The following is a 57,671-nucleotide window of genomic DNA, read 5'->3' on the forward strand; positions in this document are numbered from 1 at the left end:
TTTCGACTTGAAATCTTCCTTGGTTGAGATGCTCGGAGCTCATGCTCGTCCCCCACATTCATTCGCTTTTTCTATATTATAACACATTACCGCGTTAATTAATTGAAATGTCTTTTTCAACAGCCTGGTTTTTAGCATACATCCAGCACTCCCTCCTCTCCTCGGGCCGAAAATTCCTCCATATACGCGGTTTTTCACATAGAATCGCCCAAGCTTCCCGTTACTGACGTGCGCCAATGTGATTTTTCGCATAAAATTCCGACAGCTGCCGGCATCCACGGCTTCCATCCCTCGCGACAAAAAACGAGGCCGCCCCACGCAGGGGACAGCCTCGCCGATCATGCTTACTTGGAATCTATATAGTGCTCTCCTCTTACGCCTTCCTCCAGCTTGGTATAGTAATGGTTCCTGGAGGCTTCTTCAATATCGCCGTACGCCCAGTAATTCCGATCGACATCCTTCCAGGAGGAATCCGGAGTGTCGTTCAACGGACCGCGATTCAGAACTCGGTTAATGATCGTTACGGCTTCCGCTCTCGTCAGATTGCGGCCCGGCTTGAACTCGCCGTCCCCGTCGCCGATCATATAGCCCGCCTTGGATACGGCTGCGATCGCTTGGCTTGCCCAATGGTTCGCACGCACATCCTTGAACCCGGATTGTGCTTCTGCCGGCAGTTCAAGCTTCAGCCACCGAGCGATGATCAACGCCATCTCCGCCCTCGTAATGCCTGCTTCCGGACGGAAGTTCCCATTCGTGTCGCCGACCATCCAGCCCAGCTCCTTGAGCCGTTCGATGTTCAATGCCGCCCAGTGATTAGCGTTTACGTCCGGATACAACTGCTTGAAGGAGTCCAGCTCCTCCAGCTCGTTAACTCGGAACAGAATGGCAGCCATCTCCGAGCGGCTGATGGAAGCGTTCGGCCTGAAGGTGCCGTCCACATAGCCTCTCATGTACGCGGAATGATAGGCCGTATCCGGCGTTTGCTCCGTTTCGTCTTCCGTGTCGGCCCCGTCTTCCGTGTCGGCCGGAGTGGATGGGCCAACGACAATCGGGGAGTTCGTCAACCGAATGACCGTGAATCTGCTGAACTTATCGATGACGATCTCCAGCCCGATAGGCTCGTCGTTCTGATACACGACAGTACCTTGCTGAACGGCCTTCTCCCCGTCGCTGTGTTCAATGTAAACCCGCAGCGAGTCCAGGAAGCTTGTCGCATTGTCGGTCGGTATGACAATGCCGTTCTTGGCAAACGGAATGAACAGCGTCGTGCTGTAATTGCTGTAGTTCGTCTCGACTTCCAGCGAAGAACCGAGCACCGTGACCTGACGGCCGCTTGCCGCCTGCCGGACGGCGGATTCGTTCGGGATCTGGCTGTTCAATGCCGCCTGTACGTCTTCGTCCTTAACCGGTACGATGCGGAAGAAGAGATCCAGGAAGCTCTCGTTCATTCGCGCCAGCACTTCGCTGCTGATTCTCAGTTGCGCATAGTCGGTGCGAACGTCAAGCGAGTTCCCGTTGTTGGCCAGCAAGGACACAGACTGCTGAGGAATCTCGATTGCGTATTCATCAGCCGGGTCCGTATCTTCATTGACGTAAATAATCGCCGGGCTGTCAGCGGTCAATGGATTGCCGGTGAACGTATCCGCGCTGCTTGCGTCGAAGATCGCCTTGTCGATCTTCGAGCCGTCGGACATCGTAATCCGATTAACGTCGACTTGCTGTTGATGCTCCTGACCTTCTCCGCCGCTAATATCGACCTGGCGTTGAACAACCTCGCTTGTCTTGTTCAAGCTTGCGGACTTGACGATCAGCAGGAACGTTCTGCTCTTCGCAATTCCGTTCTTGGAGATCTCGGCGGTCAGAATGACGCTCTCATCGTTAGCCTGTCGGGCCACCGTCGCCTCAATCCGGTTATCCGACGGCGTGTTGATCGTCACGACGCCAGGCTTGCTGGATTGCCATTGCACCTGCGTATCATGCGCGCCTACCGTCAGAACGTACACGTTGTTCGTCACGCTCTCCCAAGTGTCTTGAACTTGGTATTGTACGGATAAGCGGCGCAGGGCATTGTTGATTTGCTCCTCGGTCGTCAACAGCAGGTCCACGATCAGCTTGTCGCTCTCCAGCTTGCCCGACTCGATTAGCGTAAATTGCATCTCGTTCGTCGTAATCGGTCCCTTGATCGTGACCTCTCCCGTCGAACCGGAATCGTTCGTCGCTCTGCCAACCTCATTGCCATTCGCATCGTAGGCAACAACCGTCGCGCCATTCGGAATATCCTGGAGCACGATCGTATCCTGCTCAATGCTGATGCTCTCAATCTGAGTGCTCGACGGCATGGAGGATTGGTCGCGCGCAATAACGTTGAGCTTAACGCTCTCCTGCTTATTCGGCTCCGAGACGCTGAGCGAATAATGGTCGCCGGCATCAAAGCCCGGATTCATCGTAATGACCAAAGTCGTGCTGCCCGATGTCGTGTTCTTCCTGGAGATGATCAGCTTGCCCGTCGAGTCGTATACTCTTACGGTTGCTCCGGGAGCGACATCCTTAACGGTGATAATATCCGTCGTGGCATTGACGGCCACCTGAGCCTCGTCAAGCGAAGCCGTCTGCTCCAACACGGCAATGACCGCTATGGTGCTGCTCTCCAGCTTACCGGGCTCCTTCACGGACACCTTCACCGTGTCTCCGCCCGCTAAGCCCGGTGCTGCCGCCGCAATCGTCAAGTCGGCCGGCTCGAGGCCATCGTTCGTCAGCGTGCCGATCAATTGATTGGCGGCATTATAGACGTAGATTGTTGCGCCTGCAGGCACCGCAGCAATCGCAACCGTGTCCTGCGTCGCATTGGCCGAGACCGATCCCGTCAACGGGTCGGACTTAACCTGGCTCGTCGCCGGAGCAGGCGCTCCCTCCGCCTTGTTCGCTTCGGTGATCGTTACGTAAACCGTCTCCGCCTCGTCGAGCCCTCCGCCAATCGTTACGGTTACCGTTCCCGCTGTGCTGCCGCTGCTCGTTGCCGTGCCGATGACATTGTTCTCGTCATCGTACACGGTCACCGTCGCGCCCGCCGGAACATTCGTTACCGTTACCGTGTTGTCCGTCGCATTCGCCGTGATGGAAGAGGTCGTCGGCTGCTCGCTCGGATCGTTGACCGCCGTTGCGCTTGTCTTGGCGCTCTCCGCCTTGTTCTTCTCCGTGATCGTAACGTCCACGACTTGCCCGGCGCTCAGACCGGACGGAATCGTGACGACGACCGGACCATCGGTATTGCTGTTGTTCGTCGCAGTGCCGATCAGGTTGCCGTGCTCGTCGTACACCTTGATCGTCGCGCCCGCCGGAACGTTCGCCACCGTCACCGTATCGTTCGTCGCGTTGGCGGTTATCGCTTCGGCAAGGTCGCCGCTTGTCGTGTAGTCCACAACCGCCTGCTGCGGAGCGCTCTCCAGATGGCCTTCAGTGATGATGCTCACCTGAATCTCTTCGCCCATGCCTTGCAGATCTTCCAGCGTCAGCGTGCCGGATTCTTCGCCTTGCGTAAGACGGCCGAGCTCGTTGCCGTCTTGATCGTACACAATGATCGTCGCACCTGCCGGAACATTGTCCACCGTTACCTTGCCTGCCGTTCCGTCCGCATGGATGCTGTACTCGTCCGACCATGCAGACTCCGTCTGCACGGTCACCGGAGCCTTCCCGCTCTCGGACTTGTTCGGCTCCTTGATCGTTACGGATACGATATCCGCTTCGTCAAGGCCGCCATCGATCGTGACGGTTACCGTTCCTGCTGTGCCGCCGCTGTTCGTCGCCGTGCCGATGACATTGTTCTCTTCATCGTACACCGTCACCGTCGCGCCCGCCGGAACATTCGTTACCGTTACCGTGTTGTCCGTCGCATTCGCCGTGATGGACGATGCTGTCGGCGTCTCGCTCGGATCGTTAACCGCCGTTGCGCTCGTCTTATCGCTCTCCGTCTTGTTCTTCTCCGTGATCGTGACGTCAACGACTTGCCCGTCCTTCAGACCGGACGGAATCGTCACGACGACCGGGCCATCGACACCGCTGTTGTTCACTGCCATGCCGATCAGGTTGCCGTACTCGTCGTACACCTTGATCGTCGCTCCTGCCGGAACGTTCGCTACCGTCACCGTATCGTTCGTGGCGTTGGCAGTTATTGCTTCGGCAAGGTCGCCGCTTGTCGTGTAGTCCACAACTGCCTGCTGCGGAGCGCTCTCCAGGTAACCTTCAATAATGATGCTCACCTGAATCTCTTCGCCCATGCCTTGCAGATGTTCCAGCGTCAGCGTGCCGGATTCTTCGCCTTGCGTAAGGCGGCCCAGCTCGTTGCCGTCTTGATCGTACACGATGATCGTCGCGCCTGCCGGAACGTTGTCCACCGTTACCGTGCCTTCGGTGCCTTTCGCAACGATGCTGATCTCTTCGGGCCATTCCGACTCGGTCTTCGCGGTTGCTTCGGCCTTCCCGCTCTCGGACTTGTTCGGCTCCTTGATCGTTACGGATACGATATCCGCTTCGTCAAGGCCGCCATCGATCGTGACGGTTACCGTTGCTGCTGTGCCGCCGTTGTTCGTTGCCGTGCCGATGACTTCGCCTTCCTTATCGTACACCGTCACCGTCGCACCTGGAGGAACGTTCGTTACCGTTACCGTGTCGTCCGTCGCATTCGCTGTGATGGACTCTGCCGGTAGCTCCGTACTTTGATCATTAACCGCCGTTACGGGAGACTTACCGCTCTCCGCCTTGTTCTTCTCCGTAATCGTGACGTCCACGACTTGCCCGTCGCTCAGGCCGGACGGAATCGTGACGACGACCGGGCCGTCGGTACCGCTATTGTTCGTCGCGGTGCCGATCAGATTGCCTTGATCATCGTACACCTTGATCGTCGCGCCTGCCGGAACGTTCGCCACCGTCACCGTGTCGTCCGTTGCGTTGGCGGTTATTGCTTCAAGTTCCCCGCTGGCTGTGTAGTCCACAACCGCCTGCTGCGGAGCGCTCTCCAGATGACCTTCGACGATGATGCTTACTTGAATCTCTTCACCCATGCCTTGCAGATGTTCCAGCGTCAGCGATCCGGGCTCTTCGCCTTGCGTGAGGCGGCCCAGCTCGTTGCCGTCCTTGTCGTACACAATGATCGTCGCACCTGCCGGAACGTTGTCCACCGTTACCGTGCCTTCGGTTCCGTCCGCATGGATGCTGTAATCGTCCGACCATTCCGACTCGGTCTGCGCGGTCGCCGGGGTCTTCCCGCTCTCGGACTTGTTCGGCTCCTTGATCGTTACGGATACGATATCCGCTTCGTCAAAGCCGTCATCGATCGTGACGGTTACCGTTCCTGTTGTGCTGCCGTTGTTCGTCGCCGTGCCGATGACATTGCCCTCTTCGTCGTACACCTTCACCGTCGCGCCGGCCGGAACATTCGCGACCGTTACCGTGTCGTCCGTCGCGTTCGCCGTGATGGACTCTGCCGGGAGCGCCGCGCTTTGATCCGACGTTGCGACAACCCTGACAGCCGTGCCTTCGACTTCACCCGTATTTTCCGCCGTGACAAATACCGGTTGTTCGTCAGCCAAGCCTGCCGCGATCTCAACGGTTACTTCGCGGTTCGTGCTGCCCTCGTTGGTCGCTTGACCAATCAACGTGCCGTTCGCATCGTAGACGCGAATGACTGCGCCCGGAGCGACATCGGCTACCGTCACCCGATCTGTCGTTGCGTCCGCGCTTACGTTGTCGGCCGGCAATGTCGAAGCGGATGCTTCGCCGATCGCCGCGACCTTGTCGCTCTCGTACTTCTTCTCTTCCACAATCGCAATTGCGAACCGATCACCCAATGCGAAGCCTTGCGGCAGCATGTCGATGACCATATCGCGCACTTCGCCCGAGCGGTTGGTGATCGATGCGATCTCGTCGCCGTCCAGATCATAGACGATGACCTTCGCATTGTCAGGCACCTGCTTCACCGTAATCCGATCGGTTGTCGCATTCGCGTCAACCTTCACCGGATTAGCGCTCTTCTCCAGGCGCGTTGTGACCGCTACAGGCTGGCTCTCGGCCTTCTGCTTCTCCTTGATGGTAACAGCAACAACCTGAAGATCGGCAAGTCCTCCTGCGATCGATACGGCAAGCGGATCAGCGCCGCCCGTTGCAACCGCTTGTCCGATCAAATCGCCGGTCGCTTGGTCATAGACACGTACGATCGCGCCCTCAGCCGCATTCGTTACGTATACAACATTCTTCGTGCCGTTAGAGACGACCTGATCGGCAGCCAACGTTGCGGATTGCGTGATGACAACGTCCAGCGGCACGCTCTCCAGCTTGCCTGCTTCAATAATCGTTAATCGGATCGGGCTTCCGGCCAGCGGGCCTTCTCCGTTAATGATGACTTCTGCGTCGCCGGTTGACGTATTGGTCGCGCGCCCGATCTCGTTGCCGGCTTCATCGTAAGCCACAACGGTTGCGCCCGGCGGCACTTGCTGGACTTGAACCGTGCCCTCTCTGGTGTCGATATCGACAATCTGTGTCGGCAACAGCTTAGCCGATTGCCCGAGAGCGGTGACGGTTAGCTTCGCGCTCTCTTCCTTGTTCAGTTCCGTCAGACTGAGCTGGAATTGCGCACCGGCATCGAAGCCCGGGCTCATCGCGATCGACAGGGTCGTCTCGCCCGATGTCGTATTCTTCCTCGAGATGAGCAGCTTGCCCGTCGAGTCATAGATTCTGACGGTCGAGCCCGCAGGCACCTCGCGAATCGTGATCTGATCCGTCGCAGCGTTGACGGTGACCTGCTGCTCGACGAGCGCCTTCGACTGGTTCGCCTTGGCTGTTGCCGTCGTCTTGGCGCTCTCGCGCTTGCCCGCCTCCTGGATCGATACGTTAACGGTATCGCCAACTGCGAGGCCGGGAGCAGCCAACTTAACCGTCAGATCGGCTGCATCGACTCCGGTATTGGCGATCGATCCAAGCAAGCTGCCTCCTGCAGAATAGATATAGATGGTTGCGCCCGCAGGCACGTCCGACACCGTTACCTGATCGTTCGTCGCATCGGCATAGATCCGATCGGCATCGAGCGAAGGGCTTTGATCGTACCCCAGATTGATCGGCACCGGCTCGCTCTCCGCTTTGCCCGCCTCGGTCAAGGTCACGCTAACCGTCTCATCGTCCGCGATATCAACCGTAATGGTTACAACGACTGTCGCAGCGTCGTCCCCGGTATTCGTCACCGTTCCAATCAGATTGCCGTCCGCGTCATATACGTTTACGGTCGCGCCGGCAGGCACTCCGTCAACCGTAACTTGACCCTTCGTGCCGTCCGCCGAGATATCGTCGGCATCAAGCTGGGAGCTCTCGACTCTAGCCGTGAAGCTGCCCGGCTCGCTCTCCGATTTGTCCACTTCTGTTATCGTAATCGATACCGTATCGCCATCTTCCAGTTCGACTCCGTCGTTCAGAAGAATAACGATTGCGGCGGTCGAGGAAGCGCTGTTGACGCCCGTACCGATCACTTCGTCATCTGCGTTATATACGGTAACCGCAGCTCCCGCAGGTACGCCCGCTACCGATACTTTATTGCTGGTTGCGTTCACTTCGGCATCCGTCGGCGCAGCGCTTGGCTCATACTCCGCCTTCACATCGATCGGATCGCTGATGTTCTTGTTCGGCTCTTGGATCGCAACGCCGATGGTCTCATTGTTCGCAAGCCCCGGCTCCGCGATCGCAACGATCACATCTCCGGCGTTAGCTCCCTCATTGACGGCTCTGCCGATCTCATCGCCGCCCGCATTGTATACGATAATGGTTGCGCCGACAGGCACATCCGTTACCGTTACCGTATCGCGCGTGGCGTTGGCGGCAACCTGGCCATCCTGCAGCGATTCGCTTGTCGTATACACGACCGTATACGGCACAGCTTCGCTTGCCAGCTTGCCTTCTTCCGCAATGCTGACGTAAATCTGTTCGCCCAGGTCTCCCAGACCGCTCAGCGTCAGATCGCCCGCGTCATCGCCTTGCGTCAGACGTCCCAATTCGCGTCCGTCCTTATCGTACACGATAACCGTCGCATTCGCCGGCACGTCATGAACGGTAACCGTTCCTGCCGTTCCATTCGCCTCGACGTCATCCGCCGAGAGAGAATCGCTTGCTGCCAGCGCTGTGCTCGCCGTCAGTCCGCTCTCGGATTTGTTCGTTTCCTTAACGGATACCTGAACCACATCGCCCGGCTCCAGACCGGGCGCATCGATGTTCACAACGACCGGTCCCGCTGTGCTGCCGTTGTTCACCGCCGTACCCAGCACGGTAGTGCCATCCTCGTCATAAACCGTAACGGTCGCGCCCGCAGGAACAAGATCAACCGCCACCGTATCGGCCGTCGCATTCGCAATTACCGTAAGCGGCACGTTGCTCGGGTCATATTCCGCGGTTGCTTCGAGCGGCTCGCTCTCTCGCTTGCTGTGCTCTTTAAGCGTAATTTGCACCGTGTCGCCGTCCTCGACTCCCGGAGCAAGCGAGACGATGACGGTGGATGGTCCGGTGCCCTCGTTCGTTGCCGTGCCCAGCACGATGGTGCCGTCCTCGGCATAAACCGTAACGGTCGCGCCCGCAGGAACGTTGGCAACCGTCGCCTCGTCGCTGGTCGCGTTCACGCTGACTTGCTCCGAGTCAAGCTTCGAGCTCTGGCCATAGTCAACCGCTTGTGCGACTTTGCTGCTCTCAAGCTGGTTCGGCAGCGTTATGCTGACATAGACAGTGTCGCCCAGCCCGCTCAAGCCCGACAGCGTCAAGTCGCCTGCGGTACCGCCTTGCGTCAGGCGGCCCAGCTCGTTGCCGTTGGCATCGTACACAATGATGGTCGCCCCGGCAGGGACGTCCTCAACCGTTACCGTGCCGTTAATGCCGTCAGCGGCAATCGCGCCGATAATCGCCGAATCGCCGTCCGGCTTGGCCGTACTAACGGCCGGTTCGCTCTCCTTCTTGTTCGCTTCGGTGAGCGTGACGTATACCGGTTCCTGATCATTCAGACCGTCGACAATCTCAACAACAACGGTCTTTGGTTCATTGCCGGTATTCTCAGCGTGTCCAATGACGTTCTGCATCTCTTCATCGTCGTACACCGTTACCGTCGCGCCTGCCGGCACGTTCTTCACGGTCACCGTATCCGTCGACGAATTAGCAACAACGGCAGTCGGCGTGGCGCTCTGCTCATTCGCAGCGAAGATCTCAATCGGCTCGCTGACCGATTTGTTGCTGTCCTTCTTCGCCACGAATACACTTGCTCCATCCGCCAGGTCGATAGAGAGCTCGACAACAACCGTGCCGGAGGCATTGCCCGTATTGGTCGCCGTTCCAATCGCGTGGCCCTGGTCGTCGTAGACGGTAATCGTAGCGCCTGCAGCCACGCCCGTTACCGTAACGGTATTGTTCGTCGCGTTCGCAAGCACCTGATCGGCCGTTAGCTCACTGACCAGATCGTAAGTTACCGCTTGCGGCACCTTGCCGCTCTCCAGATGATCCGCCGTTACGATACTGACATAGATCGTATCGCCCATATTCGTCAAGCCGGGAACCGTCAGGCTGCCCGCGGCGATGCTCTGCGTCAACCGGCCCAGCTCATGGCCGTTCGAATCGTAAACAATGACGGTGGCGCCCTTCGGCACATTCGCGACCTTGACAGTCCCCTTGGTCCCATTGGCGGTAATGGTGCCAACCGTAACGCCCGAAGCTTCGTCCTTCGCAACGGCAGACACCGATGCGCTCTCCGACTTGTTCAGCTCGGTGATCGTTGCCGTAATGCTGTCGCCTGCGTTCAAGCCTGCAGCAATCGCAACCTCGACTGCGGCCGACGCAGCGCCGGAGTTGGTCGCCGTACCGATAAGCGTTCCTGCGGCATTGTACACCTTCACCGTCGCACCTGCCGGCACGCTCGATACCGTAACGGTGTCCTTCGTCGCATTCGCGGTTGCACTGGTCGGCGCAACGCTTGTCTCGCTGAGCGCAGTGGCAACTTGCTTCGCGCTCTCTAGTTCGTCTTCTCGCTGTTGCGTGACGGACACTTGCTGCTCGGCTGCGAGACCGGCGGCAATCGCTACGGCAACGGCGCCTGTCTTGTCGCTTGTGTTAGCGGCTTCGCCTAGCAGAACACCGTTCGCATCGTAGACGCGAACCGTCGCGCCGGGAGCGATATTCGCCACGGTCACGGCATCCGTCGTCGCGTTGGCGGCAATCTGATCCGCCGTCAGCGATGGACTCGGCGTTTGGCCCGTGACAGCGACTTTATCGCTCTCGTATTTCTTCACTTCGATAATGGAGACCCGATAGGCGTCTCCGTTCTCGATGCCCGGCGGAGACATGTCGATGGCCGTATCGCGCGTTTGTCCCGTCCGATTGTAGATCGAGGCAATCTCATCGCCATTGCTGTCGTATACGATCACCTTGGCGCCATTCGGCACATTCTGCACCGTAATCATGTCTGTCGCGGCATTCGCGGTGACATTCACCGGATTGTCGCTCTTCTCCAGACGGGTTGTCGCTGAAGTTGGGAAGCTCTCGATTTCGTTGCTTTCCTGAATGGTCACCTTTACTTCCTGCAAATCCAGCAATCCGCCGGCAATAGAGACAGCCAGCGGATTCGCGCTGCTGTCCGCAGTTGCTTGGCCGATCAACTGACCGGATACGGAATCGTAGACGCGAACCGTCGCACCCGCAGGCACATCCGTTACATAGACGGTATCCTTCGTTCCGTTGGATACAATCTGATCATCCGTAAGCGCCTCGCTGCGCAGCATCGGCGTTATCGTTGTTTTGTTGCTCTCAAGCTTGGTTCCGGTCTTATACGTGATATAGATATCATCTTCGATGCTTAGATCGAATCCCAGTTGTTCAGCAGTGAGTGTAACCGCTCCGCCGGCAGTTGCAGGGAACTGAACCGGAGTGCTGTCGCTCTCGCTTCGATAGACCGAGATTATCGTATCGGCAGGCACATTGCTAAGCGTGATGTCCTGATCCGTCGCATTCGCGACAATATTGTTCGCCAGAGGCGCAGATGTCTTGCCCGCCAGCGCTACGGTTGCAGTAGAATATATGCCGCTTGGGCCTTCTGCCTTAACCGTGGAATCGCCCGTCGTCTCGCCGGACGAGACGTATACGACGGCCTTGCCGTTGGCATCCGTCGTAACCGACGACGGCTCGACAATTCCGCCATTCGTAGCCGTCACGGTAATTGGAATATTGTTCTGCCGCGATCCGCCCACTGCGGTAATATCCAGCTTCCAACTGCCGTCTTCCTGCTGCGTCTTCGCGATCGTGTAGCTTGTCGGAGCTTGCGCATAAGTGTTATTGTTCACATCGATCGGTGCATATTCGTTGGTAAAATACCACTTGGTAATATCGTGAATCTGATAAGCGCCGCCTGTTGCAGCCGTAAAGCCTACATAAACATCGTTGGAATTCAATATCGATGTCAAATTCACATTTGTTTCCGTAAGCGTCGCCGTCGCCGGCCTCGTGCTGGAATTTTTGTTGACCCGAACCTCAATCGTCTTGGTGGCGCCATTATAGTCAACCCAAGCGTGAATCGTGCCGGACTTCATATTTAATGTGTCAGTTGGCAAACTCACTACTTTGTTCGAGCCCAGAACGCCGTTGATGTCGACTCCGATGTGGTTGGCGTCCGGCTCCGTCAAGGACGGACCATTATTCCAGGTGTCGAACTCAATGCCGACGCTTTGCGGAATGCCTTGGTAGCCCATCCCCCCGCCGGCCGCTCCCGCAGAGTTCGAATAGGTTTGCACCGTGAACACGATGCCGTCGGCCCAGCCCACGGTATATCCTCCACCGCTTGACAATTCAAACGTAAAGTAAGAGCTAAAGGAACGATCGTCCTTCAACGATACGCGCTCCACATTAAAAGCGGTCCCCCATTGCTGTTCTGCTGCAGGCGTCAACCTTAAACGGTTGCTAGAATATACCGTGCTTCCGTTTATTTTCATCCTGCCGTCATTGCTGAACGAGTCGTACTTAAACGTAATAAAACCGTCAGTGGCTGCATGAACGGTATTTCCCGATCCGGGAATGGCAACCTGGAAAATCAAAAGAAACGCCAGAAACGGTACGATGAATCTTCTCAAGCTTATCATGTCTGTTCTCCTTCCTCCCTCTGATATAGCTTCCTTGCGATTCAAGCGGTGCTCTAATTCGGCTTCCTTCCCCAAAAGTTGACAGTTTTCAACATAACATAGCTATGATAGCTTTTAGCGCTTAACAAACGCTGAAAAAGACCTAGTTTCCGCAATGGAAATAGGTCCGCGAACTCACTTCATTTAGTGACCGGAGAATCCTCCCACCCACAGAGATCAGCGTGCCATCCGGCACGATATCCCCTCCTCCAGCTCCACATCCCCTCTCCCCTCTGCGGGCATTATGCCTCTTCTCCCGCTCGTTCAGGAGGAATGCGCCGGGAATACCCGGCGGCGGTCGCAGGATTTATCTCCATGCATACTAATTCTCATATAATCTCCCAACCTCCCCATCATCAAGCTGCGCCAATGCGATTTTTCGCATAAAATCGGCAGCCATCCGGGTTCGCCGACTCTAACGGAGGACGCATGATCCGGAAGAGGAGGAGGTTCCTGAGCCGGAGGGAGAAGAGGCCTAAGCGTCCAGAAGGGAAACCCGATCTGTGGGGCTAAAACCATCGCAGGTCCCGTCGCCTTGTCACCATGGGCAAACTTTTTCTATTTTTCATGAAGTTATCGTCTGACCTGACAACATGGCCTCCCTCTTTCTCGCCCTCCTCTCCCTTCCTCTCGCCTTCCTCTCCCCTTCCTCTGCACTCCGCACCTGCCGCTGGGCATTCGCATATTGTGCATTAACCCAGGCGTAACGCCTGCACAGCGAAGAAGGGGAAGATGGAATGCCGAAGTCTCGCGTATTAACGGAACAATCGCTGCTGAGACGCCTTCGCGGCTCTTCGGGCTCGAAGCTGTCGACGCAAGGACGGAAGAGCGGCTCCGTCAAGAAGCAGGCCCGCGCGCCCAAGGTCAAGCTCCACCGGAGCGGCTATCCGGAGCTTCTGGAGCCGCCGGTGCGCCAGATCCCGTGGTGGGTGCTGCCGGAGGATCAACAACGTATCCTCACTCCCGGCGGGGGAGGGCTCGGCGGCCTTATCGGCGGGTTGCTTAAACCGGGCGGCGGCGGTGGCGGGCCGGGGCACGATCCGGGACACGATCCCGGGCATGGACCTGAACACGATCCCGGGCATGGACCTGAACACGGACCTGGGCACGGACCTGGGCCGGGACCTGGACCGCACCCGCATCCGCCGGGACCGGGGCCTGTACCTCCGCCGCCCCCGCCGCCTCATCCGCCGCACCCGCCCGGACCTCCGGGGCCGTTCCCGCCTCCGCCGCCAAGACCGCCCGTGCCGATTCCGATTCCCATCCCGATTCCGATCCCGGGACCGGTGCCCGTGCCGATCCCGACGCCGGGCCAGGCGTATGTCATCGTTCAGATTGACGGAGGCGCTTCATTCCCTGGCGTCACGCAGAGCGCATACGCGTATTACTATCCGGGAATTACGATCCGGCAGGCGCTGCAATCGACCGGTCTTGTCACTTTCGGGCCGAACGGGTATATCGCCGCCGTATCCGGCATTCGCATCGGGGGCAATATCGGCGTGAGCCTGCGCTACAACGGGCGGGCCGTTCCGCAGACCCTGCTCGACATAGCCGCCGACCCGTACAGCACAATCGGCCTCGCCCTATACACCTTATAACCCCCGAACAGAACAAGAGATGGCGCGGAATTCCGCCCATCTCTTCGTTTTATTTTCCGCTCGTGTACCAATCTGCCGCCGCCTGGACCTCCGAGCTTGTCAGCCGATGCCCGAAGCTCTCCCAATGCACCTTGACGTCCGCCCCGGCTCCCGCGAGCAGCGACTCCAGCTCCACCGTCTCCTGCGGCGCGCAGATCGGATCGTTCGTCCCGGCCCCGATGAACACGTCCGTTCCGTTCAAGTCGGGCAGCGCCAGCCCGCGCAGCGGGACCATCGGATGATGCAGAATCGCCTTGCGGAAGACACCCCCATAGTGGAAAAGCAAGCTGCCAGCGATATTCGCCCCATTCGAGTAACCAACCGCCGTGAAGCGCGTACGATCCAGCTTGTATGCCTCCGCCGCCGCGTTCAGGAAGTCGTACGTCTCCTTCGTGCGGAACCTGAGGTCCTCCTCGTCGAACACTCCCTCCTCCAGCCTCCGGAAGAACCTCGGCATGCCATTTTCCAGAACGTTGCCCCTCACCGACACAATCGCCGCTTCCGGATCGATCCGCTGCGCCAGAGGGAGGAGATCCCGCTCCGTCCCCCCCGTTCCGTGGAAAAGCACCAGCGTCGAAGCCCCGGCCTTCTTGGCCGGCTCGTAAATATGCATCATGCTCGTTAATGCGCTCATGTTATCGATCCTCCTTCAGCACGCGGACTTCGATCGGAATCAGGCCCGACTCGATCAGCTCGCGGTGCTTCTCGTACCAGGAAGGCAGTTGCAGCTTCTCGCCCAGATGCTCGAACGGCTCATCGTTGTCGAATCCGGGAGTGTCCGTCGCGATCTCGAACAGGATGCCGCCTTGCTCGCGGAAGTACAGAGCGTTGAAGTATTGGCGATCCACGATCGGCGTCGGCCGGAAGCCGCCCGCTTCGACGTGCACCCTCCAATTCTTGTGGTCGTCGTCGTTGTTCGCTCTCCACGCGATATGGTGCACCGTCCCGGCGCCGCCCGCTCCCCAGCCCATCGGCTGGGCATTGATATCGATCACGTTGCCGATGTCGCCGATCGAGCGGAAGCGAACAAGCCCGTTCTCCTCGCCGACCTTCGTCAGGCCAAGCACATGGACCAGCGTGTGCATCGTCTGCGCCGGATTGATGCTGTAGAGCTGGGCGCCCGCGAAGCCTTTGATCGCCTTCTCGGCCGGCACGCCGCCGAACGACCACCGGCTCGCCTTGCCTTCCTCGCGCTCCACGATCTCAAGCTGCAAGCCGTCCGGGTCCTTGAACTGCAGGAACGTCTCGCCGAAGCGCTCGCTCTTCCGGGCCTCGACGCCGAGCTTCGCAAGACGCGCCTCCCAGAAGGAGAACGTCCCTGCCGGAATCGCGAACGACGTGTAGCCGACCTGACCGCCGCCGACATGGCCGATGCGCGAGCCCGGCGACGGGAAGAACGTCATCGCGGTGCCGGGGCTGCCCATCTCGTTGCCGAAGTACAGATGGTACACCTCCGGAGCGTCGAAGTTGATCGTCTTCTTCACCATCCGCAGCCCGAGAACTCCGGCATAGAAGTCGACATTCGCTTGCGGATCGCGGACAAAGGAAGTGATGTGGTGGATTCCTGCGGTTTGCTTGGTCATTTGAGATTCCTCCAATGGATGATGGATTTGTGGATGTTGGCTTTGCGGGCGACGGATTTGCGGGTGATTTGATTTCGTTTGGATTACATTATCTTAAATTTAAGATTTAGGACCGAAGAAGCGGCGCCGCTACCCCGACTGCGCCTTCAGGCCAAGCTTCTTGATCAGGTCGATCGCCTGCTTCTTCTCTTCCAGCGAGAGACCGTTCATCAGCCGATCGATCGCCTCCGCGTGGCTCGGGAACACCTGCTCGAACATCCTCGTTCCCTCATCCGTAATCTCGGCGAAGGTGACGCGGCGATCGTCGGGGCTCGGCACCCGCCTCAGCAGCCCGCGATTCTCCAACTTGTCGATATTGTACGTGATGCTCCCGCTCGTGACGAGAATCTTGTCGCCGATCTGCTGCAGCGGAATTCGCCCCTTATGGAAAAGCAGCTCCATCACCGTGAACTCCGTCGCCGACAGCCCGTGCTTCTTCATATCCCTAACCGCGCTGTCCATGATCGACTTGTATGCCTTGGAGAGAACGACGAACAACTTCAGGGATACGTCCCGTTCGTGTGTGTTCTGCGCCTGCCTATTGCGATCATCCGCATTCGCTGTCGCGGTCGCGTCCGGCCCTTGCTGCATATCCGTTAAAGGCTCCCCGCTCGCTTTCCCTAATCCCGTTCCGTGTGCCGGCTCTCTGGACATCTCCTTCACGTTGCTTCGCCTCCTCTCGTTGTTGTCTCAAATTTAATTATCTTTAACTTGAGATAAATATACACCCAAAAACGCATTTGCGCAAGAGGCAAGAGGCACTTTGGCCTTGCTGGCCCCCTCCCCCCGCCACTTTTATGTGGTTTTTCACATTCACGACGGCTTTAAATTGCGTTTCCCCCCAATTTTATATCATTTTTCACATCTATTACGACAGGTTTGGGTGCCGAGGCCTTGATAAATGTGATTTTTCGCATAAAATCACCAATTCCGCCTTCGCGGCAGACTTTAAATGTGAAAAATCACATTCGTGCGGAGCAACAGCGGAGGGACAACGGAGGGACAACGGAGGAACAGCGCGGACAAGAGTTACTCGGACGATATTACGCGCAATCACGCTTAGCCTCCGACATGAATCACACCGCCAGCCTTGTATGAATCATACTTAGCTTCCCCCGCACGAACCGATGCCAAACCCCGGCCGAAGAGCTCCGGAAAATGTGTGGGCGGGGGGCCATACATCGGCGCGCAGTCGGGGCGATGGGCGAGTATGGCTCCGTTCACTGCGTCCCCTGTCCATCCACCTGCTTCTCCACCTTCGACCGGAACAACAGCGGCACCGCCAGCGCAACAAGCAGCACGGCTGCAGCGAGCGCGATTTGTTTCCAGCCGCCGTGCGTCAAGCTGGCTCCGAGGAACGTGTACGCGAACGTCCCGGGCAGTGCGCCGAGGAACGTCGCGATCGCATACGCCCGAAGCGGCACCTTCGCCAGCCCCGCGGCGTAGCTGACCAGATCGAACGGGACGAAGGGCGCGAGCCGCAGTGTCAGCACGATCGGGAAGCCGCGGCGAGCCATCGCCCGCTCCAGCTTCTGCAGGCGCGGGTCGCTCTCGAGGCCGCGGAATAATCCGCCGCCGAGCTTCCGCGCGAGAAGATAAGACAGAATCGCGCCGGGAAGCTCGCCGAGGGTCGTATAGACGATTCCCCAACCGGTCCCGAAGGCCAGTCCCCCGGCCAAGGACAGAACCGACGCGGGGAACAGCGTAAACGGACGAGCAACGAACAGCCCGATATAGATGACGGGCGCGAGCCAACCGAAGGAGAGCATCCAGGTGCGGAGCGTTTCCGGGGTTAGGTGCACCACGTGGAGGTCGAGCCACAGCAGCACCCCGACGGCAACCGCCGCTCCGAACAGCTTATAGATCAACGGGCGCTTCAGGCTTGTTCCGCTTTGCGCTCTGCCCTTCGTTCCCATTCGCTCAAGCCGCCTTGGAACGGTTCAACGCCGCCACGACCGCGGGCAGGAACAGCGGCAGGAACAGGAACGCGAGCAGCATCAGCGCGAGAATGACGACCGTCGCCATCTGGACAAGCGTCAGCACCGCCGACGGATACATCGCCGCGAACGTGCCGGACAGGATGATCGCCGCCGACAGGATGATGCCCCCGGTATGCTTCATCGCCTCATGAATCGCCCGGCGCGGGGCGAGCTCCCCATACTCCTGGTATCGCATGATCAGGAAGATGCTGTAGTCGACGCCGAGGGCGACAATCATGATGAAGGAGAAGAACGGAATTGTCCAGGCCAGCTCCCCATGAGTCGTGAACGCGCCGAAAATCCACTCCGTCCCGGTAAGAGCCGTGTAATAGGCGAGCACAAGCGAGCCGATAACCGCAACCGGCAGCCAGAGCGCCCGGGAGATGACGATAAGCACGAGCAGAATGCCGATCAGCATGATCGCCGCGGTGCGCGTGAAGTCGCCGCTCGACACTTCCTCCAGGTCCAGGTTCTGCGACGAGACGCCGCCGATCCCGTACTCCGCGTTCGCGAAGCCGCTCTCCTCGGCCAGCCGCTCGTAAACCTTGTGCACCCGAGCGATCGTGTCCATCGCAGCCGTCGAATACGGATCGTCGCTCAGCACGATCGACCACTTCGCCGTATGGCGATCCTCCGACTCGTACAGATCGAGCGATTGAGCGAATTCCGCTCCCGTCCGAACCTCCTCCGGGATGAAGAACGTATCCGCAGCGTTCGTAGCACCTTGACCGCTCACATCGCTCGCATCACCGGAACCATTCGCACCGCCGGCACTATCCGCACCGTCCGCACTATTCGCACCATCGGCACCATCCGCACCGCTGGTTCCGGCTATCTCATCCAGATAGTCCGTCGTGCTCGCAAGGCCGTCCGACACCTTCTGCAGGCCGTTCACGCTGTCCGTCAGCCCCGTCTGCAGCTCGGGCAGGCTCGCGGACAAGGACTCCAGCCCTTCGTTCAGCTTGATCTGCCCCGCCTCGATGCTCTCAAGCCCGTCCGCCAGCGCCGGCAGCTCGCCGACAACGGCCTTCTGCCCTGCTCCGGCCTCGCTTAAGCCGTCCTGCAGCGAGCTCGCGCCCGTCTCGAGCTGCTCCGCCCCCTGCTCAAGCTGCGCCTGGCCCGCCTGCACCTGCTTCAGCCCCTGAGCCGCCTGCGCCAACGTCGCGTTCGCCGAGGCGAGCTGGCCGTTCAGCGTCTCAAGCCCGGCGCTCAGCTTCGCAAGCTGCTCCGCAAGCGCGGCGGACGCGCTCTTGATCGCCGCGAAGTCGGCGTTGTCCGCCAGCCCCGCTCCGGCCTCCGACTGCTCCAGCTTGGCGACGGACGCGTTCATCGCTTGCGCGGCCGCCGCCAGCGACTCGGCCGACTGCTGAACCGTCTTGAACTGCGCCAGCAGCGCGTCGTACCCGCCCGAGATCGTGCCGAGCCCGGTGGCCAGCGTCCCCGTCTTCTCCGAGAGCGTCGCGAGGCCGCCGCGAAGGTCCGCGATTCCCTTCTTCAGCTCGCCGGCTCCCGCCGTCCCTTGCCCGATTCCCGTCGCGATCCGGTTCAGCGCCGCGATCGCCTGATCGACGCCTGCCTGAACCTTCTTCGTCCCTTCGACCAGCTCGGCCGCCTTGTCGAAATCGCCTGACGGAACGGCCGCCACTTGATCCGCCGCCTTCGCGAGCCCGTCCTTGATCGTGCCGATTCCTTCATTCGCCTGCGCGATGCCTTCGCTAAGCTTGCCGGATTGATTGCTCGTGTACAGCTCGGCAATCTTCTCTCCCTTCGGACGCGTGGCGCTGTACACCTTGTCGACGCCGTCCACCCGGGTCAACTGCTCCGTCACCTTGTCGATGAACGCGAGATTGCCCGCATCGTCCATCTTCTCGTCCGTCGTCATAACGAGCGTCGCCGGCATCGCCTGCCCGGCCGAATAGTGCTCGTAGATGGCGTGAATGCCCTGGACGGAGGTATACGAATCGTCAACCTCGTCGAGGGAGTTGTAGTTGAGCTGGCTGGAGTAGAACGCCGCGATCGGCACCGCAATTGCCAGCGTAATGACAATGCTCCAGTACGGCCGCTTCACCGCGAAGCCCGTAATGCCCGACAGCAGCCGATTCTCCCGATGCTCGCCGGACGCCTTGGCAGGCCAGAAGCTGAACCTTCCGAGAAGCCCCATCACAACCGGCAGGAACGTGAACAGGGACACCAGCAGCACGCCGACCCCGATGCCTACGGCGGACGCCGACTTGAACAGTTGGAACTCCGCAAGCCCGAGCGCACAGAAGCCGATAAGTACCGCCGCCCCGCTGTAGAGTACTGTTTTCCCAGCCGTCTTGTAAGTCCGGATAATCGCCTCCACCCTCGAGCCCGTGCGCGCCAGCTCCTCCTTAAACCGCATGAAGAGCAGAATGTTGTAGTCCGTCCCGATGCCGAACAGCACAAGCACAAGGAAGATCTGCGTAAAGCCCGAGAATGGAAAATCCACCTTGTCGACAAGCTGAGTCACAATCCCGAGGGAGACGAGGAACGACAGCGCGACGGTCAGCAGCGAGATCAGAGGCGTGATCGGCGACCGGAAGATAAGGATCAGCACAACGACGATGAAGAGAACGGCCACGAGCTCCGTCTTCTTGACCCCCTCCTGGGTCGTCTTCGTGAAGTCCTCGTTGATCAGCGCCGGGCCCGTCAGGTAGTGCGGAACGGACACGCCCTCCAGCGCCGCGGACAGACTGTCCCGAATCTCGTCCTTCGTTCGGCCCTCCGTCTCGACCGACGCAATCGCCATGACCGTCGTCCCGTCCGCAGACAGCAGTTGGTCCTTCGCCTCGGGAAAATTCACATGCGTCTGCAACGAAGCCAGCCCGAGCTTGCTCTTCTCGCTCTCCAGTCCGGCCAGCCCTTGCTCGATGCCGGCCATCTGGTCCGCCGTGAGCTTCTCCTTGGCGCCGAACACAAGAATGACGGACATCTGCCTCTCATCCTCGGACTCGTCCCCCATCGCCTTCAGCAGACGGCTGGCTTCCGATGAGGAATAGCCCTCCGGCACGCCGATCTGCCCCTTGTCGCGAACAAGCTGCCCTATATCCGGCATTATGATAAGCAGCGCGACCGTAACGACGATCCACGCTGCGATAATCGGCCACTTCCACTTCAGCATCGTATTCATGACTCCAGCTCCTTCTGTTTATCTCTACGTAGCAATTTTATCCACTTCCCAAGCAGATTACCATCAATCGGTAAAATGAAAGTAAAACAATTATGAAGAATGATGAAGTCGGCGTCGGGTAAAAAAAGAAAAGACCGCGGTTGGCGGCCCTTGCTACGGTTCGATGGGAAGCTGGATGCGAATGCCGAGTCCTCCGAGAGGGGAAGCGCCGGCGACGATCGTCCCGCCGTGCCGCTCCACGATGGAATGGCAGCTGGCGAGCCCAAGACCGGTGCCGCCCGCCTTGATCTGCCGGGAAGTGTCGACGGTGTAGAACTTCCGGAACAGCGCTTCCCGGTGCTCCTCCGGCACGCCGATGCCGTTGTCCTCCAGCTCCATGACCGCCTGCCCGTCCCGAACGCAGGCGGTCAGCCGAACGGTCAGGTCCTCGCGTCCCCCGTACCGGACGGCGTTGCTGACCAGATTCGCGAACACCCGCCGCAGCATCGGCTCGTGGCCGAGGAACGTCTCGCCGCCCTGCAGAGAATGGCTCCAGGTCAGCGCGAAGCCGAGCCCGGCCAGTTCCTCCTCATATTCGATCGCGGTGCTCTCGAAGAAGCGGCGGAACTTCACGGGCTGCAGCTCGAGGTCGACAAGATGGGCCTCGTCCTTCGTGAACGAGGAGAACTGCTGGATCAGCTCCGTCAGGTGATGCGACTTCTTCTCGATGAGGCGCAAGTAATCCCGGCGATCCTGCTCGGAGAGCGACTCGTTCGTAAGCAGCAGCTCGACGAAGCCGTTCACCGACGTGAGCGGCGTCTTGATATCGTGCGCGATCGCGGCAATCATGTCCGTCTGCTCCCGCCCGGAGCGGTGCAGCCTCTCTTCCATCTCGATCACGTGCCGGTACAGCTCGCCGATCTCGTCCTTGCGGCAGGTCGCAAGCGGACGGCCCAGGGACCTCGCCCGAATGCCGCCGAGCCGATTGTTCAGCCGCTGGATCGGCTTCGTGATCAGGCGGTGAAGGTGCAGCGCCATGCCGACGAAGATGACGGACAAGCATAGGAGCAGAATGATAAACACCTGCTCGAACGCCGGAGCCAGCACGACGTCGCTCGGCTTCACCGGGCTCAGGATGCCGAGCATCAGAGCCGTTCTGCCCTCGCCGTCCTTCACCTGGTACCATTGCCGGTCCAGCCTGTCCGCCCCGTCGCCGGCCCAAGGGTCATACCCGATCGGCTCGAAGCCCGAGTCGTACAAGCCGACGGTCACGCCGCCTCCCGCATTTAGCCTGGAGACGTAGCTCTCGATCGCCGCCGTGTCGGGATACAGCCGCTCCGCCTCCGTCCGGATCGACTCCTCTACCGCCTGGCGCTCCTCGCGCAGCTCCTTCACGTTCGAGAAGACGCTCCCGATGACGTACGTCCGGATGTACACGGCGATCAGCGCCGTCAGGCCGATGACGAGAATCGAGAACAGAATCGGCAGCCGCCACCTGAGCTTCATGGCCGCAGCCCTTCCGGAGCGAGCTTATAGCCGACGCCCCACACCGTCCGGATGCACTCGGAGAAGGCTCCCAGCTTCTTGCGGATGTTTTTGATATGGACCGTGACCGTGTTCATGTCCCCGTACTCGTCTCCCCACACGCTGGCATAGATCTGCTCTCTCGTCAGCACCTGGTTGGGGTGGTCGAACAGGTAGAGGAGAATTTGGAATTCCTTCGTCGACAGGTCGAGCTTGCCGCCCTGCAGACGGGCCTCGTAGGTCGCCTCGTTCAATTCGAGCGCCCCCTTGGCGCGGAGCAGGGGACCCGGACCGTGCGCCTCCTCCTGCCGGCTCTCCCATTCCCGGTGCAGGCGTTCCGTACGGCGGAAGTGGGCTTTGACCCGGGAGGTCAGCTCATGGACGCTGAACGGCTTCGTCATATAGTCGTCGGCTCCGATCTCGAGCCCGATGATTTTATCCATCTCGCGGTCGCGGGCGCTCAGGAACAGGAGCGGAGTCGAATACTGCTCGCGGATCAACCGGCACACCTCGAGCCCGTCCATCCCCGGCATCATGATGTCCAGGACAACGAAGTCGACGGCGCCGCTTCGCATCTCCTCCAGAGCCTCGGGGCCCGTGCAGGCGCAGCGCACCTCGAATTGCTCGTACTTCAGGCCGTCGGCGATCAGCCGGACGATGTCTCGATCATCGTCGACGACCAGGATCGTTCTCGTCATTGCGCGTCTCCGTCTCCTCCGTTAGTTCAAGCTTGCGGTCGCCAAGTCGGGCCGCGAGTCAAGTCTCGAACGTTATCGTTACAAGCGCGTCGTCCGCGTTGCCGAGAGGGAAGGAGCTCGTGCTCGTCTGGATGGAGGTGAGGGCGGGCACCGCGTCGAGCAGTTGCTGCAGATCGAGCTTCTTGCCGGCTCCGTGCACATAACGAACCTTGACCGTCGTCTTGCCCGCCTTGATGGCCGCCTTGATCCGCAGCGCGAATTCCTGGACAGTCGAGGCCGAGTTGTCCGCCAGAAGATACTTGTAGCCGACCGCCTCTTCCAGATTCGAATAGAACACTTGCCTGGAAGCGTCCTTCGCCTTGAGCGCCGCCACCGTCTTCTGATAGGACGTCGTCGCGGCGGGATAGGTCTGCGTCCACTTATGGTCCCGTTTGATCTGCTCATCGGTCAACAGGTAGTACGAGTACGTCGTTCTCCCCTTCACGTCGGGAACCGGATCGTCGAACGTCGTGTCGAGATGGTACCACGCCCCGTCCAGCTTGACGAGATTCCAGGCGTGCGCTCCCGTCGAGACGGTCCCTTCCGCGATCCGCACCTCCACCCCCGCGTCCTTGAGCAGCCGATAGGCGAGCGAGGCATAGCCCTGGCACACCGCCGTGCCGGAGGCCAGCGCATCGTAGGCGGAGTGCTTCTTGAGCGTGCGATCGTACGCCACGTTAAGCAGAATCCAGTCATGAACCGCCTTGACCTTCTGATGAGCGTTCATGCCCGGCTTGATGATCTCCGCGAGAATCTCCTTGGAACGCTTGGCCACGTAGGCGGATTGCGTCGCATTTTCCCAGTAGACGACCTTGATGGAGACCGTTGCCGTCTTGCCGTTGGATTTGGAGTTGTAGTTGTAGGACTTGACCGTATAATTCACGTAGTCGTCCAGCTTCATCGCCGCCTCGAAAGCCTCGTCAACCGCCTTCACCGAAGCCGATGCGCTCCCGGACACCTGAACGGAGAATGCCTCGCTGCGGGCGTTAAGCTGCTTCTGGATCGTCGACACCAGCGTTGCCGATGCCGTCCCGCTCGTCGCCGCCGCCACCTCCGCCGCCCCCGGCTGCCCCTGCGGAATGGCGCACCCCGCAGTCAGCACCGCAATCGCGACACCGGCCGCCGCCGCTCGTCTCCATCCCTTCTCTCCCATCGCGAACCCGCTCCTTTGCCCTGATGATAGGTTGCTCTCTCTCCTTATCCTACCAGAGTACGGGACGAACGGCTATCGGGCGAATGTCCCCCGCTTGTCCCTCCGTGTATCCGCGGCATCGGCGTTTGGAATTGGCGGCGACCGTGCGCCGCCGTTCCGATGCCACGCGCCATGTTGACGCGGATTCCGACATGTAGCCGGAATTTCATGCGTATTGGCCCGCTCTGGGCGCAGGCGGGGCCTGCGAATGTGAAATTTCGCATACATTCGGCGGATTCGCGGCTGCGGCGGCCTGCGAATGTGAAATTTCGCATACATTCGGCGGATTCGCGGCTGCGGCGGCCTGCGAATGTGAAATTTCGCATACATTCGGCAGATTCGCGGCTGCGGTGGCCTACGAATGTGAAATTTCACATACATTCGGCGGAATTGCGGCTGGATCGGCCTGCGAATGTGAAATTTCGCATACATTCGGCGGAATCGCGGCTGCGGCGGCCTGCGAATGTGAAATTTCGCATACATTCGGCGGATTCGCGGCTGCGGCGGCCTGCGAATGTGAAATTTCACATACATTCGGCGGATTCGCGACTGCGGCGGCCTGCGAATGTGAAATTTCACATACATTCGGCGGATTCGCGACTGCGGCGGCCTGCGAATGTGAAATTTCGCATACATTCGGCGGATTCGCGGCTGCGACGGCCTACGAATGTGAAATTTCGCATACATATCGGTGGTTATTCGGCAGAAACGCGGCTGGACACGGAATGTACTCGGAATTTCATGCTTATTCGCTCAATACGGCGGCGGGTCAAGAGCTTCCAATCCGCATCGCTGTGCGGTTTTAACTTGATGGTTTGTAACTTGCTGGGCTAAATTCATTCGTTCAGCTTATATCGCGGGAATCGGGCGCCCATTCAACGTTAATTAAACTTATTTTAATTTGAAAATACTTATTCTTTTGGAAAATTGTGTTGACATATCCACTTGAATAAACTTACAATCGATCTGAGCTTAGTTGATAATGATTATCATAGTCAATTAAGCGAGAATTGTCCATACTCTTCGTCGTTCCCGCCTGGAGTTTCTATATGGAGGAGGGTCGTGCACAGAACGCAGCCAGACATACGGAACGCTCGGGAGTAGACCGCCGGGGAGCATCCCGGCCCGGTCCTGTTGTCCGCCGCACTGTCGTTTAAGCTGTAGGCTCGCCGTCTTACTAAATTTAATCCTAAAGGAGTGTATCGATGATGTCTTTCACGTTGAAAAAAGGAATTCCCGCTCTGCTCATGGCCCTGGTTCTCTCTGTCGTTATGATGATCGGCTCGGCTGCCGCGGCTACGGCCCAGGATTACACGATCGTGAAGGGCGACGATCCGACGCAGACGTCGATGGCCGACGATTATGCCGTCAAGCCCGCTTCCGTCGACACGGACGGCTACACGACGACGCTCGGCTTCACGACATCGATCCTGTACAGCGTCAACTCGCTGAGCATCTCCAACGATGGCGGCTTGACCTACACGACGTACTATGGAACAACTTCCGGCAGCGTGAAGAACTTCACGTTCCCGATCTATGACTTCACGTCCAACACGAAGGCCAAGATCGCCGTAACCGTGTTCGGCTTGTACAACGCGACGTATGACATCGAGTTCGAGTGGGCGTAACCGCTCGCCGGTTGATTCGATTTAAGATTTAAAGTGCTGTAACTGCATTAACTGCTTGACCGGCGGCCTGAAGGCGGCCGCCGGTTCAATCCCATAGCTGCGCGCCGGACATAAGCTCCGTCGCGCAAGCGGCAAGGAGACCGGCCTCGCGTCGGCCTCCTTGCCGCTTGCGCGTGCCGGGAAGACTCCCGAGTGCGGACGTCGGCAGTGCAGCCCATTCAAGAGAGGAGAGTTTATACGTGTCTATTACCCGATCGACCGCATTATCCTTGCAACGCCTGATTGCCTTATCCCTTGTATTCGCCATGATTGTCGCTCTGCTTGTTCCCGGAGGGAAGCATGCGGAAGCGGCGGCGTTCCCTGCCGTTCAATTGGCGGATGGGGAATACGAAGTTCCGTTCACGATCTTGGAGAACGGGAAGGATAGCACCTCGTATGCCCAACAATACGTTGAGTCACCCACCGGCAAGCTGATCGCTTCGAACGGCAGCTACAAGCTGGCTTTCACGTTCAACAACTATGATTGGTTTGAATATTGGGGCTCCCTGAAGCCCGGCGCCACTACGAACACGCAGACAGAAAACTTCGCGACAGCCCAAGTCGTGGACGTAGCGTCAGGCTACAGTATTCGAGGCCCAGAGTTGGAGTCGAAGCTGGTCGCAGGCTATTACGGTACGGTCATCTTCACGATCAACAATCTGTTGGTCGACCAGACCGTGCTGATGCATATCGTAGTCAAGGATTTATATGTTGACACCAGCTCCGCTTATCCGGATGGTCAATGTCCAACCGGCAATAGAAGCGATTGCATCATCGAATATCCCGCCTACGACCATTGGTACAATGCGCAAGTAAGAATCGACACAAGCGATCTTCCTCTCGTTCCTGTCAATCAGAGCGAGCAACCAACGGGGCCGGATGTGGATCTCGCCGCGTTGACGGAACAAATCTCCGTGGCGACGACCGTGTACGATGATTCCGCAGACGGCTACTGGGAAGGCGCTTATATTCCCGGCGCCCGCGCAGGATTGAAGGTCGCCATCGACCAAGCCGAAGAATTGGCGGGAGATGCGGAAGCGACGACTGAGCAAATCACGCTCGAATATTACTCTCTTGCCAGAGCGCTGGCCGACTTCGAAGCGCTCCGGGTCAGCGTCGACAAGTCGTCGCTGCAGGAAGCGATCGCCCAGTTGCAAGCGTTCCAGCCGACAATCAAGGTTTACGGCGCCGCTTCAGGCAATGTCAACATCTACGCGGTCGGCGAGATGCCATCGAGCTATGCCACAGCGATAACCAGTACTCTGAACACCTCGCTGACGGTTGCAGGCAACGTTTATGCAACACAGAAGCAGGTAGACGCTCAGACGACGACCGCGAATACGGCACTGCAGAATGCACTCGCCAATATCATTCAAGGCAGCTCGACGAACCTGATTGTGCTCGATTCGGTGGCTTCCGATGCGACGATCTCTGCACAAGCTTCCTTGTTCTCGCCGAATGCGACGATTCTGCAAGTCAACACCAAGAAGGAATATGCGAATGTTACGTTGAATGCTCCCGCCTCGAATTTCTCTTCGTTGGCCTACAAGCGTCCAAGTACCGACGGAACGAACACCTTTATCGACACTAACATTACCCCGTTAAAGGTTGCCGAGGACACCAGCGCTCCATCGTATACCATTCAGCTTCAGACCCAGATCGCGACTGGTTCCACCGCAGTCAACAGCGGCATCCTCAGCTTCAGCTATGTTTTGGCGAGCGATCCCGGAACGACGAAGACCGTCTATCTGAGTCTCAATGGCTATCGGCTCGCCGCTCTCAACGATGAGATCGCGGACGCGACCGAGCTATACGAGCGCGCGAAGGATGGCGATCTCTCGGGCCGCTACGGAGATGACGCCCTGGCGTCGCTCAAGAGCGCAATCGACGCAGCAGCCGTTGTCGGCAATCGTCTCTCTGCGACGAAGCTGAATATCTCGGGCGCCTCGACAGCGCTTGGGACGGCCGTGAACGCATTCCTCTCTGCGGAACGTGAGACGGTTTATTATTCGGCCGCGGATGCAACAAGCGGCGAATTCGCCAAGGCTTACTCGCACTTCGAATCTCCGGCTTATCTGGGGACGAAGGACGGAGAGAGCTTCGCGGTTCTGGTCATTCGCGACAGCGCTCATCTTCCATCGCTTCAATGGAAGAACGAGAGCGGGCAGTACGAGGATGCGGATGTACTATACTCGAACACGACCGATAACTACCGGATCGTTCTGCTTCCTTATTCGGAGGAAAAGAGGACTATTGCCGTTCGGGCAACCACGCTTGATGCGGACACGTCCGCTACGCAGACAAACGACATCGTGCTGAACTTCAACAATGTCGACAACGGAGCGTTGGCGGACGCCTATCTCTCCGCTTCCGCGCTCCTCGGCGGGGCGGCAGCAGGCATCTCTCCCGGCCAATATTCCACCGGAGCGATCTCGGCCTTCGCCGCGGCAGTCTCCGCTGCCGGCCAGCCTGCCTCCGACGCTGACGGCACGCAGGAGAAGTCCGACGAGGCGCTGGCAGCGTTGGCCGCAGCCAGAACGGCCTTCGTGGCGGCAGTCATTCCGTCCGGAGACCCGTCCGATCTGCAGACGCTCCTCGCCGAAGCTCAAGCGGCCCTGACAGCCGCAGTCGCCGGCATTGATGCCGGCCAATATCCGGCTGACGCCCGCGACAGTCTGGAAGCCGCGATTACGGCAACCGAACAGCTTCTGGCGCGGGAAGCGAGCGACATCGAGATCGGCCAGCAATTCTCCGTTTTAAACTCCGCTTTGGACGCCCTTGAGAATGCGGAGATTCCGGCAGGCGACAACACTGCGCTGCAAGCCAAGATCGCCGAAGCGCAGACTCTGCACGACAACGCGGTGGTAGGAAGCAGCTACGGCAATTACAGCCTCAGCTCGAAGACCGCGTTCGCAGCCGCGATCGAAGCCGCTCGGGCCGTTGCGGACAAGAGCTCTTCGCAGGCGGTTATCGATGCATCGCTGGCTGAGCTTGAGCGGGCCGGCTCAACGTTCCAGGCATCCATGATTACTTCGACGTATACTCCTGGTCCGTCGACAACACCTGACCCTCAGCCGGATGAAGATACTCAGGAAGAGGACGGAACCGACACTTCGAACAACGGCAACTCCGGCTCGTCCGGAAGCCAACCGCAGACGACGACGTTCACGGATGTCGCCAGCAATTGGGCTCGCGAAGCAATCGGACGCGCGGTCGATCTCGGCATCGCCAAGGGCTTCGCCGACAACTCCTTCCGTCCGAACGCCGATGTCAGCCGCGCCGAATTCGCGGTGTTCCTCGCCCGCGCGCTGAAGCCGGCCCTATCGAACGGCGGTTCGTCTTCCGGCACGCTTAAGGATCTGTCCTCGATTCCCGCTTGGGCGAGAGACTCCGTAGCGGCCGCCAACGCAGCCGGTTGGATTCTGGGCTACGAGGACGGCTCCTTCCGTGCGGACAAGAAGATCACCCGGCTTGAGCTGGCGATCATCATCGCCCGCGCAGCCAATCTCCCCGCCCCGACGGATGCGTTGTCCCTCGACTTCGCGGATTCGGACCTCGTCGCCGACTGGGCGAAGCCTGCCGTCGCGGCGGCGGTCGCCGCCGGCCTGATCCAAGGCAAGGACGGCAACAAGTTCGATCCGTCCGCCCCGGCTACCCGCGCCGAAGCGCTCACTCTGATCCTGCGCCTTCTGGATTGGCAAGCGGATCAAGCCGCTCAGTCTGCCCAAACCGGGCAAGCTGATCAAGAAACTAACTAACACAATCCTTCAATAAACAGATGGGGCCACCTCGGAAGTCGTAAAACTTCAGGGCGGCCCCTGCTTTTTATGCGGTTTTTCACATTCATCACCCCAGACTCTGCATCGATCGAGGTGTTTTGTGTGGTTTAATACGAAAATTAAGTCTCGCTAATGGCGGTCTGTACCGGATTTAGACAGAAAAGTCCCACCACCGTCTAGCACCGTCCCGACGCGGTCGGCATGTTGGTGAGTTGGCGAGTCGGTGAGTTTATTTCTATATTATGGTGGATAGAGTCGCTATCCCCCTTCTGAACCCTTATTCCTCTTCTCCCCTTGGATCAGGAACCTCCGCTTGCCGATCATGCCCTTGGGTCTTAGGACAGCCAATTCCCTTTGCACCTCCTTATCCTGAACGAAAGGGAGAAGAGACCTAATGCCGCCAGAGGGAATAGACGCCTGGGGGAGTTGGAAGCGATGCCGGGCGGGATGGCAAGTGGAACGAACAGTCGATAGGCGGGTTTTCCGCTCATCTCCCTCTCCAACTGCCTCTTCGGAGCTCCGTTGTACGGGTTTCTCGCACATCTTCCTCTCCTACCGCCCCTTCGGAGCTTCGTTGTACGGGTTTCTCTACTAACTCCGCTCCTCCTGCCTTTCCGCAGTTGGCTTTTCATCACTGCGGATGGCCGTATACGGCAAATTTTCATGGTAGGGGGTGACAACACTCATGTTGTCATAGTTGTTTTTCACATAAATTCCCGCTCCCCATCGACGCTGCCGGCAACACGCCAACTTCGCCGCATATGCCGGACCCCGGCCAACCTAAAATGACAAAAAAAGGTCGGCCGGGTAGCCCCGTGCCGACCTTTATCTTCATTGTAAAGCCGCCTTGCGTTTAACCTCACCTTAATTCCAACATCGCCTTGATTTAACGCTGCCTATTCCTTCGACACTTCGTCCTTCAGAGCCTTCAGGCGCTTCATGACGTCGTTCGCGCCGCGGCCGAAGTAGTCGTGCAGCGTGCGGTACTCCTGGTACAGCCGCTCGTACACCGCGACGTTGTCCGGGATCGGCTTGAACGTCTCCTCACGCACGCGCGCCATCGCCTTCGCCGCGTCGACGACGCTGTCGTAGCCGCCCTTCGCGCTGCCCGCTGCGACCGCGCCGAACATCGCCGCGCCGACCGCCGGCGTCTGCTTCGAGTCCGCGATCTTGATCTCGCGATTCGTCACGTCCGCGTAGATCTGCATCAGCAGGCGATTCTTCTGCGGCAAGCCGCCGCAGGCGTATACTTCATGCACCGGAACGCCGTTGTTATGGAAAGCATCGATGATCGTCCGCGTGCCGTAAGCCGTCGCTTCGAGCAGCGCGCGGTACATCTCCTCCGGCTTCGTCAGCAGCGTGTAGCCGACGACGACGCCCGTCAGGTTCGTGTCCACGAGCACGGAGCGGTTGCCGTTCCACCAGTCGAGCGCCACGAGACCGGATTCACCCGGCTTGTATGCGGAAGCGCGCTCGGTCAACCATTGGTGAATGCCGACGCCGTCCTTCTCCGCCGCTTCCTTCACATACGCCGGCACTGCTTCTTCTACGAACCATTCGAAGATGTCGCCGACCGCCGATTGCCCCGCTTCATAGCCCTTGTACCCCGGGATGATGCCGTCCTCGACGACGCCGCACATGCCTTCGACTTCGACTTCTTCGGTGCCGAGCAGCATGTGGCAGATCGACGTGCCCATCGCCATGACGAGCTTGCCTTCGTCCACGACGCCTACCGCCGGAACGGCCGCATGCGCGTCGACGTTGCCGACCGCGATCGCCGTGCCTGCCTTAAGGCCGGTCAGCTCCGCCATCGCCGGCGTCAGCTCGCCCGCCTTCGTGCCGAGCGGCTTGATGTCGCCGCGCAGCTTCGTCTCGACCAAATTCTCAAGCCGAGGATCAAGCGCGGCGAAGAACTCCTTGCTCGGATACCCCTCCTGCTTGTGCCAGATGGCCTTGTAGCCGGCCGTGCAGCTGTTGCGCACGAACTCGCCCGTCTCGAATTGACCTGTCAATTGCGAGATGACCCAGTCGGTCGCTTCGGTGAACCGATCCGCCGCCTCGTACACGTCCGGCGCCTCGTCGAGAATCTGCCACACCTTGGCGATCATCCACTCCGACGAGATTTTGCCGCCGTAGCGCGGGAGGAACTTCTCGCCGCGCTCCGCCGCGATGGCATTCAAGCGATCCGCCTCGTCCTGCGCCGCGTGATGCTTCCACAGCTTCACCCAGCCGTGCGGATTGCGCTCCCACTCCGGCTTCAGGCAGAGCGGCGTTCCGTCCGCGTCCACCGGCAGCATCGTACACGCCGTGAAGTCGATGCCCAGACCGATGACATCGTCCGCCGCCACGCCCGATGCCGCGAGCACCGCCGGAACCGACTTGCGCAGCACTTCGATGTAATCGTCCGGATGCTGAAGCGCCCAGTCGTGCTCCAGCTTAATGCCGGATACCGGCAGTTCCTCGTCGATGACCCCGTGCGGATAAGGCGTCACATGATCCGCGATCTCCTGACCGTTCGCCAGATCCACAAGCACGGCGCGACCGGACTGCGTTCCATAGTCGACGCCGATGGCGTACTTCTTGCTCATCGTCCATTCCTCCCATTGTGCTTAGTGCTTATTTATAGTAAGTATTTATTTTCCGCTTCAAACCGTTCTGCGCTCAGTGCTCCTTGCCCGGCTGGCCGTAGTAGGCGTTCGCTCCGTGCTTGCGAAGGTAGTGCTTGTCGAGCAGCTCCTGCTGCATCGACGGAATGCCGCCGTTCAGTTGGCGCGTATGATATGCCATCTTCGCCACTTCCTCGAGCACGACCGCGTTGTGCAGCGCGTCCATCGGGTCCTTGCCCCACGCGAACGGCGCATGGCTGAACACGAGCACGCCCGGCACCGCCTTCGGGTCGATTCCCTTGAACGTCTCGATGATGACATTGCCCGTCTCAAGCTCGTACTCGCCCTTGATCTCCTCCGCCGTCATCGCCCGCGTGCACGGAATCGTGCCGTAGAAGTAGTCGCCGTGCGTCGTTCCGAGCGCCGGAATGCCTTGGCCCGCCTGCGACCAGATCGTCGCCCAGGAGGAGTGCGTGTGCACGATCCCGCCGATGCCCGGCCATGCTCTATATAAGGCAAGATGGGTCGGAGTGTCCGAAGACGGACGCAGATTGCCTTCGACAACGTTGCCGTCCAGATCGAGGACGACCATCTGCTCCGGCGTCAGCTCCTCGTAAGGAACCCCGCTCGGCTTGATGACCATAAGGCCCGACTCCCGGTCGAAGCCGCTGACATTGCCCCACGTGAACGTAACGAGACCGTAAGCCGGCAATTCCGCATTCGCTTGGCACACGCTCATCTTCAATTGCTCCAACAACTTGCATCCATCCCTTCCCGCATAACCGTTATAAAGTCCTTAATCCTTCGAGCCGTCCTTCAAGCCAGCCTTAAAACGTCCTTCAAACATCCTGCAAAACGTCCGCATTCGAATCCGCTTCCATTATACACTTGTACGTACATGTATGTCGAGAGGTCCGTTCAATAACGTTCACCTGTTCAGACAAGAAGCGCCACTGAGACGATAAGCACCACTGAGACAAGAAGCGACAGAACGCCGAGCGTCCTGCCGCCTCCCTGCTGCCTGTTCCTTACGCCGGAGGCGCCGTCGATTGCCGAGCCACAACCTGCGGAACGAACAGCCAGCCCTCGTCATCCTGCCGCGCCCCCGCCTCCAGCATGGAGATGAGCAGCCCGGCCGCCTTTTCCCCCAATTCCTCCTTCGGATGGTTCACGCTCGTCAGCTTGATCTCCGTCGCCGTCGCCAGGAACGAATCGTCGTAGCCGATCATCGACAGATCCTCCGGCACGCGCAGCCCCGCTTCCCGCACGATGTCGAGCAGCGCCACCGCCAACTGATCGTTGTAGCAGACGATGCCGCTCGGCCGATCCGGTCGGCCCAGCCACTCGCGAAGCACCGAGGCGGGCAGCGTCTCCCTCTGCTCGGTCTCGTAGCGGACGATAAGCTCCGGATCGACGGGGATTCCCCGTTCCCGGTGCGCCCGCACGAACCCCTTCATCCGATTCACGCCCTGAAGGTCGTCCGTCTTGAAGAAGCCGGCGATCCTCCGATGCCCGAGCGAGAGCAGATGGTCCGTCGCCGCGCGCCCGCCCGCCTCGTCGTCCTGCTTCACGACCGGGCAGTCGAGATCCGGGTATCGCTCGTTGATCATGAGCAGCGGAATGTCGTGGTACTGCATCGCCATATAAGCATCGAAGTTCGGGTTGCCCTCCGCGCTGCGCGTCGGTTCGACGATGAGGCCGCACACGCCCTGGCTCAGCATCATCTCCAGACTCTCCCGCTCCCGGTCCTTGCGGTTGTCGGTGCTCGAGAGCAGCAGCCGGTAGCCCTGCTCCTTCAGCGCGGCTTCCACGCCCCTAACAATAGATGGAAAAATATAATCCGATATATAAGTCGTCATCATCCCGACCGTGCGATTGCCGCCGGCGGATCTCCGTTCCCCCGACAGCCGCGAGACGAACGTGCCTTTGCCTTGCTCGCGCGACAGCCAGCCCTCCTGCACCAGCTCGCCGATCGATTGGCGCACCGTCTGACGGCTCAGGCCGAATTGATCGGACAATTCGTTCTCCGAGGGCAGCTTGTCCCCCGGACGGTAGCGCCCGCCGGCGATCCAGGAGACGATCTCTTCTTTAAGCTTCAAGTATTTCGGGGACTGCGAACTCAAGCCATTCACCTCGGACGAAGTTGATAGGCTCATTATAGCATACGCGAGAACTTGTACGTACCTTTAGTTCGTTTTGCGCAGTGCGGTGGGGGGGACACCTTTGTAGCTTTTGAACAGGCGGCTGAAGTAATAGACATCGTGGAACCCGTGGGTGAGCGCGATCTCCGTGATCGTCTTGTCCGAATGGCGAAGGTCGAACTCGCTGCGATTGACGCGCACGAAGTTGATGTAGTCGGTCACCGAACGGTCCGTCAGCTCCTTGAACGTCCGTCCGAAGTGGTACCGGCTCATCTTCGCGACGGCGGCCAGCTCCTCGACGGACAGCTTGCGCGAGTAATGCTCCTCGATGTGGCGCAGCACCGGGTCGATCCTCTCGAGCTTGCGAAGCCGGGACGAATACTCCTCATGGGAAAATTGTACAGCGACGTGATGGCGAAGCAGCGCGGTCAGCAGACGATAGATCCAGGACTTGACGGCCAGCTCGTACCCGAACGCCTCGCCGAAAAACTCCTCGATCAGCGAAGTCAGGCTCTCCCGAACAAGCGGATCGTCGGACACCTTGTTCGCGAAGCGAAGCCGGCTGCTCGCGATCGGAGCGATGTACTTCGTCTCCACCGCATCGACCGTGCGGCTGTGCAGCAGAACGGGATCGATGATGATCGCGTAATAGAACACGTTCTCGGACAGAGTAATGCCGTAGTGAAGGTCCGTGCTGTTGAAGACGAAGATGTCTCCCGGCTTCGCGTCGTACTGCTCGGCGTTGCACGTGAACCGCGCTTCGCCTTCCATGACATGGATGAATTCCAGATGCGCGTGCCAGTGGTTAGGGAATGTGGTCTGGCCGGACTTGCCGAAGCGATTGCGGTGAATCTTCATCGGGAACAGCGGGTCCGGCATATCCATCTCTTCTCGAAGCATCGGGGATTTGTCCAAGTCCCTCACCTCCTGTCGCACGATTTTACAAAAGTTCAGCATGACCGTTCATGGCTCTATTCCTCTATTCATTCTATATTACCTTGTGAGAGAAGCAAACCCGATAAGGAGCGATTACACGTGGCAAAAACCGTCAATATCGGCGTCATCGGCACCGGTTCGATCTCGTTCGCACACTTGGACGCCTATGCCGCCCACCCGGATGTCAAGCTGGTCGCCGTCGCGGACATGAACGCGGAACGCGCCGCCGAGACCGCACGGAAATACAACGCGGAACGAAGCTATTCGAATGTCTCCGAGCTGCTCGCCGATCCTCAGATCGATGCGGTCAGCATCTGCACCTGGAACAACACGCACGCCGACCTCGCAATCCAGGCGATTCGCGCCGGCAAGCATGTGCTCGTCGAGAAGCCGCTCAGCCGGACGGTCGAGGAAGCTCTGCGCGTCCAGGAAGCCGTCCGCTCGTCGGACCGCATCCTGCAGGTCGGCTTCGTTCGCCGCTTCGACCCGAACGCCCAGTTGTTGAAGCGGTTCGCCGAGCTCGGCGAGTTCGGGGAGCTCTATTACGCGAAGGCATCCAACCTTCGCCGCCTCGGCAATCCGGGCGGCTGGTTCGCCGACGTCGCCCGCTCCGGCGGCGGTCCGCTGATCGACATCGGCGTGCACGTCATCGATCTGATCTGGTACCTGATGGGCAAGCCGAAGCCGGTATCGGTCAGCGGCAATGTGTACCATAAGCTGGGCAACCGTTCGAATGTGCAGGGGCTCAGCTTCTACAAGGCGGCGGACTACGATGCGTCGCTGAACACCGTCGAGGATCTGGCGAACGCGGTCATCCGCTTCGAGAACGGAGCCTCGCTGCTCGTCGATGTCAGCTTCACGCTGCACGCCAGCAAGGACGAGTCGTTCGTCAAGCTGTTCGGCACGAAGGGCGGCTTCGAGGTCGACCCGGAAGTGAAGATCGCGACCGAGAAGCACGACATTATGGTGAACATCGCTCCCCAGACCGACGACAAGGGCTTCAACTTCGCGAAGGCTTTCCAGGAGGAGATCGCCCACTTCGTCGCCTCCGTTCAGAACGGAACGGAGCCGCTCAGCCCGGTCGAGGACGGCGTCGCCGTCATGAAGATGCTTCGCGCGGTGTACGAGTCGGCCGAGAAGGGCATCGAGATCCGGCTGGACTGATTGAGACTCGTTGAACGGAAGGAGACTTATCCCAATGAAGCTTGGACTTAGCACGTACAGCCTGCAAGGCGCTCTGAACGCGGGCGAGATGACCGTTCTGGACGTCATCGACTGGATCGCCGATCATGAGGGAGAACACGTCGAGATTGTCCCGATCGGGTACGATCTGACGGGAGAGCCTTCGCTTATCGAGCAGATTAAGGAGCGAGCCTCGGCAAGGGGGATCGATATCTCGAATTACGCGATCCGGGCCGAGTTCGACACGGAGAACGAAGAGGCCTATGAAGCCGAGATCGCCCGCGTCATGAAGGAAGTCGACATCGCCGCCGCGCTCGGTGCGAAGAAGATGCGCCACGACGTCGCGTTCGGAGAAGACACGTCGACGGAGCGCTTCCAGCGCGAGCTTCCGAAGCTCGCGGCCGCCTGCCGCCGCATCGCCGAATACGCGGAGCAGCGGGGCGTCGTCACCAGCCTGGAGAACCACGGCTACTTCATGCAAGGCAGCGAGCGCGTGCTTGCGCTGATCGATGCCGCCAGTCATCCGAACTTCCGACTGACGCTCGACATCGGCAACTTCCTGTGCGCGGACGAGAACTCGGTCGCCGCGGTGAAGCGTACGATCGCGAGTGCGTCGATCGTTCACTTGAAGGACTTCTACGTGCGCGCGGAGAACGTGCGCCCCGGCGAAGGCTGGTTCCCGACGGCGGCCGGCAATCACCTGCGCGGAGCGATCTTCGGCCACGGCGACATCGACACCCGCGAGGTGCTGCGAGTCGTGAAGGCGTCCGGCTACGACGGCTATCTGTCGCTCGAATTCGAAGGGCTCGAGCCTTGCCGCCTCGGAGCGCGGCTCGGGCTGGACAACGCGCGCCGGATCTGGAACGAAGTTTAACCATTACTGTCAGGGTGTCGGTTGCGATTTTATGTGGTTTTTCACATTCATTGGCGGGAATGAGCGGGAATCGCGACGTTTTATGTGATTTTTAGCATACATGCGGCAACTCGAGCCGTAATTTTCTCTATGTATGTTATTTTTCACATAAAATCGTCCAACCTGCCCAATCGTCCAACCTGCCCAATATCACGCTGCACGAATATGAAATTTCACATAAATTCCTGGTATCTGGCGGTATCCGACGGTTTCCAGTTGGTATCCGGCGATTGAGCGGTATGACTTTCTGATATGCGAAGCAAAGGAGTGTTCCCAATCATGGTTCCAATAACGAATCCGATCGGCGTCATCGTGGACAGCTTCCGCGTCGGCGTCAGCGAAGGGCTGCGCAAGGCGAAGGAAGTCGGCGCCGACGGCGTTCAGATCTATGCGGTGAGCGGCGAGATGGACCCCGCCGTTATTACCAAGGCCCGTATCCGCGAGCTTCGGGATGAGCTGGACTCGCACGGACTGCGCATCTCCGCGCTCGTCGGCGATCTCGGCGGCCACGGCTTCCAAGACGCCCGCGAGAACCCTTGGAAGATCGAGAAGTCGAAGCGCATTCTCGATCTGGCCGTCGAGCTCGGCACGAACATCGTGACGACGCACATCGGCATCGTGCAGGAGGACCCAAGCAGCGCCGTCTATGCAGCGATGCAGTCCGCCTGCGAAGAACTCAGCACTTACGCAAGCAGCCTGAACGCTTACTTCGCGATCGAGACCGGACCGGAGACGTCCGCCCGGCTGAAGAGCTTCCTCGATACGCTGAGCACGAACGGCGTCTCGGTCAACTACGACCCGGCCAACCTCGTTATGGTGACCGGCGACGATCCCGTCCAGGGCGTGTACACGCTGCGCGACTACATCGTGCACACCCACGCGAAGGACGGCATCCGGCTGCAGGAGGTTGACCCGCGCTACATCTACGGCGCGCTCGGCTTCGAGCCGATGGACCACGAGAAGCTCGCCATGCAGGTCGAATCCGGCGTCTACTTCCGCGAAGTGCCGCTCGGCGAAGGCTCCGTCGACTGGAACGCCTACCTCGCGGCGCTCGCCGACATCGGCTTCGGCGGCTATCTCACCATCGAACGCGAAGTCGGCGCCGACCCCGCCCGCGACATCGCCAAGGCGGTCGAGTTCCTGAAGCGGTACCGTTAAGCGAGCTCCACTCCCCGAGGACACGCCTCCCCGGGGAGTGTTTGTTGCTTGAAGCTTACTCCCGTTCTCCCGTTCCCCGACTGCGACTAACTCCTCTACTCCGTTCCGCCCCCGCACATTGCCGAGGATTACTTCCGTTCCCCCGTTCCCCAACTGCGACTAACTCCTCTACTCTGTTCCGCCCCCGCACATTGCCGAGGATTACTCTCATTCCCCCGTTCCCCGACTACGACTAACTTCCCTACTCAGTTCCGTTCCCGCACATTGCTGATGATTACTCTTGTTCTCCCGTTCCCCGACTTCGACTAACTCCCTACGTTGATCCGTCCCCCTCCACCGCCTCGCTCCGTCCGCCGAACGACTCTCCCTTCTCAAGCAGACAACTCATCCAGCCCATCGGTGCGGAAGCCATGTGATGCAAAAATACATCTCTTCTCTCTGATTTCCCTTGAAATGATACTAAGAGATGTAAAAATACACTTCATTTTCTCAAATTGGCCCTATTCTCGGTAAATCGGCAGAATCAGATGTACTTTTACATTACATTGCCTCTAATTAGCCCCATCGAGCAAAAAGAGATGTACTTTTGCTTCTCATCCCCTTCTCCCAAGAGAAGCGCTTCTTCTCCACGGAGGAAGGGGACGCACTCTCCCAGTAAGGCAGCCTCAACGCTTCATCCCCACCAAAAGGCTGCCTCATTCAGAGATTATCGCCACAGCTTCTCCGCCGAATTCTCTCGAAGCTCGTACTTCATGATACGATCGCTGCCGCTGGCTCTAATAGGGCTGAACAGCCCCCGCTCGCATAGGGAATTCAGATACTTAACCGCGCTCCGCTGATTGACGCCCAGATGTCTGACCACGTCGATCGGCCTCACTGCGCGCGCAAGCGTGTGGGCCAAGCGAACGATCTCCTTCTCGGTGATAGATGCTCGTTTCCCTTCCGCCTCCCCCGCCTCCGTCTGGAACCGGCTCAGCACCATTCGCAGCAGCGTTCGGCACAGCTCCGGCCGATCTGCGACGTCGTCGTAGGAGAACGAGATGACGATATGTCCCATCGCCGTGAGGAACGTCTCCCGATTCAGCTCGTTGCTATATTTCTTGCGATCCATATCCCGCACGTGCGGACCGAAGCCTTTGATCTCGATGACGAGCTTCACCTGCCCCGTAATCCACGCGAAGTCGCAGAAGAAGCTCATTCCCCGCCAATCGAACACCTCATACTCCGGATGCAGTCCCTCGAAGCTGCCGCGCAGAGGCCACCAGACATTCTTGCAGAACAGCTTCTCCGCTTCCCGGTGCCCTCTCTCCAGCCTCCCTCTCCGCTCTCCCTTCCTCTTCTCCAGATGCGCCTGAATAAACTGCCCGTGCGCCGCTTCAAATCCCGCTCCTGTCCCTGCTCCTGCTCCGAATCCTGCCCCAGTTCCCACAACCATCCTCATCATCCCTCCCGGAAAATAGACAAAGAACGCCCTGAAACGCTCCAACGAGCGGATCAGGACGTTCTTCGTCACTGTTAGTCCCAGTATAAAGGAATCACCCAGATTTATCCACTACTTTTTTGGCGTCAACTCGCCGCGAGGGGCGAACCGCATCTGCAAGGCACCCGCAGAGACGGGCCACTCCCGTTAGCGAGACTGCTCCCCCTGCGAGGCGACTCCCTTACTCCGCGTTCCCGTAGTACCAGGTCTCCCCGGTCGTCGTCACGCGGTAGTGGAGGGCGATCTGGTCGTCATCCGACCAGGCGAGCGTCGTCGGGTCCTGGCGGGACAGGACGATGTTCAGGTACGTCCAGTCTCCCGTCGCCGCCGAGCCGGTGCTGGACAGGGCGGACAGCGGAACGACAATCTCGATGTCGCCGGTTGTCGCGCTCCACTGCGGCGCAGTGACGCCGGAGATCGTTCCGCCCGATGTCCAAGCGCTGCCGGAGACGCCATACTTCGTATAATCGGCGCTGTCGCTCGTGCGGCTGACCATGTATTGCATCGCCCGCTCCAGCGTGCCGCCGTTCAGGCCGGTCGTCTTCGATGCCGCCGTGCCGTTCTTGAGGTCGGTGCCATACACCTGGACGCCGAACCTCGGAGCGGTGTCATAGGCGGACAGCGATCCGCTGGCATTCTTCAGACGAATGTACAGGTTGCTCGCATCGTTGCTGACATAAGCGCGGACGATGTCCGTGTCGGCGGAGCCCGAAGCCGTGTCTTGCTTGGCATCCATATAATACGGTACGTTGCTCCACTGCGACAGGTCGCTCGCCACGCTCGTCGTCACGCTGATCGTCTTGTACGCGCCTGCGTTCGACTGCGGCGAGACGATGCGGACGTCCGCCTGCCCCGTGTACGTGAGCGCGCCCAGAATAAACCAGGCGGCCGTCACCGGCTCGACGGCGGTGCTGATAAGCGGCTTCAGGTCGATGCGCGACACCGATTCCCCTTGCGCCATGTAGCCGACGCCGGTTCGCGACGCGATCCACTTCAGGTAGTTGAGTGCAGTCGTATTTTCCCCCCGGTAGATGTGGTTAAGGGCGACATACGTGCTCATCTGCGGCCAGGACGGCTCGTCGCTGAGCGCTTCGTTGCCGGCAGGGCTCCATGGCGACGTATAGTAGAACGTATCCCCGTCGTAGCGCGCCACTCCGTAATTGTCATGCTGCAGGTTCGTCTTGATCTTGTTGACATGGCTGACGGCCCTGGAGGACAAGGCGTCAAGCACGCCGAATACGATCAGCGCATTGGAGGAGCCGTCGACGAGCGTGTTCGCTCCGCCGCTGGTCGTCACCGCCCGGTTGAAGTAGCCGTTCGCAGAATTCCACAGCCCCTTCACGCTCTCCGTATCCGACTTCTGAATGTTGGTGCGGATCTTGCTGGCCGCTCCGTTGTAGTCGTCGGCGACAGCCGGAAGCCCCTTCGCCTTCGCCATGTATTGCGCGGCATCCAGCCCCGCCACGTACAGCGCCTGGGTAAACGTGTTGTACTCGATCTGTTCTTCCCAGATGCTCGAGTCGGCGACGCCTAATCCGTAAGGGTCCGAACCGAGATTGGACCAGACGTAGTCGGCGGACTTGCGATACTTCGTCCAGATGTTGTTCAGGAACGTCGTGTCTCCGGTCAGCTTGTAGTGCTGGTAGGCCCCAATCAGGAAAATCCCGATCGAATCATGCTCCGGCTCCACGAAGCTGACGTACGAATTGGTCCAGAAGTCGAACGTCGTCTTGAACGAGCCGTCCGTGCTCTGACGATCCGCCAGCCAGTACCAGTACTTCTCCGCCTCCTCGTGGAAGCCCGCCTGGTCGAGAACCATCGCCGTCACCGCGGAATCGCGCGCCCATACCTTGTAGCCGTAGGCGATCGGATTCGTCGTCGCCGGAATGCCTCCGTAGGTCGGATTCATCGCGTTCTTGATCGTGATCAGCCCTCTGCGGTACATCGCGTCAAGCCCGTTGTCGTCGAAGTCGACCGTCTTCTTGCCGGCTTCCGTCATCCAATCGTCATAGCGGGATGCCGTCTCCGTCATCCAGTAAGCGGCCGTCTGCCCGCGCGCCGTGTCGACCGCCGCCTGAGCCGCGGCCAGCGTCGGCTGCACCGAGGCGACGAAGCTGAGCTGCACCGAGCTGTTCGCCGGAATCGTGAAGCGGTCCTGGAACGCCATGCTGATGTCGGTCGCGTAGACGTCGTTGTTGTTCTTGACCGTCCCGTCGTTGTCGAACGTGTACCACGCGGCCACATTGCTCGCCGACAGCGAGGACACCGTATCGCTGGCGACCTGGTGGCCGTCCATCGTCTGGAACGCGCCGAGGGCGAGATAGTATTGCCCCGAGCTGCTCATGTCGACGAACATCGCGTTGCGGGTCGAGTCGTACCAAGCGTGGTGCGTCGTATCCGAAGACCCGATCGACTTGTTGTTCGCATGGATCTGCTCCAGCAGGTTGTATTCGATCGGCGTGGAGTTGTTGTTCGTGAAGGTCATCGTCGCGACGGTGAAGTCCTCGTTCGGAACCATCGCGTACTTCTTCTTCACGGTGATCGGCATGCTGCTCGTTCCGTATTGCAGGTACTTCGTTCTCAGAATGCCGCCGTCGTCGTAGTAGGCTTCGCTGGCAAAATTGTTCGGCTGATCGTACTTGACTCCGCTCGTCTCGTTGCGGAAGAAGCTCGTGTAATCCTTGATCTGATTCGTCGAATAGTCGCTGGCGATTCTCATCTCGCCGATGCGCGGACCGTTCGATCCCGTGTCGTTCTGGGACAGCTTGCTCGCCATCCACAGGTTGACCGAATCGTCCCAGTTGCTCATGTAGAGGCTTGTGATCGAGCGATCGGTTGGCTGCGTGCCGGTCACGACCGCATCCGGATCATCGCTCCCATCCTCCGGATCTGGGTCCGGGTCCGGGTCTGGATCTGGGTCTGGATCTGGGTCCGGATCGGGATCGGTCACGCCGATCTGATCGATATCCAAATAATCGAGATTGATCGCCCCTGCATTCGTCGAGGTGTACCAGACCACGACGCTGCGGTAGCCCGCCTTCAGCGAGACGGTCAGTTCGGCGGTTCCCCACGTGTCCCAGTTGCCGGTATTCGCGAAGCTCGCCGTGCCTGCCAAGGCGCCGTCGATGTAGACGTTCCTCGTCGCGGCGCTTCCTCCGTTGCCGTAGCGAAGCTTCAGCTTGTAGTCTCCGTCCTCCGGAATATCGACGATGAACGACACGCCGTCGTTCGCCGTCTCGAACTGATCGACGAAGCCGGAGCCGGAATAGCCCGTATGATCCGTATCCACGGCCACGTTCGTCTTGATCGCCGACTCGGCTTCATAGAGGTCGTTCGTCGGCGTCGTGAACGTCCGCTTCATGTAGATCATGTCCCAGTAGTTCAGGTTCGGCAGCGTGAACGATACGTACTTGCCGTTCGAATCCGTGCCGGTCGTGAACGTCAGCTCCTGCGTGGCGCCGTGGTTCAGATCCGGAGAAGCGACATAGACGTTCGAGACGGCCTCGTCGTTGCCGATGTATACCTTGGTCGCCACGTTCGTCTTGAACGTCGGCTGATTCGCGCTGTTGCGCCACTCGTTGTCGTTATTCAGCAGGTTGATGAGATGAACGATGTTGTAGTCCGGCGTCCGCTTCAGGATGTTCCATACGGTGTTGCCGGTCCCGTCGCCGCTCGTCGTCACTCCGCTCATCGTGACGAATTGGTTGCCCGCGTCGTTCGTTACCACGTCTTCGTCATACAGCAGGTTCTCATACGCGGTAATAAAATTGTACTGATCCTTCATCGCGTTCTTAAGAGAGTTGCGGACGCTCTTGCTCTTGTTCGGATAATATTCGTGAGCGAGCATCTGCCCGTCTTCGCCAAGCTCGATGTGCGATGCCCCGCTTGCCGCCATCATCGCATCCGCCAGGCGAACCGAGTTCTCGTCGAACGTGCCGAGCGTGAGGCTGTCGAGGTTGATCGCGCCCGTGTTGGCGGAATCGTACGCCAGCTTGATCGTGTGCGATCCCGCCGTCAGCGTCACCTGGTGCCAGATCTCGTGCGACCACGTGTCCCAGTTCGCCAGCGTCGGGAACGTCAGCGTTGTGCTGAGCGCGCCGTCGACATACAGGTTGCGGGTCGCCGCGCTGCCGGCGTTGCCGTAGCGGAACACAAGCGAATACTTGCCCGCTTCCGGCGCATTGATCGTGAATGTCACCGCGTCTCCGGAGGTCGCGAACTGATCGACGAAGCCCGTTCCGGTGTAGCCGGTGTGGTCCGTGTTCGTCGCCGTGCTCGTCAAGGTTGCGCTCTCCGCTTCATAGCGAGTGCCGATATTCTCTTGATAGTTCATGTAGCCGGCAAGCACGACCGCCTTGTTGTCGCTCTGCGCGCGCAGGCTGTCGATGTAGTTCTTGAGCTGGCCGTAGCTGCTCGAGAGCCACCAGATCTCGCTGAACAGGAAGTCGGCGTCCGAATTCGCAGCGACGTCGTTCGCCGCCCAACCGTTCACCGTGCCGTCCACGATGTTGAAGGTCAGCTTGTTCTTCTCCGCGTCGTTCGCCGTGAGCGCCGACTTGGCCTGGTTGATGAAGGGGGTGAACCGCGAAGACAGATCGATCGATGTCCCGTTGTACGTATACACCGTATCGCGCTGTCCCATCTGGTCGACCTGGATACCGTCGAAGCCGGCCGTGTCGATCGCGTCGATGTATTCGGAATTGATGTAGTTCTGCCAGTTCGTATTCGCCGGATCGAACATGTACAGATACTTGCCGTTGTTGAAGTCGACATCGTACTGGTTCGAATGGGCCGCATCCTCGTAGATGCCCCATTGCGGATCGATGCCGTACGTCGAATAGCCTTCCCGGGCGCCATAAGCCATCGCGTAAGCGAGAGCCGACCCGCCGACGTCGTGTACGGCCGAGATCTGATTCTGCAGCGTCTGCCAGGAGATCTCCCGGTTGAACAGGTCGGTCCACGTCGAATCGATCGTGCTTCCCGTTCTTTTGATCATTTTCTCATGGCGGTACATCCAGTCGTAAAATTGCCAGGCGTTAATGTGGTAGTCCTGGGCCAACTGGTCGACCTTCGCCTGGCTCTGCGACAATGTCTCGGACGAGCTCATCTCGCTGATGAAGCCGTAACGCGGGTACTTGGTGAAGGTGCTCGAGACGTCGATCGCCGTAGCACCCGACCCGGCGGTGCCGGCGTCCACTTTGACGAAGTAGCCTTGGAAGTCCGTCGTCGGAGCCGTCCAGGGGAACGTCACCGTCGTCGAAGCTCCCGTCCCTACGCTGACCGTCTGCGAGGCGGTATACACCGCTGTCTCCAGATGGGAGATGGTCAGATTTACGTTGCCGCTGTAAGCGGAACCGGAGTCGTTCGTGATCTCGGCCGTTATCAGGACGGAGGCTCCGGGATCATAAATAGACTTGTCCGTGTACACCCGCTTGACGATTCCGCTGGCCGCCGCCAGCGTTATTCCCGAAGGAACGAGGGTTAGAATCAATGCGAGCGCCAGCAGGGCGGCGACACATCGGTTCAAACGTTTGCGCATTACGATTTGCTCCTCTCACTCTCTGGAATAATTGCGATAAATCCGTCACTCGACACCGGTTCCGATGCCAGGCATCACCTCCTTTAAGCGGCTTGATCGTCCTCGGCACTCAACGCTTCAGCGCCCCCGTCCGTCAGACGCCTGAGCACCTTCCGCATTCAAGCATTCCTGCTCCTTCAACCGCTTCTCTTATTCCTTCGCCTATTCCTGCACCAAGCCCATCGGCATCCCCGGCTTCGTCTTGAGAACAACCATGGACCAGTAGAGCAAGCTCGGCAGCACGACGCGGATGCGATCCCCGCCTTCTCCCTCTCCTTCCCGCGCGATCCGCTCGTGACGGAGCTCCTCCGGCCGGATGCTGTCTCCGTCCGGAGTCGCCCAATAGACGTGCTCGATCTCCTCCCACAGCTCGGCCCGGATCTCGATTCCGGCGAGCGGCGTCGGCTCCCGTTCCTTCGCGGAATGCCAGCTGTCGTCGCTCACGCCGTCCAGATTCAGGAGATGAACGATCAGATATCCCGGCTTCTCCTTCACGATCGTCCATACCGCACCGGGGCGACCGACCGGCGTGAAGGCGACTCCTTCCTTCGAGACAACAACTTCCGTATTGATGCCGCCCGAATACGTCATCGAGATGTCGTCCAGCTCGTGGTCGAACAGCAAGCCGCGGTACATGACGATAAAGTCGTAATGCCTCTGCACAACGCTGCGCAGCGAGTCCGTCATCGCGCCGTACTTCGGGTAGTAGCTGTCGGCGAGCACGCTCTCCCGCTCCCCGAGCAGCAGGTGGTAGCCTCCGCTGGCGAAGATCGTCCCCATGGCCAACCTGGCGCCGATCTCGGCCTGATGCGGGTCGATTCCTTTGTCGGGATGGAAGGCGGGGAGGTATGCGGCCAGAACAACCTGCTTGCCCGACAGCATTCTCGCCCAATCGATGATCTGTTTAACGTCCCTGAGCTGCGTCACCGGGTCCCACACCTCGATGTAGATCACGTCCTGATCGGCCCCCGCCGTCGTATGCACCGGATAATTGCTTACATTATTGAAGATCAGCCCCGCATCCGGACGGAGAACGGACACCCGCTCCCGCACCTGGTTGATGAACGAGGGATAGAGGTCCTTCAGCCGGACGACCTCGTCCCCGCCGCGCGCCTTGCGAATCGCCTTCTTCGGGAAGCCGTATTGATCCAGATGGAAGCCGTCGAAGCCCATCCCCTCAAGCGCTTCCTCAAGCTGGCCGAGAAGGTGCCGGGTCCAGTCCGAATCCGAAGAGATATCCATAATGTAGAAAAAACCGCCCAGCGAGTAAGCGCGTCCATTATTCTGATAAAGCGCCTGCTCCGGGTGCTCCTTCACATAATCGGGAAGCGCGCCGTAGACGGCCGCATACGCGAGAGAAGCGATTCCTCGTATCCGGAGAGCCTCGATCTTCTCGCGCACGACCCGGTGGGAGAGGCGGCGGCCGAGCGGATCGACGAACGGCTCCTCCTTCGTCAGCAAGCGGTCGTGCCGATACATCCAGTCGTAAAACTGCACAACGTTGATATGGCTCCGATTCAGGAATTCGACATCCTCCTCGTCCCCTTCCTCCTCCGGAGCGAAGTCGCTCAAGAAGCCGTACCGAGGTGCCTCCCGCCAATGCTCCGCAACGTCGAACGCGGTCTCCGCCGACGCGAGCTCGCCGCCCGGCCCGTTCATCGTCAGGAAGACGCCGTACGCTCCCGAGCCTTCGCCCACCGGCTCCAGATAAATATCTGCGGTGCAATCCCCCGTTCCGGTCCGGATCGGCCGATTCTGATCCATCAGCACGAATTCGTAGGACCAGCCGGCAAGACTCCGTCCGCCCCCGTCCCGGAACCGAAGCCGCACCTCTTCCCCCGGCTTGTATTGCGCTTTGTTCGGAATGACGTCGATGGTGTCGTTTTTGCTCATGGTACTTTTTCCCCTTCCGGCTATTGGAACTTCGGATTATCCCTTCACGCTGCCCTCCGACATGTTCGGATTGACGAACTGCTTCTGGAAGATCAGGAAGATCAGAATGATCGGAAGCAGCGCCATCATCGAAGCGGCGAAGAACAGCCCGTAATACGTCGCATATTGGCCTTGGAACAGTTGAAGCGCGATCGGCAGCGTTCGGTGCGACTCCGTCTTGATCAGCGTCAGCGCCACGATGAATTCATCCCACGTCCCGGAGAAGGAGAAGATGCCGAGCGTTCCGATGGCCGGCAGGGACAAGGGAATGTAGATGCTGCGATAGAGCGTCCACTTGCCTCCGCCGTCGATGACGATCGATTCCTCCAGCTCCGTCGGAATCCGTTCGAAGAAGCCGCGCAGGAAGAACGTGCCGCCCACGACCCCGGTTCCCGCATAGAGCAGAATAAGGCCGGGATACGTGTCCACGAGATGGAGCGTCTTCAGAATCGTGAACTGCGGGATGATGTTGAGCAGCGCCGGCACGAACATGGAGAACAGGAACAGCTTGAAGAGCGGCTCCTTCGCGGGAAAAGAAAAGCGGGCGAACCCGTAAGCGGTCAGCGTAGCAAGGAACAGCGACAGAACCATCGTCACCGCGGAGATCCCGATGCTGTTCACGAAATATCTTGAGAAATGGTTTTTGTTCCAGGCGTCGATGTAGTTCTGAATGGTCTTCGAGCTGTGCATCAGCTTGTAGGGGCTCGGCAGGCTGAAGTTGTCCGTCGTCAGCGAGGTCAGAACCATGTAGACGAACGGGCCGATAACAAGCAGCATGCCGAGCAGCAGAGCCATGTGGAGCGCAAGGGTCAGTCCTCTCTGTCGTCTCATCTCGCGCCTCCCTCTAGTATTCGAGCCGTTCTCGTCCGAACGTCCTCTGTTGTCCATAGGTGAAGATGAAGATCAAGAGGCCCAGCATCACGCTGAGTGCCGTGCCGTATCCGAAGTTGAAGTATTCGAATGCCTGCTTGAACAGGTACGTATTCATCAGATGCGTGGAATCGAGCGGGCCGCCCCTTGTAATGAGCAGAACCTGAATAAACGCCTGAAAAGCCCCTATGATCAGGTTGATCACCACGTAGACGGTCATCGGCCGCATCAGCGGAAGCGTAATGTTCAGGAAGCTGGACACTCCCTTCGCCCCGTCGATCTGCGCCGCTTCGTACAGCGACTTCGGAATGGATTGCAGCGCGGCCAGATACATGACCATCACCCATCCGATTCCTTTCCAGACGCTGACCGCCCAGATGACGACGTTCGCGCTCCAGCGATTCTGCAGCCAGGCGATCGGCTCCGGCACGATGTGCAGAATGTCCGTCAGCAAGTAGTTGATAATGCCGGAATGTCCGTCCGCGAACAGGAACTTGAACAGATAGCTGACCACGACCCAGGAGCTGATGACCGGCAAATAATAGATCAGCCGGAAGAACACCTTAAACCGGACAAGCTGGATATTGATCAACGTAGCGGCGATGACGCCGAGCAGCCATTGCCCGGGAACCGTAACCGCGGCGAACAGCAGCGTATTCCATAGCGCGGTATAGACGGTCGGGTCCGTCAGCGCTTGCCGGTAGTTGGCGAATCCGACGAACTCACTGAGTGAGGGCTGAATGACCTTGTAATCGAAGAAGCTGATATAGATTCCCTTGGCAAGCGGGTACAGAACGAACACGCACGTGAGCAAGAAGCCCAGCGTCAAATACGGCGCAACCTGCCAATATTGCTTTAACCCTTTAACCATCCGTTGCCCCTCCCTGCCCTTGCTCCTGCGGACGGAAGGGAGACGGCCCGCTCGCGGGCCGTCCCTTCTTCTCGCCGCTTCCCGTTCTCGGGCGTATCCCGATCTCCGGTTGCTCCCCGTTCTCCGGGTTATTGAAGCAGGGCGTCGATCTCCTTGGCCGCCTTGTCGAGAGCCTCCTGCGCCGTAGCTTCCTTGCGCAGGGCAGACTCGAACGCCTTGCCGAACACGTCGCTGATCTGGTTCCAGTTCGCGCTCGGCGTTCTCGCATACGCCGTATCCATCTCCGCCACGAACTCGTCGAGGTAATAGACCGACTTGAGCTCTTCCGCATTGGCGGCGGTCTTGATGACCGGAATGGCTCCCGTCTTGACGGCCATCAGCACCTGGATCTCATCCGACAAGAGGAATTGCGAGAACGTCCAGGCCGCTTCCGGCTGCTTGGCTCCGTTGAAGATGACCAAGTCCTGCCCGCCGATGACGGAGTGGCTGCTGCCGTCCGGACCGTTCGGCATCTTGGCCGGAATCATCGTGTCCTTCACGGCGTCGCCGAGAATGCTGAAGAACCACGGACCGTCGTTGATCATCATATAAGAGGCGGGCGAGCCTTCTTCTCCGCGAAGCCCTTCCCACGTGCCCGGCTGGCCGCCCAGAATCGGCGGAGCCAGCAGCCCTTCGTCATTCCAGGAGATGATCGTCTCGAGCGCCTTGACGCTGGCCTCTCCGTTCAGGTAACCGCTGGCCGTCGTATAGTTGTCGTCGGTGATCGAGCCGCCGAGCGTCCAGAAGAACGGAGGCATGTTCCAGGCGTCGGGGCCGCCGATCGTGATGCCGTAGTACTTGCCCTTCGCCTTCAGGTTGCGGGCGAGCGTCACGAGCTCGTCGATCGTCTGCGGAGGCTCCGTCGCTCCGGCTTCGGCGAGCAGCTCCTTGTTGTAGATGGCGATCTTCGTATTCGTGTCAAGCGGAACGCCGTAATACTTGCCATTGTACAGATTCGTGGACAGCGGACCGTCGAACGACCGCTCCTTGATCTCGTCGAAGCCCGGGAAGCTGTCGACCGTCTGCAGAGCTCCTTCCTTCGCCATCCGGGACACCCACGTGTTGTCCATCCGCATCAAGTCGGGAGCGGCCCCGCCGGCCACGGCCGTCAGCACCTGCTGATCGAGGTTCTCCGTCGGCATCCGCGTCGCGTTGACCGTAATATTCGGATGCAGCTCCTTGAACTTCGGCAGCACCTCCTCGAGCAGCACCTTCTCCTCGCCTTCGCCGTAGGCGTGCCAGAATTCGATCGTAGCCGGCTTCTCCTCGGCTGCCGCGCTCTCGGACGCGGAAGGAGACGGGTTCGCCTCCTTCGATGCTTCAACGCTCGGGGAGCCGCTGGCCTCCGTCCCGTTCGAATTGCCGTTGTTCCCGCCGCAGCCGCTCAGAACGACGGATGCCGTGAATAAGGTCGCCGCGAGCAGCGGCCATGTTTTTTTTACGCTCATTGTGATAAAGACCCTCCCTATCCGTTATGGAAAATATGATTGCGCTTACATTTTAGCGAAAATCATCTCTTCCCCAGAGGGCCTAAGCTTCCGGAATGGTAGCTTATATTCCCGAATTGCGAAGCGCTCCCTTCACTCGTGTTGCAGGTCGGTGCACTATCTAACGCCTTGCCGAAAAAAAGATACCGCGATACGGGGAAGGGGGGATGAGAAGCAAAAGTACATCTCTCATCGTTTGATGGGGAGCATGGGGGAGGCAATGTAGTGTAAAAGATCATCTCTTTTCGCTTGATGGAGCCGAATGGCGGCAATGTAATGTAAAAGTACATCTGATTTTGCCGATTTGCCGGGATTTGGACCAATTCGGGAAAATGAAGTGTATTTTTGCATCTCATGTGGTCATTTCAGGCAGAATCGGACGAAAGAGATGTATTTTTGCATCACATCGCTTCCGGATCGATGGGTTAGAGCGGTTAGAGGGGGTGTTTGCCGGAGATGGAGACGGAGACGGAGTCGTTCGGCGGATAGAGCGGAGGCGGAGGCGGAGGTGGAGACGGAGGTAGAGACGGAGGTGGAGGTGGAGGTAGAGACGGAGGTGGAGGTGGAGACGGAGGTGGAGGTGGAGACGGAGGTGGAGGTGGAGACGGAGGAGGTTGCGGGAGCGCGGTTTACCGTTGGGAGTTAGTCGCTGTCGGGCAACGGGAGAACGAGACTAACCCTCAGCATTGTGCGGACGCGGAACAGCGCAGGGGAGTTAGTCGTCGTCGGGGAACGGGAGAATGAGACTACACGAGACTAACTCCTTCTTGTTGCGCCGGTCCGGGGCCGCAGGCCGGCGGCCGGCACCTTGCCTGTGGCCTATGGAACGCTCATAATCGCGTCGATCTGCTGCGCCGCCTGGCGGGTCGCTTCTTCGACCGGCTGCTCTCCCGTCAGAATTCGCTCCACCATGCGGGCGAATACGTCCTCGATCTTCGTCCACTCGGGAATCGGAGGCCGCGGTTCGGCATGGGCGAGCTGCTCCAGATAGGTTGCGATCATCGTATTGGGCGCCGACAGGTGCAGGTTGTTGTTCGTCGGCAGCAAGCCGGTCTCCGCCATCAACCGCTGCGGCTGCTCGCTCGTCATCCACTGGATGAACTGCCACGCCTCCTTCGCATGGGTCGACTGCCCGAAGATGACCAGGTTCTCCCCGCCCAGCACCGACGTGCCCTGCCGGACATCGCTCGGCAGCGTCGAGAAAACAATATCGTCCAGGTACTCCCGGTTCTCCCCCGAAGCGTTGACCGCCTGGAACCAGTGGGCCTCGTCGATCATGAGCAATTGCCCCTTCAGCACGCCGTCCCAAGTGCCCGGCTGCCCTCCGACGACGGAAGGGCCGATAATGCCCTCGTCGTACCAGGCTTTGAGCTTCGCCAGCGCCGCCCGGCTGGCTTCGCTGTCCAGGTAGCCGGTGGCGCGGGTATAGTCCGCGTCCATCAGCTCGCCGCCGAACGTCCAGAAGTACGGCAGCGAGCCCCAGCCGTTCGAGCAGCACAGCCCGATCCCGTACGCGCCGCTGACCTTGCTCTTCAGCCGAACCGATGCGTCGTACAGCTCGTCGAACGTTGTCGGCGGCTCCTCCAGCCCGGCTTCCTGCAGCAGATTCTTGTTGAAGATAGCCGCCCTCGTCGTCGCGTTCACCGGCAATCCGTAATACTCGCCGTCGTATAAGGCCGTTCTCAGCATCGAGCCGATGAATTGGTCCCGCAGGGAATCGAAGCCTTCCATCCCGGACAGCGGGGCCAATGCCCCCCGCTTGGCGAATTCGGGAACCCAAATAATGTCCATGCGCATAACATCCGGAGCTTTATTGTCCGCGACGGTGGCGAGGATGGACGCCTTCAACTGGTCCGTAGAATCCTTGCGCACCGCATGAATCCGAATGTTCGGATAGGCTTGTTCGAACAGCGGAAGCACCTTCTCGGTGAACACCTGCGTCTCCAGGTCGCTGTACGTATGCCAGAACTCCAGAACGACCTTGTCCCCATCCTCCCCTTGCGCCGCAGAGGGCCGGGAGGAGCTCAACACAAGCGAATTGCCGCAAGCGGCCTCCGCCGTTCCGACGGCAACCAGCAGCAGCAGCGCCAATAAGCGCAGCGCCCGCCTTCCTCCCATGTCTAGACACCCCCTTGAGCCGATGGGGCGTTCGAAGCTGCAGCGGGGATTGCGATGGAGGTTGCGACGGATGGCGCGGCGGATGGTGCGGCGGACGGCGCGCCAGAGGGTGCTGTGGATGCTGCGCCCGGGGAGCCTCCGGCCCTGCTTCCCATCCGATACTCCGCCGGCGTCATTCCTTCGAGCCTCTTAAACAGCTTGAGGAAGTGCTTCGGACTCTGGAAGCCGGACTTTGCGCCGACGTCGATAATCTTCAGATGGGTCGTCTCGAGCAGGTGCTTCGCATGGTCGATGCGAAGCCGGATGACATACTCGATGAAGTTATGGCCCGTATGCCGCTTGAACTGCTCGCTGAAGTAGTTCTTGCTCATATGAATGAAGTCCGCAACCGCTTGAAGCGTCAGGTCGTCCCGGTACCGCTCCCGAATGTAGCCGAGCGCCGACTGGATCGCCTGCGCCCCGCTCTCTTCGGCAGCCAGCCGAAGCCCGTCCGGGGCGGCCGGGCCGCTTAGCTCCTCGCGAAGCAGGCACACGAGCGAAGCGAGAGAATCGGCGTTCTCCAACCTCGCGAGCACACCGATTCTGCGCCGCATCCTCTCCTCCGAGCTCCGCTCATGGCGAAGCGACCAGAGCGTCGCAAGCATCTCCCGGGCCTGATCGACAACCGCGCCCTTCGGCAGTTGCACCGTTCTCCAAGCCGCGGCGGTCCGATCGAGCAGCGAGGAACTGCGAGCAACCTCGAAGGACGACAACGATTGGACGAATTGCTCCCGGCTGTCCCGAAGGAGCGAATTCGCCCGCTCCGCCCGCTCCCGTTCCAGATGGGCGGGAAGCGGGAGCACGCCTTCGTAGCAATGGCCGCTCCCGTCGTAGAAGCCTCTGTCCGCAGCGTGCGCCGCCCAGCGGTACGCTTCTCTGAGCTTGGACAAGCCGAAGACGACCGGGCTGCTGCCGACCGTCATCTTCCAGCCCTCTTCCAGCAGCAACCGATGCAGGCGGACAAGCTCCGGCTGACTTGCGCCCCGCCTGTCGGCGATAAGGACGACCACTTCCGCTTCTCCGGTCAAGACGGCCAGCCCTTCGGCGAGCTCGCGATTGAGCCGCTCCTTCGCTTGCTCGAGCCTCGATAGCCCGGACCTCCGGCTCCGTTCCCGCTCCCTGTCAGCCCCGGCTTCCTGCAGCCAACCCTGCCGTCCTTCCTGCGGCCCTTCTAGCGGCCCTTCCAGCGCCTCCCGCCACACCGACAGGCGCAGCGGTCCGCCCGCCCAGGGGAGCGCGGCTTCCGGAAGCTCGCCGTCGCCGGCCAGCGCGCTTCGGAACGCCCGCTCCAAGGAATCCCGGTTCGCCCGGTCCGCCTCTTCCGCGAGCCTGACCGCCTCCCGATTCCGCTCGGCGTCCGCATCGAAGACGGCTTTGCTCTGCCGCAGAATTCGCAGCAGATCCTCCGGCTCCATCGTCGGCTTGAGCAGATAATCGAGCACAACGCCGAGACGCACCGCCTCCCGGGCGTATTCGAACTCGTTGAAGCTGCTGACCAGAATAACCTTGACGCCCGGCAGCAGGCTCTTCGTTCGGCGAGCCAGCTCCAGTCCGTCCATCAGCGGCATCTTGATATCCGTAATGAGCAGATCGATCGGCTCGTTCCCGATGCGCTCGAGCGCCGCCTCCCCGTTCGAGGCGTCCCCGATCAGCTCGAAGCCTTCGGCGGCCCAATCGACGAAGGAGCCGAGGCCGAAGCGGATCATCGGTTCGTCGTCAACAATCAGCACTTTGTAAGTCATGAACGTCACCGGCCTTCCTGACGAGAGTCATAGTCACGCTTGTGCCTCGCCCTTCCGCGCTCTCGATGCGCATCCCGCTCGCCGCCCCGAAGTAGAGCTCGATCGTCTCCCGGACATGGTTCAGTCCGAGCCCCAGCATTCCGGACGAAGAGGCGCCGGAACGTCCGCCCAGCCGTTGCGCGCGGCCCGGGTCAAGCCCGATTCCGTCGTCCTGGATCTTGATCGTCAGCACCTCCGGGGCGGAAGGGGACAGCCGTTCGCCCCTGCGAATGACAATGTCGATCCGCCCGCCCTCCGGCTTGGGAGCAAGGCCGTGGAAGACGGCGTTCTCGACGATCGGCTGAAGCAGCATTCTCGGAATCGGCACCTCCGCCAGCCCCGGCTCGCAGTCGACGACGAGCTTGATATGATCTCCGTAACGATATTGCTGGATCAGCATGAACTTCTCCAGAAGATCCAGTTCCTCTCCGATCGTGCAATAGACCCCCGTCTTGCCCATGCTGGCCTCCATCAGCCGAACGAGGGCGGATATTCCTTGGTAGGCGCCGTCCTGGCGGCCCAGCTTGATCATCCACCGAATCGTGGCCAGCGTATTGTACAGGAAGTGCGGATTGATCTGATGGCGAAGCGCCCGGATCTCCGCCTCGCGCTTCTTCGCTTCGACCTCGTTCACCTGCTCGATCAGCATCTTGATCTGCCCGACCATCTGATTGAACCTGCGGCTGAGCTGGCCGATCTCGTCCTGCGACCTCACCTCGGTCAGCGCCTCGAAGTTGCTCCTCTCAAGCTCGCTCATCTGCTTCATCAGCCTCTTGAGCGGGGACGTAATCCGGCGGGAGAACAGGAAGCCCGTCAGCGAGGCTCCCGCCATCAGAATAGCCGCATAGAGCCAGATCTTCTTCTGGAGCTGCTGAATATCGCCTATCGCTTCCCGCACAGGAACCGCTCCGACAACCGTCCACCCGTTTTCCATTTTCCTCGCGACTGCATAGGTCTTGACCCCGCCCACTTCCATCTCAAGCTCGTTCTCCGAGGAAGAAGAAGACAGCAGCGCTTGGCGGAATTCGGCCGACTCGATCGGAAGTCCCCATTCCCCGGGCTCGGAACCGATCATGACGTTGCCCTGCGGGTCCACGACGAAGAAGCGTCCCGTCTCCCCCAAGCGATTGCGGCCAATCGCCTCGAGCAGCAGATTCCCGTCCATGTTCACCATGATCGCCCCAAGCGCCTGCCCCGTCTCCAGATCGCGCAGCGCCTTCACGTAAGTGAGCACGAGCTCGTTGTTCTCCCCGCCGCCGCTGAACGGATCGTAATGCAGAGCTTGCCACCACTCGTCCTCCCGCCCGCTGACGATATCCTGATACCAGTCGTGCTCGCTGAGCGTGTAACGGGTGACCTTCGAGACGTTAAACAAGCCGCTGCCCCAACTGCTGCCCTGCTCCCGGAGAAGATAAACGCTCTGCACGAAGGAGCTCGTATCGATCAGGTTGTTCAGCAGATTGCCCACCTTCTCCTTATGGTCGAACTTGCGATCGATGCTGTCAGGCCCTTGCTTCTCTTCCTGCAGCACCTCTTGAATCTGGGAATCTCGAAAAATCTGCTGAGCAGAGTCGCGGCCAACCGTCAGGATAAGCGATAAGTAGTCGGCAGACTGCTTCGCCGATTGCTTGGCGGAAGCCCTTACATGATTGCTCAGCATGGAGCTCGATGATTGATAATAGAGCGAGCTGATCAAGGTGATCGAGAGAAGAAGCAGCAGCAGGATCGCCACGATCAGCTTGGTGGACAACCGTCTTGAATACCATTGGGGGATGAACGACATCGGACTCATCCTTCGGATTTGGTAGAAAAGGGAATTCAACCCGATTATTGCACCGAGGTTCCGATCCGTCAATGGCCTTGGCATGTTCGGGGCGGTATGTTCACCAAATATTCCCCTCATTTCTCGCACGAAACCGGGTAGGAGTCGTCATCGTCATCTTCTTGAACATACGAATAAAGTGCGACACGTCATAGTACCCCAGGTGCTGGGAGATCTCGGGTACTGTCATATTCGAGTGCAGCAGCAAGCGACGCGCTTCCGAGATGCGCAAATTATGAATGAACTGTATCGGCGACTGTCCTGTAACGTCCTTAAACAGAGATGACGTATAATTGGGCGAGCGTTCGATCAGTTCGGACAACTGCTTAATCCCAATCGATTGACGGTAATTTGCCATGAGGTAGCTTTCGATTTTCTTGGCCAAGGTGAGTTGAATCGGCGAGACATCGTTAAGCTCTGCTTCCCTGCTGACGAGCAATAAAATTTCTTGCAATAAATTCAAGGAAATCAACTGCGCGAGCGAGCCCGTCCCTTGATATTCTTGATAAAGCTGAGTGAACCGCGTCTTCAAATAATCAAAATACCGAATCCGCAGCCGATTTGCCGTCCGGGGACCCAATACCGGAATGGATAACGCCCCCTCTGTCTCGTAATCGAACAACACGGTAAATTTCTGATGCGGCCCGCTCTCATCGTTCTGCGCCGCACGATTGGTCCCTTTGGGAATGAATAGAACCTCTCCCTTCTGTACCTCGAACCTCTGTCCGTCCAAGTGGTAAACGACGCAGCCCTGTGTCACGAGCGCCAACACATTCATTGGTATCACCTGCTCGTAATTTCGCCACGTCGGGATAAAATCATCGAAACATACCAGCAGCAATCGAAGCATCCCGCTCTCCTTCAGTTCTTGACTCGAATAAAAAATGGGATTCCGCCCCCTAATTTACAAACGTATTATCCAATCGATTGTAGAAATGTACATTGTGCATCGGCGTCTGTTCGTATATTATACAACTATTCCAAGTAAAATAGTAAGATTAAATTCAATGGAGTCGATCCTGCTGCTCGCAAGCGAACGAATTAAGGGGGGGCCAGGTGAAGAGAGGAAGGATCTTATGGCTGCGCGTCGCAAAAACATAATTCTGCTCATGACCGACCAGCATCGACTCGATCACGTAAGCTATCCTGGCTCGGGCCGGCTGTCGACGCCGAACATAGACAGAATTGCCGAAGGCATCGGGTTCACCAATTGTATATCCGTTAACCCGGTTTGCTCTCCGGCACGCTCTGCTCTGCTGACCGGAAAGTATACGC

At 59.3% G+C, this 57,671-nt stretch carries 32 protein-coding genes (1 of these 32 running past the window's edge); 9 read left to right on the forward strand and 23 right to left on the reverse strand.

Annotation, left to right across the window (positions count from 1 at the left end; all coding sequences use genetic code 11):
* Nucleotides 1–344: 344 nt before the first annotated feature.
* Nucleotides 345–12,137 carry an S-layer homology domain-containing protein gene (locus E6C55_RS26745; protein ID WP_136372903.1) on the reverse strand — a complete coding sequence of 3,931 codons (11,793 nt, stop codon included), beginning with the start codon at nt 12,135–12,137 and terminating at the stop codon, nt 345–347.
* 776 nt (nt 12,138–12,913) lie between these two features.
* Between E6C55_RS26745 and E6C55_RS26750 the strand changes: the two genes are divergently transcribed.
* The gene (locus tag E6C55_RS26750; protein WP_136372904.1) at nt 12,914–13,774 is read left to right on the forward strand and encodes a hypothetical protein; all 861 of its coding nucleotides are present in this window, start codon (nt 12,914–12,916) and stop codon (nt 13,772–13,774) included.
* A 49-nt stretch (nt 13,775–13,823) separates the two neighbouring features.
* On the opposite strand, the gene E6C55_RS26755 is transcribed toward E6C55_RS26750, so the two are convergent.
* The 8 genes from E6C55_RS26755 to E6C55_RS26790 all read right to left on the reverse strand — a co-directional run bounded on the left by E6C55_RS26755 (nt 13,824) and on the right by E6C55_RS26790 (nt 23,958).
* On the reverse strand, nt 13,824–14,429 hold the full coding sequence (locus tag E6C55_RS26755; RefSeq protein ID WP_136372943.1) for an alpha/beta hydrolase: 606 nt from the start codon (nt 14,427–14,429) through the stop codon (nt 13,824–13,826).
* Between the two features lie 19 nt (nt 14,430–14,448).
* Complete coding sequence (locus tag E6C55_RS26760) at nt 14,449–15,396, reverse strand: ring-cleaving dioxygenase (RefSeq protein WP_136372905.1); 948 nt, start codon at nt 15,394–15,396, stop codon at nt 14,449–14,451.
* Nucleotides 15,397–15,525: 129 nt separating this feature from the next.
* A complete protein-coding gene (locus tag E6C55_RS26765) occupies nt 15,526–16,026 on the reverse strand; it encodes a MarR family winged helix-turn-helix transcriptional regulator (RefSeq protein WP_136372944.1) in 501 nt (166 codons plus the stop codon).
* A 629-nt stretch (nt 16,027–16,655) separates the two neighbouring features.
* On the reverse strand, nt 16,656–17,351 hold the full coding sequence (locus E6C55_RS26770; RefSeq protein WP_136372906.1) for a TVP38/TMEM64 family protein: 696 nt from the start codon (nt 17,349–17,351) through the stop codon (nt 16,656–16,658).
* Nucleotides 17,352–17,355: 4 nt separating this feature from the next.
* Entirely contained in the window at nt 17,356–20,565 is a 3,210-nt protein-coding gene (locus E6C55_RS26775) for an MMPL family transporter (protein WP_136372907.1), read from the reverse strand.
* A gap of 153 nt (nt 20,566–20,718) precedes the next feature.
* Complete coding sequence (locus E6C55_RS26780; protein WP_136372908.1) at nt 20,719–22,050, reverse strand: HAMP domain-containing sensor histidine kinase; 1,332 nt, start codon at nt 22,048–22,050, stop codon at nt 20,719–20,721.
* Nucleotides 22,047–22,766: a response regulator transcription factor gene (locus E6C55_RS26785; protein ID WP_136372909.1), complete on the reverse strand. Its 720-nt coding sequence runs from the start codon at nt 22,764–22,766 to the stop codon at nt 22,047–22,049. The genes E6C55_RS26780 and E6C55_RS26785 overlap by 4 nt, the downstream gene beginning before the upstream one ends.
* A 58-nt stretch (nt 22,767–22,824) precedes the next feature.
* Complete coding sequence (locus tag E6C55_RS26790; RefSeq protein WP_136372910.1) at nt 22,825–23,958, reverse strand: transglutaminase domain-containing protein; 1,134 nt, start codon at nt 23,956–23,958, stop codon at nt 22,825–22,827.
* A 389-nt stretch (nt 23,959–24,347) separates the two neighbouring features.
* Here E6C55_RS26790 and E6C55_RS26795 point away from each other — a divergent pair, with 389 nt between their 5' ends.
* From E6C55_RS26795 to E6C55_RS26805, 3 genes are all read left to right on the forward strand, one after another.
* A complete protein-coding gene (locus tag E6C55_RS26795) occupies nt 24,348–24,803 on the forward strand; it encodes a hypothetical protein (RefSeq protein ID WP_136372911.1) in 456 nt (151 codons plus the stop codon).
* Nucleotides 24,804–25,205: 402 nt separating this feature from the next.
* Nucleotides 25,206–25,625, forward strand: coding sequence for an NEAT domain-containing protein (locus E6C55_RS26800; RefSeq protein WP_168735895.1), 420 nt, complete (start codon nt 25,206–25,208; stop codon nt 25,623–25,625).
* A gap of 239 nt (nt 25,626–25,864) precedes the next feature.
* Nucleotides 25,865–29,422 carry an S-layer homology domain-containing protein gene (locus E6C55_RS26805; RefSeq protein ID WP_136372913.1) on the forward strand — a complete coding sequence of 1,186 codons (3,558 nt, stop codon included), beginning with the start codon at nt 25,865–25,867 and terminating at the stop codon, nt 29,420–29,422.
* 917 nt (nt 29,423–30,339) lie between these two features.
* Here E6C55_RS26805 and E6C55_RS26810 read toward each other — a convergent pair.
* The 4 genes from E6C55_RS26810 to E6C55_RS26825 all read right to left on the reverse strand — a co-directional run bounded on the left by E6C55_RS26810 (nt 30,340) and on the right by E6C55_RS26825 (nt 35,105).
* A complete protein-coding gene (locus E6C55_RS26810) occupies nt 30,340–32,031 on the reverse strand; it encodes a ribulokinase (RefSeq protein ID WP_136372914.1) in 1,692 nt (563 codons plus the stop codon).
* A 73-nt stretch (nt 32,032–32,104) separates the two neighbouring features.
* A complete protein-coding gene (gene araD / locus E6C55_RS26815) occupies nt 32,105–32,806 on the reverse strand; it encodes an L-ribulose-5-phosphate 4-epimerase (protein ID WP_136372915.1) in 702 nt (233 codons plus the stop codon).
* 271 nt (nt 32,807–33,077) lie between these two features.
* On the reverse strand, nt 33,078–34,205 hold the full coding sequence (locus tag E6C55_RS26820) for a GntR family transcriptional regulator (RefSeq protein ID WP_136372916.1): 1,128 nt from the start codon (nt 34,203–34,205) through the stop codon (nt 33,078–33,080).
* Between the two features lie 30 nt (nt 34,206–34,235).
* A complete protein-coding gene (locus E6C55_RS26825) occupies nt 34,236–35,105 on the reverse strand; it encodes an AraC family transcriptional regulator (protein WP_456318735.1) in 870 nt (289 codons plus the stop codon).
* Nucleotides 35,106–35,225: 120 nt separating this feature from the next.
* On the opposite strand from E6C55_RS26825, the gene E6C55_RS26830 reads away from it, so the two are divergent.
* The 3 genes from E6C55_RS26830 to E6C55_RS26840 all read left to right on the forward strand — a co-directional run bounded on the left by E6C55_RS26830 (nt 35,226) and on the right by E6C55_RS26840 (nt 38,379).
* The gene (locus E6C55_RS26830) at nt 35,226–36,290 is read left to right on the forward strand and encodes a Gfo/Idh/MocA family protein (RefSeq protein WP_136372918.1); all 1,065 of its coding nucleotides are present in this window, start codon (nt 35,226–35,228) and stop codon (nt 36,288–36,290) included.
* A 34-nt stretch (nt 36,291–36,324) separates the two neighbouring features.
* Complete coding sequence (locus E6C55_RS26835; RefSeq protein ID WP_136372919.1) at nt 36,325–37,182, forward strand: sugar phosphate isomerase/epimerase family protein; 858 nt, start codon at nt 36,325–36,327, stop codon at nt 37,180–37,182.
* Nucleotides 37,183–37,500: 318 nt separating this feature from the next.
* Nucleotides 37,501–38,379 carry a sugar phosphate isomerase/epimerase family protein gene (locus tag E6C55_RS26840; RefSeq protein ID WP_136372920.1) on the forward strand — a complete coding sequence of 293 codons (879 nt, stop codon included), beginning with the start codon at nt 37,501–37,503 and terminating at the stop codon, nt 38,377–38,379.
* Between the two features lie 706 nt (nt 38,380–39,085).
* Here E6C55_RS26840 and E6C55_RS26845 read toward each other — a convergent pair.
* From E6C55_RS26845 to E6C55_RS26870, 6 genes are all read right to left on the reverse strand, one after another.
* Nucleotides 39,086–39,814, reverse strand: coding sequence for a hypothetical protein (locus tag E6C55_RS26845; RefSeq protein WP_136372921.1), 729 nt, complete (start codon nt 39,812–39,814; stop codon nt 39,086–39,088).
* Nucleotides 39,815–40,040: 226 nt separating this feature from the next.
* Nucleotides 40,041–45,398: a glycoside hydrolase family 66 protein gene (locus E6C55_RS26850; protein WP_136372922.1), complete on the reverse strand. Its 5,358-nt coding sequence runs from the start codon at nt 45,396–45,398 to the stop codon at nt 40,041–40,043.
* 201 nt (nt 45,399–45,599) lie between these two features.
* The gene (locus tag E6C55_RS26855) at nt 45,600–47,330 is read right to left on the reverse strand and encodes a glycoside hydrolase family 66 protein (RefSeq protein WP_136372923.1); all 1,731 of its coding nucleotides are present in this window, start codon (nt 47,328–47,330) and stop codon (nt 45,600–45,602) included.
* 36 nt (nt 47,331–47,366) lie between these two features.
* Nucleotides 47,367–48,200 (reverse strand): carbohydrate ABC transporter permease, encoded by an 834-nt coding sequence (locus E6C55_RS26860; RefSeq protein ID WP_136372924.1) that lies wholly within the window; start codon nt 48,198–48,200, stop codon nt 47,367–47,369.
* A gap of 13 nt (nt 48,201–48,213) precedes the next feature.
* The gene (locus E6C55_RS26865; protein WP_136372925.1) at nt 48,214–49,110 is read right to left on the reverse strand and encodes a carbohydrate ABC transporter permease; all 897 of its coding nucleotides are present in this window, start codon (nt 49,108–49,110) and stop codon (nt 48,214–48,216) included.
* A gap of 128 nt (nt 49,111–49,238) precedes the next feature.
* Nucleotides 49,239–50,597, reverse strand: coding sequence for an extracellular solute-binding protein (locus tag E6C55_RS26870; protein ID WP_136372926.1), 1,359 nt, complete (start codon nt 50,595–50,597; stop codon nt 49,239–49,241).
* A gap of 547 nt (nt 50,598–51,144) precedes the next feature.
* Here E6C55_RS26870 and E6C55_RS34300 point away from each other — a divergent pair.
* Nucleotides 51,145–51,282: a hypothetical protein gene (locus E6C55_RS34300; RefSeq protein WP_211093656.1), complete on the forward strand. Its 138-nt coding sequence runs from the start codon at nt 51,145–51,147 to the stop codon at nt 51,280–51,282.
* A 173-nt stretch (nt 51,283–51,455) separates the two neighbouring features.
* Here E6C55_RS34300 and E6C55_RS26880 read toward each other — a convergent pair whose 3' ends face one another.
* The 4 genes from E6C55_RS26880 to E6C55_RS26895 form a co-directional block, all read right to left on the reverse strand.
* Nucleotides 51,456–52,754 (reverse strand): extracellular solute-binding protein, encoded by a 1,299-nt coding sequence (locus E6C55_RS26880; protein WP_136372927.1) that lies wholly within the window; start codon nt 52,752–52,754, stop codon nt 51,456–51,458.
* Nucleotides 52,755–52,756: 2 nt separating this feature from the next.
* A complete protein-coding gene (locus E6C55_RS26885; protein ID WP_136372928.1) occupies nt 52,757–54,535 on the reverse strand; it encodes a response regulator transcription factor in 1,779 nt (592 codons plus the stop codon).
* A complete protein-coding gene (locus E6C55_RS26890; RefSeq protein WP_168735896.1) occupies nt 54,510–56,357 on the reverse strand; it encodes a cache domain-containing sensor histidine kinase in 1,848 nt (615 codons plus the stop codon). Before E6C55_RS26890 ends, E6C55_RS26885 begins: the two co-directional genes overlap by 26 nt.
* A 100-nt stretch (nt 56,358–56,457) precedes the next feature.
* The gene (locus E6C55_RS26895) at nt 56,458–57,246 is read right to left on the reverse strand and encodes a helix-turn-helix domain-containing protein (RefSeq protein WP_136372930.1); all 789 of its coding nucleotides are present in this window, start codon (nt 57,244–57,246) and stop codon (nt 56,458–56,460) included.
* A 226-nt stretch (nt 57,247–57,472) separates the two neighbouring features.
* On the opposite strand from E6C55_RS26895, the gene E6C55_RS35125 reads away from it, so the two are divergent.
* On the forward strand, nt 57,473–57,671 hold the 5' end (the start) of the coding sequence (locus E6C55_RS35125) for a sulfatase family protein (RefSeq protein WP_168735897.1). The gene runs 623 nt beyond the window's last position; 199 of the gene's 822 nt are visible here — the first part of the coding sequence; the start codon lies at nt 57,473–57,475; its stop codon lies off the right edge, out of view.

Source organism: Cohnella fermenti (assembly GCF_004801405.1).
Lineage (GTDB): Bacteria > Bacillota > Bacilli > Paenibacillales > Paenibacillaceae > Cohnella > Cohnella fermenti.

Coding starts and splice junctions, on each gene's coding strand:
- E6C55_RS26745 (WP_136372903.1), bottom strand. CDS start 12,137: ATGATAAGCTTGAGAAGATTCATCGTACCGTTTCTGGCGTTTCTTTTG.
- E6C55_RS26750 (WP_136372904.1), top strand. CDS start 12,914: ATGCCGAAGTCTCGCGTATTAACGGAACAATCGCTGCTGAGACGCCTT.
- E6C55_RS26755 (WP_136372943.1), bottom strand. CDS start 14,429: ATGATGCATATTTACGAGCCGGCCAAGAAGGCCGGGGCTTCGACGCTG.
- E6C55_RS26760 (WP_136372905.1), bottom strand. CDS start 15,396: ATGACCAAGCAAACCGCAGGAATCCACCACATCACTTCCTTTGTCCGC.
- E6C55_RS26765 (WP_136372944.1), bottom strand. CDS start 16,026: ATGCAGCAAGGGCCGGACGCGACCGCGACAGCGAATGCGGATGATCGC.
- E6C55_RS26770 (WP_136372906.1), bottom strand. CDS start 17,351: ATGGGAACGAAGGGCAGAGCGCAAAGCGGAACAAGCCTGAAGCGCCCG.
- E6C55_RS26775 (WP_136372907.1), bottom strand. CDS start 20,565: ATGAATACGATGCTGAAGTGGAAGTGGCCGATTATCGCAGCGTGGATC.
- E6C55_RS26780 (WP_136372908.1), bottom strand. CDS start 22,050: ATGAAGCTCAGGTGGCGGCTGCCGATTCTGTTCTCGATTCTCGTCATC.
- E6C55_RS26785 (WP_136372909.1), bottom strand. CDS start 22,766: ATGACGAGAACGATCCTGGTCGTCGACGATGATCGAGACATCGTCCGG.
- E6C55_RS26790 (WP_136372910.1), bottom strand. CDS start 23,958: ATGGGAGAGAAGGGATGGAGACGAGCGGCGGCGGCCGGTGTCGCGATT.
- E6C55_RS26800 (WP_168735895.1), top strand. CDS start 25,206: ATGTCTTTCACGTTGAAAAAAGGAATTCCCGCTCTGCTCATGGCCCTG.
- E6C55_RS26810 (WP_136372914.1), bottom strand. CDS start 32,031: ATGAGCAAGAAGTACGCCATCGGCGTCGACTATGGAACGCAGTCCGGT.
- E6C55_RS26820 (WP_136372916.1), bottom strand. CDS start 34,205: ATGAGCCTATCAACTTCGTCCGAGGTGAATGGCTTGAGTTCGCAGTCC.
- E6C55_RS26835 (WP_136372919.1), top strand. CDS start 36,325: ATGAAGCTTGGACTTAGCACGTACAGCCTGCAAGGCGCTCTGAACGCG.
- E6C55_RS26840 (WP_136372920.1), top strand. CDS start 37,501: ATGGTTCCAATAACGAATCCGATCGGCGTCATCGTGGACAGCTTCCGC.
- E6C55_RS26845 (WP_136372921.1), bottom strand. CDS start 39,814: ATGGTTGTGGGAACTGGGGCAGGATTCGGAGCAGGAGCAGGGACAGGA.
- E6C55_RS26850 (WP_136372922.1), bottom strand. CDS start 45,398: ATGCGCAAACGTTTGAACCGATGTGTCGCCGCCCTGCTGGCGCTCGCA.
- E6C55_RS26855 (WP_136372923.1), bottom strand. CDS start 47,330: ATGAGCAAAAACGACACCATCGACGTCATTCCGAACAAAGCGCAATAC.
- E6C55_RS26860 (WP_136372924.1), bottom strand. CDS start 48,200: ATGAGACGACAGAGAGGACTGACCCTTGCGCTCCACATGGCTCTGCTG.
- E6C55_RS26865 (WP_136372925.1), bottom strand. CDS start 49,110: ATGGTTAAAGGGTTAAAGCAATATTGGCAGGTTGCGCCGTATTTGACG.
- E6C55_RS26870 (WP_136372926.1), bottom strand. CDS start 50,597: ATGAGCGTAAAAAAAACATGGCCGCTGCTCGCGGCGACCTTATTCACG.
- E6C55_RS26880 (WP_136372927.1), bottom strand. CDS start 52,754: ATGGGAGGAAGGCGGGCGCTGCGCTTATTGGCGCTGCTGCTGCTGGTT.
- E6C55_RS26885 (WP_136372928.1), bottom strand. CDS start 54,535: ATGACTTACAAAGTGCTGATTGTTGACGACGAACCGATGATCCGCTTC.
- E6C55_RS26890 (WP_168735896.1), bottom strand. CDS start 56,357: ATGTCGTTCATCCCCCAATGGTATTCAAGACGGTTGTCCACCAAGCTG.
- E6C55_RS26895 (WP_136372930.1), bottom strand. CDS start 57,246: ATGCTTCGATTGCTGCTGGTATGTTTCGATGATTTTATCCCGACGTGG.